This is a genomic window from Aeromonas sp. TECH754 (assembly GCF_056279295.1).
In genome coordinates this window covers 232128-288550 of the sequence record NZ_JBWBRA010000001.1, presented here as the reverse complement: position 1 = coordinate 288550, position 56423 = coordinate 232128, and the positions used below count along the sequence as shown (strand labels likewise).

The following is a 56423-nucleotide window of genomic DNA, read 5'->3' as shown; positions in this document are numbered from 1 at the left end:
AAACTCGAACCGGATCTCAAGAGCAATCCGGGGGGCCTGCGCGACATTCAGACCCTGGCCTGGGTCGCCCGCCGCCACTTCGGCGCCACCACCCTGTTCGAGATGACCAGCCACGGCTTCCTGAACCGGGCCGAGTACCGCGAGCTGCTCGACTGCCAGAACTTCCTGTGGAAGGTGCGTTTCGCCCTGCACATGGCCATCAACAAGGGGGACAACCGTCTACTGTTCGATCGCCAGCGCACCGTGGCCCAGATGTTGGGCTTCGAGGGGGAAGGCAACGGCCCGGTCGAGCAGATGATGAAGCGCTTCTACCAGACGGTACGGCGAATAGCCGAGCTCAACGAGATGCTGCTGCAGCTGTTTGACGAGGCGATCCTCGGCAACACCGCCATGGATGTGCGCCGCATCAGCGACGAGTTCCAACTGCGTGGCCGACTCATCGATGCGGTGGACTCCGAGCTGTTTGGCCGGGATCCCGCCGCCATACTGCGACTGTTCTACCAGATAGCCCAGCATCCCGACATCGTCGGCATCCATTCGGCCACCCTGCGCCAGCTGCGGGAAGCCAGGCGCACCCTCAACTGCTGGTTGCAGGACCAGCCCGAGTGTCGCCGGCTGTTCATGGCGCTGCTGCGCCACCCCAACGGCATCGGCCAGCCGCTCACCCTGATGCACAAATACGGGATCCTGGCGGCCTATCTGCCCCAGTGGAACCTCATCGTCGGCCAGATGCAGTTCGACATGTTCCACGCCTACACGGTGGATGAGCACACTCACCGCCTGCTCAAGAACATTCACCGCTTCGCCAATCCGGCCAGTCGGCAGACTCACCCGCTCTGTCACGAGGTGTTCACCCAGCTGCGCAAGCCGGAGCTGCTCAGCATCGCCGCCCTGTTCCACGACATCGCCAAGGGCCGGCGCGGCGATCACTCCGAGCTAGGCGCCGTCGATGCGCTGGAGTTCTGCCAGTTGCACGGGCTGGATCGCTACGAGAGCCGACTGGTGGCCTGGCTGGTGCGTCACCACCTGCTGATGTCGGTCACCGCCCAGCGCCGGGACATCTATGATCCCGAGGTGGTGGCCGATTTTGCCCATAAGGTGCGCGACGAGCTGCACCTCGACCTGCTCTACTGCCTGACGGTGGCCGATATCTGCGCCACCAACGACACCCTCTGGAACGACTGGAAGGGTACCCTGCTGCGGGAGCTCTACTTCGCCACCCAGAAGGCGCTGCGCCAGGGGCTGGAGAACCCGCCCGACATGCGCCTCAAGATCCGTGAGAACCAGCGTCAGGCGAAGCAGATCCTGGCCCAGCGCGAGGTATCGCTCGATGCCGTCAACGCCCTGTGGAGCGACTTCAAGGCCGACTATTTCCTGCGCCACAGTCCGGAGCAGATCGCCTGGCACTGCCGCAAGATCCTCAAGCACGGCGACAATCCGGCGCCGCTGGTACTCATCGGCAAGCACCCCATCCGGGGTGGCAGCGAGGTGTTCATCTACTGCCGCGATACCCCGAACCTGTTCGCCACCGTGGCCTCGGCGCTGGATCAGAAGAACCTCAGCATCCACGACGCCCAGATCATGAACTCGCGCAGCGACTACGTGCTGGATACCTTCATTGTGCTGGAGCCGACCGGAGAGCCCATCAGCCCTAACCGTACCGCCACCATCAGAAAGGCGCTGGAGAAGGCCCTGCAGGAGCCGGGCAAGCTGGTACTGCGCAACAAGCCGCTGTCCCGGCGTCACCGCCAGTTCAGCGTGCCGACCCGGGTGGTGTTCTTGCCGCACAAGGGGGAGAACCGACACACCCTGCTGGAGCTGACGGCGCTGGATACTCCCGGGCTGCTGGCCCGCATCGGCGCCGTGTTCCAGCAGTGCGGGCTGTCCCTGCACGCCGCCAAGATCACTACCATCGGCGAGCGGGTGGAAGACTTCTTCAGCCTCACGACCCTGGCGGGCGAGCCGCTGAATCAGGCCGAGCAGCAGGCGCTGGAGGAGCGGCTGGTCAATCAGCTCAATCCGCAGGAATCAGTGGATGACGAGGGATCGCAAGAGGGTCTCGCTGGACGCCATACTTCCTTCTGATTTACCAATCAGAACAAGCTCTTGAAGAGACAATGCACAAGAAATCACCGCTCTCTCGAAGAAATCGGCCGGAGTCCTTAAAAACAATTGGAAAAGTGTGATACAACAAACGGAATTTTTTAGAGGAGACCTGTCATGACCGCGTTGCAACAGATCATCGAAACGGCCTTCGAGCGCCGTGATTCCATCACTCCCGGCTCCGTCGATGCCGCCACCAAGACCGCCATCCTGGAGTCCATCGAGCTGCTGGATTCCGGCAAGGCCCGGGTCGCCGAGAAGATCGCCGGCGAGTGGGTGGTCCACCAGTGGCTGAAGAAGGCGGTGCTGCTCTACTTCCGCATCAATGACAACGGCATCATCAAGGGCGACGATGCCCAGTATTACGACAAGGTTCCTCTCAAGTTCTCCGACTACAGCGCCGAGCAGTTCAAGGCCGCTGGCGTGCGCGTGGTCCCGCCGGCGACCGCCCGCAAAGGCGCCTTCATCGCCCCCAATACCGTGCTGATGCCCTCCTACGTCAACATCGGCGCCTTCGTCGATGAGGGCACCATGGTCGATACCTGGGCCACCGTCGGTTCCTGCGCCCAGATCGGCAAGAACGTGCACCTCTCCGGCGGCGTCGGCATCGGCGGCGTGCTGGAGCCGCTGCAGGCCAACCCGACCATCATCGAAGACAACTGCTTCATCGGTGCCCGCTCCGAGGTGGTGGAAGGCGTGATCGTGGAGGAAGGCTCCGTTATCTCCATGGGCGTCTTCATCGGCCAGTCCACCCGCATCTATGATCGCGAGACCGGCGAGATCCACTACGGCCGCGTGCCGGCCGGCTCGGTGGTCGTCTCCGGCTCCCTGCCCTCCAAGTGCGGCAAGTACAGCCTGTACGCCGCCGTTATCGTCAAGAAGGTGGATGCCAAGACCCGCGCCAAGGTCGGTATCAACGCCCTGCTGCGCTCCATCGACGAGTAAGCAAGTGCAGATTTAAAAGGCGCCTAATGGCGCCTTTTTTGTTTTGGCGCCCCTGTCACAGGCAAGCCATGATGACTCGGTTAAGATAGAGGGGTCAGGAACGTTTCAAATCGAGGAAGCCCGATGTACGAGAATCTGAAGAGCCTGGGGATCCAGGAACCCACCTCAGTGGACAGCTATACCCTGCGCCAGGAGGCCAATCACGACATCCTCAAGATCTACTTCAAGAAGCAGAAGGGCGAATTCTTCGCCAAGAGTGTCAAGTTCAAGTACCCCCGCCAGCGTAAGACCATGCTGATCGATTCGGGCACCCACGAGTACAAGGATGTCACCGAGATCAATGCCAACCTCAAATACGTGGTGGACGAGCTGGACTACCTGACCCAGGGCGTGCACGTCCAGGCCGACCCCGACATCAAGCAGAAGATACTGCGTGACCTGCGCCACCTGGAAAAAGTGGTACAGAACAAGATCAGCGAAATCGAGCGGGATCTGGAAAAGCTGTAAATCCGCCGTGATTGTAAAAAGGCGCCATCAGGCGCCTTTTTTGTCTATCAAAGCAGTGGTAGATGTCTCTACGGTTCATCAAAGCAGTCAGTTCCGCTGGGAGCATCATTCCGCACATCTCTCCGACGTCGCTCCCACAGCCCCTCGAACCGACATGGAAGCTCTTCCCCCGGGTTGAATTGCGCCCAGCAAAAAGGGAGGCTTTCGCCTCCCTTTTCGGAACTCTTGATGTCAGGCAACCATTAGTTGCTCTTCATCCAGATATCCATGTCGGTTTTCAGATTGTCAGACTTGGTACCGAAGATGGCTTGTACGCCGGAACCAGCCACGACCACACCGGCAGCGCCCAGCTTCTTCAGACCCGCCTGGTCAACCTTGGCCACGTCCTTCACACCGACACGCAGACGGGTGATGCAGGCGTCCAGGGAGGCGATGTTCTCTTTACCACCGAAGGCAGAGACCAGGGCAGCAGACATCTCGTCCTTGCTCTGAGCGGCAGTCGCTTCTTGAGTTTCGTCTTCACGACCTGGTGTCTTCAGGTTCATGGCACGGATGACCACGGTGAAGACCACGTAGTAGAGGACGGCGTAGACCAGACCCAGACCCACCAGCAGCAGCATGTTATCGGCACGGGGGGATTGCACCACGAAGTCGATGAAGCCGTTGGAGAAGGTGTGACCGTGCACGATCCCCAGGGAGTTGGTCAGCACATAGGCCAGACCAGCCAGCAGGGCGTGGATTGCGTACAGTACCGGCGCCACGAACAGGAAGGAGAACTCGATAGGCTCGGTGATACCGGTCAGGAAAGAGGTCAGGGCGGCAGAGGCCATGATACCGACGATCTTGGCGCGGTTTTCCGGCTTGGCACAATGTGCGATAGCGAACGCAGCAGCAGGCAGACCGAACATCTTGAACAGGTAGCCACCGGCCAGCTGACCGAAGCCGTTACCGGCAGCGCGGGAAGCATCGTCAGCAGTGAGGAAGCAGGTCATGATGCCGTGTACGGTTTCACCGGCACCGTTGACACAGGTACCCGCCTGATAGAAGAAGGGGACGTTCCAGATGTGGTGCAGACCAAACGGGATCAGGGAGCGTTCAACCACGCCGTAGATACCGAAGGCCAGTACCGGGTTCTGGTTGGCAGCCCAGTCGGAGAAAGCACCGATGGCACCCCCTACCGGCGGCCAGATGACGGACAGGATCACGCCCAGACCGATGGAAACGAAGCCGGTGATGATGGGCACCGCACGTTTGCCAGCGAAGAAGCCCAAGTACTCTGGCAGCTGGATCTTGTAGAAGCGGTTGAACGCCCAGGCGGCCACGCCACCGGCGAGAATACCACCCAGCACACCGGTATCGATCTTCTCAACACCCATCACTGGTGCCATCACGCTCAAGGTAGCGGTCATGATGCCGTAGCCAACGATGGCAGACAGACCGGAGACACCGTCGTTATTGGTGAAGCCAAGTGCCACACCCACGGCAAACAGCAGAGCCATCTGACCGAATACAGAACCACCGGCCTGTTCCATCAACTGGGAAACAATTTCCGGCAACCAGCTGAAGTGGGCAGCGCCCACCCCCAGCAGAATACCTGCAACGGGCAAGACCGATACGGGCAGCATCAGCGCCTTACCGACCTTTTGCAGATTAGCGAAAGCATTTTTTAACATGTGTGCGCTCCTGAATGGATTTTCCGTAAGCGACTCGGTGCAATTGAGAGATGACAGCGTTCATCATCCGGCTTTGTGCCGAGTCGACCCGGGTTTACTTATTTTGACCCACTGAATATAACCCAGCAGTATTGGAATTTCTTCCATCAGGCAGAAGGGAATAATGAATTTGGAGGGGAGATCACAAGATAATAAGAAGAGGTTTATTTACACAGATTGCGGATATTATTGCGCACCTTCATCTTATTACGAATAAACAAGAAGTGCTGTTTCACATTGTATTTTAGAGAATCACAACAATACCAAATGAAACTCACTGTAACAGAGTGTAACGGATTGCTATTTTCTACAACCTAGTCTACCGATTAAAAAGGCCTCCAACAAGGAGGCCTCACATAAATATTAGACAATATAAAGACGGCTATTTAATTTTTCTGTGAACGTTTCACCGCATCAATAAAGACCGACTTCGCCTTGGTCGAGCCGGCACGCTCCGCTTCATTGACCAGTTGCATCGCCTTGTCGATATCACCGGCCTTGACCGCTTTCTCGATCTGGCTGTTATAGAAGGCTTCGGTCTCGTTCAGCATGGCCGGAGCCGGCTTGCTGGGCGTCGCTGCGGCAACTGCCGTCGTGGCGACTACCGCGGTCGCGGCAGGCTTGGCCTGACTCATCTCGACCTTGTCGGAATATTCCGGTTTGAACACCGCTTCCAGGCCCTGCCCCTTGGCCATGTCGACCACCTTGATCTGGACCAGCCCCCAGGGAGAGTGCGGGATGACGGGATCCTTGATATCCGGCTCAACCGTGCCATTCGCGCGGGCAAACGCCTTGGCCGGGTGCAAAATGGTGGTGCTGCCGGCCAGTTCATCGGCCGGGGCATAGACCACCATATAGGTCTCGGTGGCCGGGTTGCCCGGCATGCTGCGATCGACGAACACCTTGCCTTCAATCCTGTCATTGTCGAGCAGGTGGGCAGGTTGATAAGTGAATACGGACTCACCCAGTACGCGGGTCACCTTGAACTGCGCATCCAGCATGACCACCTTGGGGATCAGCACCGTCTTGCTGACTTGAGAGGCAAGCGTGATGGCCAGATTGCCGGTATTGACGGGCAGACGATAGGCGGCGAAGTAGCTCATCCCCTCGTCAAATTGATAGCTTGGCTGCTTGCCATCGATGGCAAGCAGCGTCTCCCCTTCGGGCAGAGAGACATAGTTGAATTCGTTGAATCCCTTGCAGCAGCTAGTGACCTGAGAGAGCGCCTGCTTGGCCTGGTCGGCATTGCTCAGGATGGAGGCGTGCTCTTGCATGGGCACCACCATGCTACCGGAACAGCCGGCCAACAGCGCGGTAACCACGGCCGCGATAGACATCTTTACCAGTTTCATTCTTCTTATCTCCATAACCCGGTTGCCAAATCCAGCAAAACAAAACTGCCCCCATAAGGGGGCAGTGACTAACTTAACTGAAGATACTGCTTACCACCAAGCTTCTGCTTGCACGCCCACTTGCCAGGTGTCACTGGAAGTGCCGCCTTCGAAGCTGTTCTTGCTGCCGGTGCTATCGGCTTCGGTGTCAGCCAGGTAGGAGGCGAACACACGGATTTCCGGACGGGCCCAGAAGCTGGGGCCGGCAGACCAGGCTTGAGCCAGGGTCAGCTTGTAACCACCATCCTTGCTGCTGCTGCCATTATTGAGGCTGGTCTTGTCTTTGAACACACCACCTTCGAAGATGGTCTTGTTGTAATCATCCCACTTGTACATCGGGCGGATAACGGCAGACAGGGTTTCAGTCTTGTCGTGGCCATTCTCCATCTCGTTGCCTACCCCGTAGACCAGCTGGTGACCCATCTCCCAGGAGTTGCCCATCGGGATCACACCGTGGTTGATGAAGCGATAACCATCTGCACCGGATTTGGCTTCGGCACCGTACCAGGAGCCATCACCGTAGAAGGCCATGGTCTTGGAGTAGCCTTCGGTACCGTACTGCAGCACGGTCTTGTTGAAGCCACCGAAGATGCCCTGGGTCAGTTCGGCGGTCAGCATGACGCCGTTCTTCATGTTGTCGTTTTTCAGATCTTTCTGGGCTTCGGTCTCATTGACCAGCGCATACATGGCGCCCACTTCCAGAGAGCCGTCTTGCCACAGCGGGATGCCGGCATAACGCACGTCCAGAGTGTTGACGTTCAGATCTTCGTTTTTCTGGAATACACCCGGACTGATTTGGGTGTACTGACCGAACACGTCGGCAGCGCTGCGGTCGTTGCGAACCCAGGCGAAGGAGAGCTTGCCAGGACCGGCCTGGATGCCTTCGATACCGGCACCGGCACCGGAGATGTTCCAGTAGTAGAAGTCAGAGATGTGGATGTCGTGACGTTGGTAGTAACGCTTACCAGCCCAGAGGGTGGCTTCCGGTGCGAAGCCCAGCAGGCCCTTGGCTTGCACGTTGAACTGACGCAGCGCGAACTCGGAATCGCCGTTGCACTGTTTGGCGTCGAAGTTACAGACGGTACCAGTGCTCTCATAGTCATTGGAACCGTTGGAATTCATGGAGAACATGGAGTCTACGTAGAAGGTCTTGCCATCTTTGTTGTAGACCTCCTGACCCAATTGCACTTCGCCGTAGGTATCGTTTTCGTTACCCAGACGGCCAACCTTGTTGACGTTGTATTTCACCATGTCGCCGTCGCCGGAAACACCGACACCGGAACGGAAGTAGCCGTGGAAATCAACGGCGAAGGCGGCTTGTGAAGCCAGGGCAGCGGTTACTGCTGCTGCAATCGGGAGCCACTTTGCTTTCATTTTCATTTTTCCTTATTCCCGCTGGGAGTGTGATCCTGATATTCAAGTTTTTATCACCTTAAACATCCCTAGGTGATAACCGAGGTCGATTATAAGTAGCCAATTTCACGACAAACATGAGCTGATTCACAAAACGGCGACAAATCGCCCGCCCACCACCTAACGGGTGCATTTGTGATGAAAACTGACGTTAACTGGCAAGAAATCACCCATCATCAAAGATTAATCACAATGAAAACCCCTTGAAAACGCTTTCTGGCATTAATTTGCAATGGAGATTAAGTTGCAACCCAGCTATTCCGTGACGAAAACATGACTGAAATCGCTTTCATCACGGAACTTTTAATTTTCTGATTTGTCGCCCTGTCGATGAATAACAGGCTTGGCGGAGGAGTGTTGCGCATGAAAAATAACCCGACAAAATGCAGGATATATTTCCACATCAGGCTGAGTGAGCCCTAAAATAACTATCCCCCGTGGACCAGCCAACGGGGGATATTGATGAAATATCGGGATGGAAAATTTACAGCGTATTTTCCCAATGCGTTAACCAACCGAGCGCCGCCACTTCGGGCTCATCCTCCAGGGTTGCGTCTATCTCCAGACGTGGCACCAGGGGCTCGGCTGCCAGCTCCTGCAGCAATTCATCGAGCCTGCGGCCCGCCCCGCAGAAGTACTCATAGCTGCTATCGCCCATGGCGATGAGGGCATAACGCCAGCCTTTCATGTAGGGGGCACGATCGGCCAAGGCGCTGGCGAAGGCTTGCAGGTTGGGGGGGATGTCCCCCTGCCCCGTGGTCGCGGTGATCAGCAGCAGGAAGCGGGAGGAGTCGATGTCTTCCAGCTCTGCCTCGTCGAAGATCCGGCAGACATGACCTTTTTCCTGCAGATGGCGGCTCAGTGTCTCGGCCACCAGCATGGCCGAACCGTAGACGGTGCCAACCAGGATATCTATCTCGGCCATCAGCGCCACCTCAGGCAGTCAACGCTGCCTATGCCCAGGGGGGGGACCCCGGAAAAGATGTGAAGACGGGGGGGGGCTAGCGGGGTATCTCTTTGAGCCATAACCTGTTCCTCTGACTGACGTGGCCTACAGCATGCCACAGCCGAGTCAGAGGCAACAGGCGACGGGACGGCTAGAGCACGTAATCACTCTCGCTGGCGGGCCAGCCCAGCTTGGCAAACAGACCCAAGACTTCCGGGCCGAGCGGCGCCTGGATCCGCATCGGCACCTTGAGCACCGGGTGCTCGAAGCTCAACTTGTGAGCCACCAGCAGCAACCGGTCGCAGCCGTAATGTTCGCGAAAGAAGCGATTGTGGCGACCGTCACCGTGGGTAGTATCCCCGACGATGGGGTGGAACAAATGATCGAGATGGCGACGCAACTGATGCTTGCGACCCGTCTTCGGGAAGAGCCTCACCAGACTGTAGCGACTGGTAGGGTGCTTCTTGGAGACCGCATGGGGCAGCTCGACCTGATGCAACCGGCGAAACGCCGTCACCGCCTCCTGGGCCGGACGATCGGGGGAGCTCATGGCATCGGCAATCTTGTCCAGCTGCTCTTTGAGCGGATAGTCGATGAGGCCCTGCTCCGGCGCCCAGCCACGCACCAGCGCCAGATATTCCTTGTGCACCCGCCGGGCGGCAAAGGCCTCGGTCAAGGTGCGCGCCACGGCAGGATCCAGTGCAAACAGCAACACGCCCGAAGTGGGCCTGTCGAGCCTGTGCACCGGATAGACGTGGCGGCCACCGATGAGATCCCGGGTCATCTGCATGGCGAAGCGGGTCTCCGCCTTGTCGAGCCAACTGCGATGCACCAGCAGACCGGACGGCTTGTTGACCGCCACCAGCCAGTCATCCTGGTAGAGCAAGGTGAGCTTCATGGCGCCACCGCCTTTGTGTAGTAGCCGTTGAGACAGCCACCAACCAACGCCTCCTTCCGATAGAGCAGAGTCAACGTCATCACTACTGCTCCACCACTTTGCCGGAGAGCAGCAGATCGAAGCGCGCGATGAGATGCAACAGCCCCTTCACCTCGGCCAGCTCTTCCTTATAGACTTCGCTCGCCATGGGGTAGAGAGAGACGCTGGTGGGCAACGGAGCCTGCAGCAGCACCAGCTGTTCCATGCGCGGGATCAGCACGAACTGCAACCACTGATCGAAGCTCAGGGTATCGACGCAAAAGGGCAAGTCGCTTGCCAGCGCCTCGGCGCCCGGATGGCCTGTTTGCCAGCGATCGAGGCGTTGCAACTCGGCGGTGAGTTCACCCAGCAGGTTGGCTACCAGCAAATATTGATTCATCTCGTCCTCTTCCTCATTGTCGGGTCCCGCGCTGCCAGGCAGGCGGGGCGACCGAACTCATCGAACTGCGTGTCAAAAAGGGGCGCTACTATACACCGGCCCCCCGCTGGCTGCCATGCCGCCGTCACTGACACTCCCCGCTGGCTATCTGATACCGCGCCCTTATAATCGCCGACATCCTCTTTAGCCGGACCCTCTCATGTCTGACATCAACACCTTGACCGAATTCCTGACCCAGGCCGACACCCAGTTCCAGCTGTTTGACATGGGTCGCCAGGTACGCCCGCTGGCCAGCGATCTCTTCACCCGCATCGAACAGCAGCAGGAGCCCTACCCCTGGCCTCTGCAGCAGCATGCCTGGCTCGGCGTGCATTTCTTCCAGCCAAGCGATGCCAAGCACTATCTCTGGTTCCTCAAGTTTGCGCTCGATGAGCGTGGCCTGCTGGTGGGCGCCGGCCCCAAACACTTCATGGATCAGGTGGTCGAGACCCTGGGCTACAAGCTCACCGGCGATCTGGACGAGGAAAAGGCCGAGCGGCTGGCCGACAATCCCTACACCTTCCGCCCGGCCGAGGCCAAGATGGCGAGCCTGCACGCCAAGCTGGCCCGCCAGCTGGAACAGCCAGCCTCGGCCTACTACGACGCCCTGTGCCACTACCTGGCGGCGCCCGGTGAAGAGGGTTGGCAGAGCCTGGGGCTGCAGGGCTTCGCCGACCTGGCCGAGCGCCTGCAGGACGAGCGCAATCTGGCGCTGGTGTGCAAGGCACTGCCCAAGCTGCCCCAGGCCCCGCTCTATGCCCTGTGCCAGAGTCTGGAAAACGCCCCGCTGCCCCCGGCACTGCAGGGGGCACTGCTCGAGCGCATCGGCAAGGAGCAGGAATGCGGCGAACCCAATGCCGAGACCCTGGCCTATCTGTGCCGGGCACTGGCCTCCTGCAATGACAACAGCCTGCGCACCAACAAGCTGCTGACCCTGCTGCAAACCCAGCCGAGCCCGGCCCTGCTGCTCGCCATCGCCGGTCGGCTCTGGCCGGACCTGAAATACCCCGCGCTGCTCAGCCTGTTCCTTGAACAGTTGGCACTGCAACCCGGCCAGTTCTTCAACCAGGTGTTTGCCGAGCTGGTGACCCTGCCGGCCCTGCGCGATGATATGCTGGCAAGGCTGCGTGATCCCGAGCGCAGCGACGCGCTCGGTCAGGCCATCGGTCGGTTGTTTGCGTCAGCATAATGAAGGGGGTGGCGCTTCTGCCCGATGAGCCACCCCAGACCATCGCCTCAGACCCTCATCTCACAAAAGGAGCCCGTTGATGGGAGAAATGCTCGGAATCTTGTTGCTGATCCTCATCGGGGGAGCCTTCTGGCAACAACGTCGTCAGGCCGAAATCGCCTGGCAATACATGCGACGCTACTGCCAGCACCACGATCTGCAACTGCTCTCCCTCGCCCGCACCCACCGCGCACTGGGACACGGGCCCTTGCGTCTGCTGACCTATTACCAGTTCGAGTTCTCAAGCGATGGCGAGAGCCACTATCAGGGCCAGCTCTGCATGCAGGGCTTTCACGTTGCCGGCGTCGAGCTGCCGCCCCATCGACTGCCCTCCTAGCAGGGCCTTGAGGGCAAGGGGATCAGGCTGACTATAATTCTCGAAAAGCCCTTTCAAGGAGAGACGAGATGGAATTGCTGACCCACGACATGTCCGCCCTGTTTGCCCAGCTGGGACTGGCCAATGACGAAGTAAGCCTGCACCGTTTCATTCGCGAGCACCGTCTGGACAATCAGACCCTGCTGCCCGAAGCCGACTTCTGGAACCCGGCCCAGGCCGGTTTCCTGCGCGATGCGCTCTGGAATGACGCCGACTGGTCGGCAAGCATCGATCAACTGGATGTGATGCTGCGCCAGGCAAACTGACCCTGCCCCCTTCACGCGGCTTTCCTGACGGCCAGGCTTTGGTTAAGCTCCGTGCTCCCATTCGCAAGCAGCAAGACGGCCACCAGCCAGGTCGCAGTGAGAAGCCCAGATGTCAGCCCAAGAGATCATCCGCATCGCCAACGAACTGAGCGCCAAGGGGATCACCCCCTCCACCGCCATGATCAAGGCGCGCCTCAGCCAGCCCGTGCCCATGGCCGAGCTGCTCAAGGTGTTGAGCCAGTGGAAACAACAGCCCCAGCCTACAGAGCCAGCCCCGACCATGACGCCCAGCGCAACCAGCCGGGAAACGCCGGCCGAGGCCGTCAACCTGCAGCAACTGAGCGAGCAGCTCAACCGGCTCGAGCAGAAGGTGGATCGTCTGACCGCCCTGCTGCTCCAGCACCAGCCGGACTGACGCGCCGCCATGTATATCCTCGAACTGCGTTTTGAATGTTACCGCGACACCTCCCTTGGCGACGCCGAGCGGGCCATCGTCAACTACCTCGACATGCTGCGCTATCAGGGTCAGATCCTGGGGCGGGAATTTCCCACCAGCATGCAAGACGGCTATTTCATCAGTCGGGTGGTCTGCCCCGAGCAGGACAGCCTGCACCCGGACAACCAGAGCGAGCAGGTGGCGCTGGCCGAGCAGGGCCTGCATCAGGCCGGGCTGCTGGCACCCAAGCTGCACCTGCAGGGCATGGATCTGCTCTCGGACAGCACGGATCCGTGCGGCCACGCAGGGGAGCGGCCGAGCTGGATGCTGCTCTACACCAGCTTCCTGCACAGCTGCTCGCCCCTGCGCTGCGGCGATCATTTCGCCCCCATCCCGCTCTACCGGCTGCCCGCCGTCGCCAACGGGGATCACAAGCAGATCCTCAAGTGGCAGGAAGACTGGGAGGCCTGCGATCAGTTGCAGATGAACGGATCCATTGCCGAACACGCTGTGCTGCACGAGATTGGCGAGGTGGGCAGCCGCCTGCAGCGCCGAGGCAGCGATCTGGTCAAGCGGCTGGAAGGCTTGAGCGGTATCCCGACTTACTACTATCTCTATCGGGTCGGTGGCCTGAGCAAGGCCGCCGAGCTGGCGCGCCCCTGCCCCGGCTGTGGCGGTGACTGGGCGCTCGAGGCCCCGCTGCACGAGATCTTCGACTTCAAGTGCGATCCCTGCCGACTGGTCTCCAACCTCTCCTGGGATTTCAAGGATTGAGGAGCGGTGCCCGCAGCCATCGAGTGACGATATAAAAGCGCGCACGACCGTCGGACGACGATATAAAAAGAAGGGCCTTGCCATCCGGCAAGGCCCTTCTGCTATTGGAGGATCAATGAGGCAGGGTTTCCAGCCGGGCGAGGAAGGCGGGCAACGAGGGGGCCAGCACCAGCCGGCGGCCGGAGTCGAGCCATTCCAGCCAGACTTGGCCGCTCTCGTTGTCGAGGGAGATCAGCGTCATCTCGTTGCGGGTGGTGGCGATGAAGAGCGATGGCGTGCGCTTGAGTTTGCGCAACATCAGCAGGTGCCCGATGAGGTTCTCCTTGAGCAGGTCCAGATCCTCCTCGTTCCACGGCAGGATGAGTTCGATGCGCAGCCCCTTGTACGAACAGGGGATGGGGCGGCTGAACCAGTGACCAAACAGGGCAAGAACCGCGGGATGCAGGGTCAGCTCCAGCGCATCGGCCATGGCACCGAAATCGGCCGGCTCGCTGCGCTGCTGGGGACGCCAGGCGACCTTGCCTTCCTTGGGCTCATCCAGCTCGCAGGGGGAACGCCATCCCTGCTCCCATTCGCACAGGGGCAGCCCTCGCCTCGCCTCACCATCGCGCTGCCAGCGTAAAAAAAACTGCTCAAGGGCAGACAAGACTTGATCCGACATCGAAATCCCCCACAATAACGGCCCAAAATAGCCGCGAAGCATGATCGAAAAATTTGGCTATTGCACCACCAAACAGCTGAGCAGACAAGCATGAGCAAACAAGAGAGATACGCCGGCGCCAGCGCGCTGCAGGGCCTGAGCCTGGGCCAGCAATCGGCCTACATCAGCCAATACAGCCCCGAGCTGCTGCAACCCGTGCCCCGCAGCCTGAATCGCGACGATCTCGGCCTTGGCGAGGCGCTGCCCTTCCTGGGTTGCGATGTCTGGACCCTGTACGAGCTCTCCTGGCTCAACGCCAAGGGCAAGCCCGTGGTGGCCGTTGGCGAGGTGTCGGTGCCGGCGCAGAGTCCGAATCTCATCGAGTCCAAGTCATTCAAGCTTTACCTCAACTCCTTCAACCAGACCCGCTGCGACTCGCTGGCGGCGGTACAGGCCCTGCTGGCCAAGGATCTGAGCGCCTGTGCCGGGGCCGACGTCGGCGTCACCCTGTTCACTCTCGATCAGGCCCCCCACCAGATAGCGACGCTGCCGGGGGAGTGCATCGACGAGCAGGATATCGAGATCGACGGCTACGAGTTCGACCAGACCCTGCTGCAGGGCGCGGCGGGCGCGGAGATCGTGGAAGAGACACTGCACAGCCACCTGCTCAAGTCCAACTGCCTGGTCACCAGCCAGCCTGATTGGGGCTCCCTGGTGATCCACTATCGCGGCCCACGCCTGGATCGGGAGAAACTGCTGCGCTACCTCATCTCGTTTCGCCAGCACAACGAGTTCCACGAGCAGTGCATCGAGCGGATCTTCATCGATCTCAAGCACTTCTGCGGCCCAAGCGAGCTGACCGTCTATGCCCGCTACACTCGCCGCGGTGGGCTGGACATCAACCCGTTCCGCAGCGACTGGGAGCCGGTGCCCGCCAACCTGCGCCTGATCCGCCAGTAAATACCGGCACCGCCGACAAGAGTGGGCCTGACACCATTGCCATCACTCCTGTCCATAGTCCACTGCAGCTGGCAGTGGGCTTGGCTCATCGTTCCCAATCTGTCGGTAAACGCTGGACGCAGCAGACGGCAGTGGGCTTGGCTCATCGTTCCCAATCTATCGGTCAATGCTGGACGCCGCAGACGGCAGTGGGCTTGGCTCATCGTTCCCAATCTGTCGGTAAACGCTGGACGTGCAGGGGTGGGCTTGGATAACATGCCAGCACTCCTGTGGCGTTGTTAATCCAATGAATCAACTGTTTTTTCTGGCAATGATGATGTCCTCCCTGTCGGCTCCGGATCTGGATCTGGCCAAGGAGCAGTTGTCTATCGATCTGCAACAGGCCCAGACCCTGGTGCTGACCGATCCCGTCAGATGTACCCAGATTGCCACCGCCTTCCTCGAACGCACGGCCAATAATCCCAAGCAAATCATCAGCAATCGCCAGGAGTTCGGTTACAGAGAGCCGATCCTGAGCTATGGCACGGCCACCCAGGCCACCGGCGCCTACCTGCTCAAGGGCGAGTGCCTGTTGCAACTGGGACAGTTCAAGGCGGCTCAGGAGTCCCTCGAGCAGGGCATCGCCATGGCCGAGAAGGAGCAGCAGTTCGAGCTGCAGGCCCACGGTCTCTATCTCAAGATCCGCAGCCGGAACATGCAGGAGCGCTCCCACGGCGCCAGTGCCATCCTGCTCGATGAACTGGACAAGTTGCTGACCAACCCCAGCCTCAAAGAGAGTCAGCTGCAGGTATACAGCCGCCTGCTGCACGTCAACGCCAGCATAGAAGGGCAGCAGTTCGATGCGGCCAAGCGCCAGCTGGCAGAGGGCCACAAGTGGGCGGAGCAGGGCAATAATCCCCTGTCACTTGCCTGGGTCAGCGCCGTCGGGGGGGACCTCTACCATGCGCTCGGCCAGCCCCAGCTCGCCCTCGGCGAATACATCGATGCCCAGCAGCAGGCCAAGGGCCTGCAAGATCCGCTGTTCCTCGGCTTGCTGTCGAACCAGATGGTCAGTCTCTATCAGGATGAGCAGGAGCCACAGAAGGCGCTGCAATACGCCAATGAGGCCGCCAACTACTTCCACGCGCTGGGCAACCCTTCCCTGCTCAGCGATGCGCTGATCGTGCTCGCCCGCCTCAACCGCGATCAGGGCGAGATGAACATGGCGCTGGTCTACTTCTTCAACGCCCTGGACTTGCTCGATGAGGGCAGCAACCGCATCCGCATCGCCAACCTCAAGTACGAGATTGGCAAGACCTACCTGCTGACCGGCAACCTGACCCTGGCCCGCAACTATCTCAATGCCGCGCGCCAGTCCCACGAGCTGGGGGATGACAAGGAGTCGCTGATCGATACCCTGCTGCTGCTCGGGGAGCTGCATCTCAAGCAGCAGGAAGCGGGGATCGCCATTTTGCAGCTGGAGAATGCCCTGACCCTGGCGAACCGCATTGGCGACGTCCGGCGCCAGTTCGAGATCTTCCGCCTGCTCTCCATCGCCTACGAACAGAAGGGCTATATCAAACAGGCCCTCGACAGCTACAAGAATTTCCACCAGCGCAGCGAACTGGTGCGCCAGCAACAGCTGGATCAGGAGCAGGAGGCGGTCCGCGACAACTACGCCCAGGTGGAGCGGGCACAGCAAGTCAAGGAGCTGGAACAACGGCTCGATATCAGTCAGCACCAACAGGATCGCTATCTTTGGTCCAGCGTCAGCACCGGCCTGCTGCTGGCCCTGTTTATCTACCTGTTCTTCACGCTCTGGCTCAAGCTGCGGGTCGCCCGCCTCAATGCCAAGCAGCTTGGCGAGGCACTGCTGATCGAGCCGCGCAGTGGCCTGGCCAACTGGCAACGACTGATGAGCCGCTGGCCGCGGGAGATGGCCAAACGCCAGCAGAAATCCGATCGCTGGTATCTGAGCGAGCGCCCCACCAGCGAATTCGACGACAAGCTGCACTATCTGCTGTTTAGAGTGCCTTTCCTGGTCAACAGCCTGGAACAGCACGGTTATCAGGTCAGCCGCGAGATCGAGCAGGCCTTTGGCGCCTACGTCAATCAGCTGACCCCGCAAGATGGCCGCATCTACGATCTGCGCGAAGGGCACCTGCTATATGTGGTGCCACAACGTCACGTGGCGCAGTTGCACGAGCTGGCACAGGAGCTGCTCGATACCCTCGCCGCCTTCCCCTGCGATCACCCGCTCGACAGGCATATCAGCCTCGGCATCGTCAGCCACCCCTTCCTGCCGAAGGCGGCGATGGCGCTCGATCACCACGGCCTGTTCGATCTCTGTTACCTGGCATTGTCAGGGGCCATGCAGCTCAGTGAAAAATACCGCCAGAGTGTCTGGCTGGAGCTGGCCGCCATCGATTGCCAGCAAGCCGCATTTTTTAATGGCGATGTGTGGCAATGCTGCTTGATGGCAATTGACAAGGGGCTGGTAAAAGTAAATTCTTCTCATGAAAAGCAATGGGTTAACTGGCTTGTACTTTCACGGACGAAAGTGCTGGATAACGCCTGACAACAAGGTACTCAACGGGGTCTTTCATTGGCTTACTGTTGCTGGACGACACAAAAACGATAATGACAACAGGGCGACCTGAACAATGAACGACATCGCGGCCGTAACAGGACAACTGGCAAGACTCAGGGAATCCCTTCAGCAAAAACAGCAGGAGCTCGATGGCATGGCCACCTTCTCCGATGCCGAACGCACCCGCAGCGTCCAGTTTATCGGCAAGCTGATGCAGGCCTGCCGTGGCCACGACCGTGAACTGGACAGCCGCCTCGCCAAGCTCAAGCAGAAACTCGATGGCAATCCCCCGCTTTCATCCCTCGATGGGGATCTGGCTGCCATCGAGAAGCTGTTGCAGCAACACGGCAACGCGCTGGAAGAGTCCATCGGCCTGACCCGCACCGCCATCGAACTGGGCAGCAAACAGCTCAAGTCCCTCAAAGGCTTCCCGGATGATACCCGTCGCTCGCTCAAGGAGTTTCTGGCGAGCCCCGAGGGCTATGGCATTGGCGATCACCAGAAGAAGGTGATCCGCTTGCTGGAGTTCTACCAGCAGGCCATCAAGATCCAGCTGCTGCCGACCCAACCCCTGCTCAACCAGCCCGCTTCCCAGCTGGTCGGCACCGATCTGGCCCCGCCGGAGGCGGCCGCCTCGTTTGACGTCAAGGCTCATGCCCAGATCGCCGACGAATTGCAGCGGCTCATCACCGAGCTCGACTTCGCCGGTGCCGTCGGCGAGAGTCTGGCCGACATTCGCCGCCAGTTGCTCACCGGCATCACACCGCAGTTGCTGGCCGAGATCTGCCTGCAGATCATCGAACTCATCATCGAGGGCACCCGGGAGGAGCGCAAGTCGTCACAGGCCTTCCTCAGCACCCTCAACGAGAGCCTGTCCGCCGTCCATTTCAACTTCACCGAATCCCTCGACGAGGGGCGGGCGCTGCAAAATGCCAGCCACCTCAGCGATCAGGCGCTGAGCCGGGAGCTCGAGGCCATCGATCGCACCCTGAGCACCCATGACTCTTCCATTGCCCTGAAAGACGCCATCTGCAGCCACGTCGACGCCATTCGTCGGCTGCAGCAAGACAGGGACGCCATGGCCGGCCGTGAGCGTCACCTGCTCACCCATTTGTCCAACATGGAGGCCAAGCTGCGGCTGATGAAAGAGGAGACCGCCGAGTACAAGAAGCGGCTCACCATTCAAAAGCACAAGCTGTTCCTCGACAGCCTGACCCAGGTGCACAACCGGGCGGCCCTCGACGAGCGGCTCGAGCTCGAGTACAAGCGCTGGCTGCGTTACAGCACCCCGCTCTGTCTGGCCATCATCGACATCGATCATTTCAAGAACATCAACGACAACTACGGCCACATGGCCGGCGACAAGGCCTTGAAGGTGGTCGCCAAGGCGCTGCAAAGCGCGCTGCGTGATACCGACTTCATCGCCCGTTTCGGCGGTGAGGAGTTCGTGGTGCTGCTGCCGAACATCAACCCGGACAAGTATCAGAAGCCGCTGGAGAACCTGCGCCAGACCATCAAGAGCATCCCGTTCCGGTTCAGGGATGCCAAGGTCGAGATCACCATCTCCATCGGTGCCACCCTGTTCCGCGAAGGGGACCACACCACGGATGCATTTGAGCGCGCAGACAAGGCGCTCTACAGCTCCAAGCACCTGGGACGGGATCAGGTCAATCTGGCCTGAATCCGGCCTGACCAGCGGCTAAAAAACGCGCAAACGCACCCACTCCCTATTCCCCTTCCCCACCCCTTGCCTCTACTATCGAAATCGAGGGATGTCACGGCATCCCGTTTTCTCCCCAGGGAAAGCACAACGATAACAAGACGAGTGAAGGGGACCTTATGATTACGCACATCAATCCTGTCGGCAGCATGGACTTGCTGTCTCAACTCGAGGTGGATCGCCTCAAACAGACCGCCTCCAGCGATATCTATCAACTGTTTCGCAACTGCTCGCTGGCAGTGCTCAACTCCGGCAGCCACACCGACAGCTCCAAGGAGATATTGGAGCGCTTCAAATCCTTCGATATTCATGTGATCCGGCGCGAGCGCGGGGTCAAACTCGAGCTGTTCAATGCCCCCGAGCACGCCTTCGTCGATGGCGAGATCATCCGCGGCATTCAGGAACATCTCTTCTCCGTGCTGCGGGACATCCTCTACGTCTCGGCCCAGCTGGAATCCAACAGCCGGGTCAACCTCACCAACGCGACCCACATCTCCAACCTGGTGTTCGCCATCCTGCGCAACGCCAAGGCGATCCTGCCGGGGGCGGATCCGAACCTGATCGTCTGCTGGGGCGGTCACTCCATCAACGAGATCGAGTACCAATACACCCGCTCGGTGGGCAGCGAGCTGGGTCTGCGCGAGCTGAACATCTGCACCGGCTGCGGGCCGGGCGCCATGGAAGGACCGATGAAGGGGGCGGCCGTCGGCCACGCCAAGCAACGGGTACGCAACGGTCGCTACATAGGCCTGACCGAACCCTCCATCATCGCCGCCGAGCCGCCCAACCCCATCGTCAACGAGCTGGTGATCCTGCCGGACATCGAGAAGCGGCTGGAAGCCTTCGTGCGCCTCGGCCACGGCATCATCATCTTCCCCGGTGGCGTCGGTACTGCCGAGGAGCTGCTCTATCTGCTCGGCATCATGATGCACCCGGCCAACGAACGCCAACCCATCCCCATAGTGCTGACCGGGCCCAAGGAGAGCGCCGACTACTTCCGCGCCATCGACGACTTCGTCAAGGCTACCCTGGGTGAGCCCGCCACCAGCCTGTACCGGATCATCATCGGCGATGCGCCCGAGGTGGCCAGGGTCATGAAGGAAGCGATGCCCAAGATCCGCGAATACCGCAAATCGGTCGGGGATGCCTACTCCTTCAACTGGTCCCTCAAGATCGAGCCGGAATTCCAGCTGCCGTTCGAGCCGGATCACGCCAGCATGGCCAGCCTGGACTTGCACCGCAACCAGCCGCCCCAGTTGCTGGCAGCCAACCTGCGCCGCGCCTTCTCCGGCATAGTCGCCGGCAACGTGAAGGAAGGGGGCATCCGCGCCATCGAGAAGAAGGGCCCGTTCAAGCTGCACGGCGACAAGGAGCTGATGCACCTGATGGACCGGCTGCTGGAGAGCTTCGTCAGGCAGCAGCGGATGAAACTGCCCGGCACCCAGTACATTCCCTGCTACGAGATAGTGAAATGATGGGATGACGGTGGATCATCATCCATGACAGAGGGGCCAACGGGCCCCTCTTCTCTTGCATTGCCCCTGTGTCATCACAGGGTTAGCATGTGCTCCCCCAATTGTTACAATGGGCCGTCCCGACCGCCAAGAGTGCCCTTTTCATGTCAAAACCCAGGCCACAGCTGCTGATCATCGATGCCCTCAATCTCATCCGCCGGCTGCACGCGGTGCAGGTCCAGCAGGCGCTGACCCCGGCTCAGGCGCTGATCGCCACCCGTGCCAACCTCATCAACACCTGCCGCAAGCTGCTTGCCAACAGCGAGCCGACCCATGCCATCGCGGTGTTCGACGGGGAGGTTCACAGCTGGCGCAAGGAGGTCTACCCGGCCTACAAGGAGGGACGCACCCCCATGCCACAGGAGCTGAGGGAAGGGCTGGCCGAATTGCAGGATGCCTTCTGGGAGTGCGGGGTGGATGCCCTGCTGTCCCAGACCGACGAGGCAGACGATCTCATCGCGACCCTGGCAACCGGGATTGCCCAGCACGGACATCAGGCCACCATCATCTCCACCGACAAGGGGTTTTGTCAGCTCATCTGCCCGCAGATCCAGATCCGGGACCATTTCAACAAACGCTGGCTGGATGCGGCCTTCGTCCAGCAGCAATATGGCGTGATCCCGGAACAACTGGTGGACTTCTGGGCCCTGACCGGCATCGGTGGCTCCAACATCAAGGGGGTGCCGGGCATCGGCCCCAAGACGGCCACCACGCTGCTGTTGCAGCACGGCAGCCTGGCAGCCCTGCTCACCGCCTGCGAGCAGGACGATGCCACCAAGCCCCTGCTCAAGCTGCGCCAGCACAGAGACGAGGCGCTGCTGGCCCAGCGACTGGTGCGGTTGCAACGGGATATCCCGCTCGGTTTCAACTTGCGGGAGATCCGCTACCCGCCCCAGATGGACAGGGCCGAGTGAAGCGACCAGCATAACCCGCATCCTGCACGCATCTTTTCTGTTGACATAAATGGGAAACATGTAAAGAAACATGGAGAAAGTGGTGCAAAAATGGTATAAAACCGCCGAATCCTCCCCCTCTGTCCCCTAGAAGTGGATACGCCTCATGTCAAAAAGAAAGATTACCGTCATTCCGGGCGACGGCATCGGCCCCAGCATCATCGAATCCGCCATCCAGATCCTGACCCACGCCGGTTGTGATTTTGACTACGACTATGCCGACGCCGGTCTGGTCGCACTGGAGAAGCACGGCGAACTGCTGCCGCAAAGCACCCTCGACCTGATCGAGAAGAACAAGGTCAGCCTCAAAGGCCCGCTCACCACCCCGGTCGGCGGCGGCTTTACCTCCATCAACGTCTCCCTGCGCAAGAAGTTCAACCTCTACGCCAACGTGCGTCCGGTCATCTCCTTCAAGGGCACCAAGAGCCGTTACGACAACATCGACATCATCACGGTGCGTGAAAACACCGAAGGAATGTACTCGGGGGCGGGCCAGAAGCGCAGCGATGACAACCAGAGCGCCGAGGCGATGAGCATCATCACCCGGGATGGCGCCGAGCGCATCGTCACCTTCGCCTTCGAACTGGCACGCCAGGAAGGACGCAAGAAGGTCACCATCATCCACAAGGCCAACATCCTCAAATCCACCTCCGGCCTGTTCCTGGAAGTGGCGCGGGAAGTGGCCGCCCGCTATCCGGATATCCAGAACGAAGAGATGATCGTCGACGCCGCCTGCATGAACCTGGTGATGTACCCGGAGCGTTTCGACGTCATGGTCACCACCAACCTGTTCGGCGACATCCTCTCGGATCTGTGTGCCGGTCTGGTGGGCGGTCTGGGCATGGCGCCCGGCGCCAACATCGGTGAAGGGGCCGCCATCTTCGAGGCAGTACACGGCTCAGCGCCGGATATCGCGGGCAAGAACATCGCCAACCCGACCTCGGTGATCCTCGCCGCCATCCAGATGCTGGAATACCTGGGCATGCAGGACAAGGCCGAGCGGATCCGCGAAGCCGTGCGCTCGACCATAGAATCCGGCGATCGGGTCACGCGGGATCTGGGGGGCTCAGCCTCCACCAGCGAATTTACCCAGGCCATCATCGATCGCCTGTAAATCATATCTAACATCATGATTTTAAAAGGGAGCTTCGGCTCCCTTTGTTTTATGCCGGATCCCCCTACCCCCCTCGCCAGATGACTACTATGTTCATAAGGAGGATAAGGAGATCCACTATGCGCGCTACGTTAATCTTGCTGATCTTCAGCAGCTCTACCATGGCATTGGACAGGCCCATCGATAATGCCTGGTTGACCCCTCCTCCCCAGAGCGCGCAACCGGCCAAGCAGGTCTGGCAATCCACGATTGACACCAACGACCTGCTCAAAGCCCCCAAGCAGCTCTCCTTCGGGGTGGACATCATGACCGACAGCAACGGCAACAGCCGGCTCACCCCCTACCAGAAACTGAATCTCACCGCCGAGAAGAGCGTCAGCCTCTCCTTCGAACAGCACAAACCCAGGATCAAGTTCAACGCCGGCGGCATCAGCACGGCAATCAAGCTGAGGGGCGACGGGGTCAAGATGCAGTTCAACCCGACCGACAAGACCATTCCCCTGCAGATGGAGCTCAAGGTCACGGATGACGAGTCCAAGGTCACCTTCGACTACCGCTTCTAGGACTGCTGAAATGAAAAAAACCGGACGGGTTAACCCCGTCCGGTTTTTTGATGCCGCGACAACGGCCGGAATAGCCCTGCCATTACGACTTGGGTTCCAGCTTGGAGGCCCAGTCTATTGCTGTAGACGTGGGTTTTACTCACTTCGCTCGAAGAGAGTTACTCCTTTGGCGTCAGCTTGGAGACCCAGTACTTGTTGTAGACGTGCACCGTGATCTCTTCACGATCGTGATAGAGCTGCTTGGCCTGGATCACGAACGCATTGTCGATCTCCTTGAGCATACCGCGCAGCACCTCGATGTTGTGTACCGCCTCGGCGTAGCGCTTCTTCATCGGCAGCTTGAGGTTGAACATCGCCTCCTGGCAGTCGTTCTCGCGGAACCAGTCGGCGATCATGTGGGTCACCCGCGCCGGCTTCTCCACCATGTCGCACACCAGCCAGTAGATGTTCTTCTTGCTCGGCCGCCAGACGAAGCCATCATCACGGATATGACGGACCTGACCGGTCTCCATCAGGGACGGTGCCATGGAGCCGTTGTCCACCGCAGTCACCATCATGCCGCGACGTACCAGCTGATAGGTCCAGCCACCCGGGCAGGCGCCGAGATCGACGGCCTTCATGCCGGAGGTCAGGCGCAGCTCCCACTCTTCCCGTGGCACGAACACGTAGAAGGCCTCTTCCAGCTTGAGGCTGGAGCGGCTCGGGGCGTCCGCCGGGCAGCGCAGACGCGGGATGCCCATGTGGAATTCGGAGTTGTTGAACGAGTAGGAGTAACCGATCAGCAGGTGATCGTTGGCCATGAAGAAGGCGTGGAACACCGGACGGTGCGGCGTCTCCTTCTTGGTCAGCAATTCGTTGCTGCGCAGCGCCTGGCGCAGCGGCACGGTGAACTTGCGGCAGAAGGCCGACAGCTCTTTCGCCTCGTTGGTATCGGCCGTCTCCACCCGCAGATCGCCACAGATGGTATAACCAGCGGCCGCCTCCAAGATGGGTGAAATCCGATCGGAGAGATCCAGATCCTTCAGCTCATGGGTCACCACCAGCATCTGGCGGATGAAGATGAGCTCGCGGAACGGCAATTTGCGGGCCAGCAGATCGGCCTGCTCCTCGTCATACAGCTCGAATATCACATAACCGCTGTCGTCCTTGACCCGGGCGAAGCCGTAGCACTGCATGTTACTGGCACGCTCGGTGATCTCTGCCGCCGCCTCTTTCTCAAAACCGGGGCGGCAATAAAGCAGCAGATTATTCATTTTTTCCTCCAAGACGACAGCCAGCCCATATCAGAGCCGCCCATCCCAACATAAAACAGAGGCCACCGGCCGGGGTAATGAGCCCCAGCCCCTTGCTGCCGAGCAGCGCCATGGCGTAAATACTGCCGGAGAATCCGAGGATCCCCAGCACAAAGGCGGTGCCGGCAAAGGTGATGACCTTGCTGCGCACACCGCACCAACCCAGCACCAACAGGGCCAGTGCGTGAAAAAACTGATATTGCACGGCGGTATTGAACGCCGCCAGCAGCGAAGGCGTGATGCCGCTCGCCGCCAGGCCGTGGGCACCATAGGCCCCCAGCATGGTGGCCGTCAGGCCGAAGAAACCGGCCAGCACCAACCAATGCCGCTGAAACTCGCGATGGATCTGCATCCTTAGCTCCTCGTTGTCTCGCCAAAGACCCTCAGGCCAGAGCCTCGGCGATAAAGCCCCGTATCCGATCGGCCGCCTGTTGCAGGTTCTCCTGCTCAGTCACCCCGCTCGCCTTTCGCGGCTTGAAGCCATGATCACCATCGGTCAGCCAGTGGACCGATACATGGGGTGAGAAGGGGAAATCGGCCAGTTCGGCGCGCGTACCGAAGGTGTCGCGCTCCCCTTGCAACAGCAGGGTCGGCGTCTTGATTTGCTTGAGCACCTCGCCCCGCCAGCTATCGGGCTTGGCCGGGGGGTGGAAAGGATACCCGAGAATGACCAATCCTGCAGCATTCATCTCGTCGCAGATCTCGGCAGCCATCCGCCCCCCCATGGACTTGCCCGCCAGCAACAGCTTGGGATGGGCAAATTCCCGCGCCTTCTCGCGCCAGTGATCGAGCAAGACCGGCTGCCTGTCCGGCGGCCTGCGCTTGCCATCCTGGGCCCGCTTGCTCATGTAGGGAAAGTTGAAGCGCACCACCTCGATCTGCGGCCCCGCCAGCAGCCGTGACAGCTCGGCGAGGAAGGCATGCTCCATGCCCGCTCCGGCGCCGTGGGTCAACAGAATGCGAACGGGGGCGTCGCTCGCCCCCTCCCTTATCACCTCAGCCATGACGTCCTCCCTCATGCATCGGCGAGCCGGGCCCGGCGACGGGCCTCTTCCTGCTCCACCAGCTCCAGCATCCAGTCGCGGAAGGCCACTATCTTGCCCTGATCGGACTGCTGCTCCTGGCACACCAGATAGAAGGCGTTCTTGCTCACCAGTACCTGTTCGAACGGACAGATGAGGCGCCCCGCTTCGATCTCGGGCTGGGCCAGCACGCTGTGACCAAGCGCCACGCCCTGGCCGTGGATCGCCGCCTGGATCACCATGGTCGAGTGGCTGAAGATGGGCCCCTGATTGACGTTGGGCGCATCGATGTCGAGCTGGCGAAACCAGGCCTTCCAGTCGCGGCGGGAGGTGTCGTGCAACAGGGTATGACGGGTCAAGTCCTCCGGCGTGCGCAGCGGCTTGGGGCCGGTCAACAGCAGCGGGGCACAGACCGGGATCAGGTATTCGGTGTGCAGCTTGTCCGAGCGCAGCCCCGGCCAGTTGCCACGGCCGTAATAGATGGCCACGTCCACGTCGTCGGTGAGCGACCCCTCGTCCAGATCCACCGCCTTGATCCGCACATCGATGTCCGGATGACGCTCGCTGAACCTCACCAGCCGGGGTACCAGCCACTGGATGGCAAAGCTCGGCTGCAGGCTGACGGTAAGCGCTCCCTTGGCACTGCGCGCCAGCAGCTTGTCGGTCGCCTCCGAGATGGAGGCGAAGATGTCCTTGATGTCGAGGAAATAGCTCTGCCCCTCCTCGGTCAACAGCAGGGAGCGGTTCTTGCGGCGAAACAACTTGATGCCGAGATACTCTTCCAGCGCCTTGATCTGGTGACTGATGGCGGCCTGGGTCACGAACAGCTCTTCCGCAGCCCGGGTAAAGCTTAAGTGACGAGCGGCTGCTTCAAAGGCTTTCAGTGCATTGAGCGGGGGTAAACGACGAGACATGGGATCGGCCGACGATGAGTTTTTCTAATGGTGCGCATTATAAATTGTCGGTTGCGGGTCGACCAGTGAATAAACATAATTCGCCACGCAATTCGTTGCCATATGGCTCACACTTTTTCTTCCATGTTGGTTTACATGTGATTTTTGTGAGTGGGTCGGCAAAGATTGTGGTGTTGTGTTTCTTCCTCTGCGGGAAGAAAGGGCTAAATCGGACCGATTTAACCCAGTCTGTCATCTGAATGTGTTTGGCGCCTCCGGTTGGATGGCGCCTTTTTTCTCATCCCTACACCCTGAACTGCCCCACCAGTTGCTGCTGCTTGTCCGCCAGTTGCGACAACTCGCGCCCATTTTCGGCCGAGGTGGCCGCCTCGGCCCTGATGGTGTGGCTCACATCACGGATGTTGCTGACGTTGCGATTGATCTCGTCCGCCACCCCGCTCTGCTCCTGAGCCGCCCTGGCAATCTGTTCGTTCATCTGGTGGATGGTGGCCACCGCGTGGATGATCTGCTCCAGCACGCTGACCGACAGCTCCACCTTGGTGAGCGTCACATCCGCCTGACTGTGGCCCGTCATGATCGCCTTGACCACCGCCTCGGTGCCCGATTGCAGCTGATTGGTCAGGGTCTGGATCTCGACGATGGCATTCTGGGTACGACCGGCCAGGTTGCGTACCTCGTCCGCCACCACCGCGAAGCCGCGACCCTGCTCGCCGGCCCGTGCGGCCTCGATGGCGGCATTGAGCGCCAGCAGGTTGGTCTGTTCGGCAATGCCCTGAATGACGGCGAGGATGTCGTTGATGTTGTCGCTGTTGGCGGCGAGGCGCTCCACCACCGGCTTGGCATCGCTGATGACCGTCATCAGCCTGGACATGGCGGCTTGGGTGTCTGCCACCACGGATTTGCCCTCCTGCGCCGCGGTGTCTGCCTCATTGGCCGCGTTCACCGCCGAGTTGGCGTTGCCGGCGACCTGCAGGGCGGTGGCGCTGAGCTCCTCGAACGCGGTCGCCACCAGATCCACCTCCTGATATTGGGCCTGCATGCCGGCGCTGGTGCGCTCGGCTCCGTGCGCCGCCTGCACCGCACTGGCTCTGGTGCCCGCCACCGTATCGATCACCTGACTGATGGTGGACTGCAGCTTGTCCAGGAAGTTGTTGAACCACTTGGCCAGCTCGCCTATCTCGTCATCGCGCTGCAAGATGATGCGCTGGGTCAGATCTCCCTCACCGCTGGCGATATCCTTGAGGCGGGCCACCATGGTGCGGATCGGCGCCACCGTCCGCAGCGCCATCAGCCAGATGCAGAGCAGGCCCAGCAGCGAGATAGCGCCGCCGATCAACAGCTGCGTCACCACACTGCTCTGGGCCTGATCCTCAAGATCCCCTTGCAGTTGCAAGGCGGAGGAGAGCACCACGGCGCGCGGCAGCTCGATGTAGATACCCCACTTGCGATCCGTGCCGCGCATGCTGACCGGCACGAAGGTCTGCAGCAAGGCGCCGTCAGGGCTCCAGCGGGTGACCAGCTCCCCTTTCCCGAGCCAGCCATTCAGATCCGTCGCCAACCCTTTCTCCTGCTGTCCCAGGGGGTCGCCGAGCCCGACCTTGAATCCCTCCACGCCGGCCACCCGGCCCTCGCTGCTGAGCAGCAACACCTTGCCCTGCCCCTCGTAGAGAGCCTTGTCCATCTCCACCACCAGGGTCTGCAACCTGGTCAACGAGATATCGACCCCGACCATGCCGAGCAGCTTGCCCTGCTCCAGCAGGGGGGCCGTGACCGAAGTCATCAACACCTGCTGGGTGCCTATCTCGTCGAGATAGGGCTCGAGCAGGCAAAGCGCCCCCGTGCGAATGCTGCACTTGTACCAGTCATTCTTGGCGCCGCCGTTGGCGGCCGGCTTGTCGTCGGCCAGTGCGGCTTCGTCCATGACCTCCAGCGTCACCTTGCCATCGACCCTGGCCCAGTAGCTGGAGAAGCGCCCCTTGTCGTTGGCCCCTAGTGCCGTCGAGCCCTGGTAGTTTTCGTCCTCCCCGTCGAGCTGGTTGGGCTCGAAGATACCGTAGACCCCGAGCAGATTGTCCGACGACTCCGCCGCATCCTGCAGCTGCTGGTTTACGGCGCCGCGCAGCGCCTCGGAGTGGACAAAGTTGTCGGCCGCATTCTTGCGCTGGAACAAGATGCCCTCGGCCAGCAGGGTGACCCGGAAATAGGCTTCATCGAGGTAGCTGGTGACCCTGGCCGCCTGGGTGGCGCCCATGGCCTGCATCCAGTTTTCTGCCGCGTGCTGCGCCTCCAGGGTGGTGGAGGTGTGCACTTGCTCCTGCATGCGGGCCGCATTGAAAAGGGAAGAGGCGACCAGTGCTCCGGCACTGGCCAATAGACAACAACCGGCGATCAGGGTGATCCGTCCCTGAACAGAAAGAGCACTCATGCATGATTTCCTAACGTCTACAGATGTGATCATCTGTATCGGTTTCGGATACAAAAACTTAACTAAATCAGCCGAGATCCAGACTAAGTTGATTGATTTCCCCTGCACCGGGCAGGCCAACCACCAGACCGAGCAGGCGTATGGGTTTTCCTTGGGCCCGCTGCAGCCCCTCGTGCAGCAGGTCGTGGAACAATGCCGCCTGATAGCCGCCCCGGCGATAGACGGTGGTCTGCTGAAAATCGGCGAACTTCAGCTTGATCCCCTGCCCCATCAGCGCCTCGGCGGAGCACGCCTTGGCGAAGCGCAACTCCAGCTCCGGGATGAGCTCACTCAGCACCCGCCAGCAGGCATCTTCGTCCAGCACATCGCTGGCCAGGGTAGTCTCCACCCCGATCGTCTTGCGTACGCGCTCGGCCTGGACCGGCTGCTCGTCATGTCCCCAAATGCGGCCGGTCAACATCTCTCCCAGCTTGCCGAAGCGAGCACAGAGCTCCTCCGGAGAGAGCGCCCGCGCATCTTCGCAGGAGTAGAGCCCCTGGGACTCCAGCCGCTCGGCGGTCTTGCGACCGATGCCGGGCAACTTGCCAAGGGGCAGCTGGCGCACGAACTCATCCACCTCCTGCGGCCGGATCACGAACAGGCCGTCGGGCTTGCGCTGCTCCGAGGCGAGCTTGGCCAAAAACTTGTTCGGCGCCACCCCGGCCGAGGCGGTCAGTCCCAACTCGCGCTCGATGGCGGCGCGGATCTCGGCCGCCATCAGGGTGGCGCTGCCGCCGCAGTGGGGGCTGTCGGTGACGTCGAGGTAGGCCTCGTCGAGGGAGAGCGGCTCCACCAGCTCGGTGTAGCGCAGGAAGATGCCGCGCAGCTGACGCGACACCTCCTTGTAGACCGCCATCCGGCCGGGGATGAGCACCAGCGGCGGGCAGAGCTTCATGGCCAGGCCGCTCGGCATGGCGGAGCGCACCCCGAAGCGGCGCGCCACGTAGTTGCAAGTGGAGATGACGCCGCGCCGGTCGGAGGAGCCACCGATGGCCAGCGGCACCTCCCGCAGGGCCGGGTTGTCCCGCATCTCTACCGCGGCGAAGAAGCAGTCCATGTCGATGTGAATGATCTTGCGCATATTTACTGTATATATGAACAGTTACCAGCCCCATGCTACCCCAGCCCTGCTATTTCTGCCAGTCACGGCGGGTGCGGCTTGTAGATAGACTCTTAAGGCACCATCACTGTGAGACTCAAGGAGGAGAAGCATGAAGGCAATCTGGCTGGGGCTCTGCCTGCTGCCGCTGCTCGGCATGGCCAAGGATCACCCGACCGCCGAATGCAGCTGGCTGTTCAAACGCATCGAGGTGCTGGAGAAAGCCATCAGGAAAGGGGACGAGCTGGGTACCAAGGAGGAGCTGGCGCGCTGGAAGCTCGAATTTCGCAAGAAGTCCTGCCAGCAATACGACTACTGAGCCCATAAAAAAGCGAGCCGACCCTTGATTCAACACATGGGTCGGCTCGCTTGCATCAGGCATCCGTGACCAGCGCAGGGTCAGATGATCCGGTTCTCGGTCAGCATCTTGCGACGGGCCTCTTCCTTGGCCATCTTCTTCTTGCGGTTGTCGCAAGGCTCGGGGCAATCACACTCCTTCTCGATCCCTATGGTGCCGAGGCCCCCACAGGAGCCGGAAATGGTCCTCTTCTGGAAGATATAGCCGATGGCCATGGCCACCACCACCGTCAGAAATACCCCGAAGGTGATCAGAAAAATCTGCATGTCATTACCCCTTACTTTTTCACTAAATAGGGTTTGAAGGCATCCGAGTAGGCTTCCTCGAAACCCTCATCCGTCTTGGTGATGGTGAAGATGGCGATGCCCCGCTCCTTGGCGTAGGCCAGGCTCTTCTCGGGCCCCATAACCATGAACACGGTCGCCAGACCGTCTGCGGTCATGCAGGAGGGATGGATCACTGTCACCGACACCAGGCGATGCTGGATCGGCTTGCCCGTCACCGGATCCATGGTGTGGGAGAAGCGCTTGCCATCCATCTCGTAGTAGTTGCGATACTCGCCCGAGGTGGCCACGCCATTGGTCCCCGGCAGGATCACCTCCTGCACCGAGCCGGCATTGGCGGTCGGCTTCTCGATGGCGACCCGCCAGGGGTGGCCCTTGCCGTTGACGCCACTGAGACGCAGCTCACCGCCGATCTCCACCAGATAGTTGCGCGAGCCCAGGGCTTCCAGGTATTCGGCCACCTTGTCCACCCCAAAGCCCTTGGCGATGGCGGAGAGATCCACGTAAAGATCCGGGATGTCTTTTTGCAGGGTATCCGCGTCCACTGAGGTCTGGACGTGCAGGTTGCCGAGCCCGGTCTTCTGACGGGTTTGGTTTATCAGCTCATCGGACGGCACCTTGGTCGGCCTGGCATCCGGCCCGAAGCCCCACAGATTGACCAGCGGGCCCACGGTCACATCCAGCGCACCGCGACTCTCGCGGCCGATGTGAATGGCCTCGGTCACCACCCGCGCGGTATCGCGGGAGACCACCACCGGGGTCGAGCCCTTGTGCTGGTTGAAGCGCGACAGCTCGGAGTCGGGTCTGTAGGTCGACATCTGATCGTTGACCCGCTCCAGCAGCACATCGATCTCCGCCTGCAGCTTGGCCGCATCCGGGGCGACACCGTCCGCTACCTTGATGGAGTAGTAGGTCCCCATGGTGCTGCCGGTGATGTGCGTCTCGGGTTTGGCTTTAGCCGCCTCCTGACCACAGCCTGTCATGAAAAAAGCTAGCCCGAAGGCTAGCCAAGTCTTTACCACACTGTTCATGGATTAACCACCAAAGTCATCCAGGAGGATATTTTCGTCTTCAACACCGAGGTTTTTCAGCATGTTGATGACGGCAGCGTTCATGACGGGAGGCCCACACATGTAGAACTCGCAATCTTCCGGCGCCTCGTGATCCTTGAGGTATTGCTCGTAGAGCACGTTGTGGATGAAGCCGGTGTAACCGTCCCAGTTGTCTTCCGGTTGCGGATCCGACAGCGCGACGTGCCACTGGAAGTTGTCGTTCTCGGTGGCCAGCATGTCGAAGTCTTCGACATAGAACATCTCGCGCTTGGAACGGGCACCGTACCAGAAGCTCATCTTGCGCTTGGTCTTCAGCCGGCGCAGCTGATCGAAGATGTGGGAACGCATCGGCGCCATGCCCGCACCACCACCGATGAACACCATCTCGGCGTCGGTGTCCTTGGCGAAGAACTCGCCAAACGGACCGGAGATGGTCACCTTGTCACCCGCCTTCAGGTTGAAGATGTAGGAAGACATCTGACCGGGAGGCGCAGTCCAGTTGCTCGGCGGCGGAGTCGCGATCCGCACGTTCAGCATGATGATGCCGAACTCTTCCGGATAGTTGGCCATGGAGTAAGCACGAATGATCGGCTCATCCACCTTGGATTCCAGCTCGAAGATCTTGAAGCGATCCCAATCCCCGCGATATTCCTCTGGAATATCGAAGTTTTTGTAGTGCACGTGGTGTGCAGGCGCTTCGATCTGGATATAACCACCGGCGCGGAACGGCACGCTCTCGCCGTCCGGGATCTGCAGCTTGAGCTCCTTGATGAAGGTGGCCTTGTTGTCATTGGAGATGACGGTACAGTCCCACTTCTTCACCCCGAAGATCTCTTCCGGCAGTTCGATGTCCATGTCGCCACGAACGGTCACCTGGCAGGCCAGACGCTCGCCGTGACGGGCCTCGCCCTTGCTGATGTGATCGAGTTCGGTCGGCAGGATATCGCCACCACCGGCCTTCACCCGCACCTTGCACTGACCACAGGAGCCGCCGCCGCCACAGGCGGAGGAGACGAAGATACCGCTGCCGGCCAACACGCCGAGCAGCTTGCCACCCGCCGGGCTGGTGACAGCCTTGGCCGGGTCGCCGTTGATGCTGATTGTCACGTTACCCGCGGTCACCAGCTTGGACTTGGCGAACAGAATGACTGCTACCAGGGCCAGCAGGATCACGGTGAACATGACCACACCCAGAATAATTTCCATCTATATTTCCTTTCCGATTACAGGGAAATACCAGAGAAGGACATGAAGCCCAGCGCCATCAGACCCGCGGTGATGAAGGTGATGCCCAGACCACGCAGGCCTTCGGGGACATCGGAGTACTTCATCTTCTCGCGGATACCTGCGAGCGCCACGATGGCCAGCATCCAACCGGCACCCGATCCCACCCCATAGACCACAGACTCCACGAAGTTGTAGTCACGCTGCACCATGAAGGAGACGCCACCGAAGATGGCGCAGTTCACGGTGATGAGCGGCAGGAAGATGCCGAGCGCGTTGTAGAGCGCAGGGAAATACTTGTCCAGCGCCATCTCCAGGATCTGCACCAGCGCCGCGATCACCCCGATGAAGGTGATGAAGCTCAGGAAGCTCAGATCCAACCCTTCTACCAAGGCGCCCTCTTTGAGGACGTAGTTGTAGATCAGGTTGTTGGCAGGGACGGCGACCGTCTGCACCACGACGACGGCGATGCCCAGACCAATGGAGGTCTTGACCTTCTTGGATACCGCCAGGTAGGTACACATCCCCAGGAAGAAGGAGAGCGCCAGGTTTTCGATGAAAATCGAACGAATCAACAGACTCAGATAGTGTTCCATACCTTAATCCTTCGCCTCCACCTGCTTGGGATCATGGGTGCGCACGCCCCAGATGATCAGACCAATGATGAAGAACGCACTCGGCGGCAGCAGCAGCAGGCCGTTGGGCACATACCAGCCACCGTTGTTCACCAGCGGCAACAGCTCGAAGCCGAACCAGGTACCGGAGCCCAGCAGTTCACGCACGGTCGCCACGGCCAGCAGCACGGCGCCATAGCCCAGACCGTTACCGATGCCATCCAGGAAGGAGGGCAGCGGAGCACTCTTCATGGCATAGGCTTCGGCACGCCCCATCACGATACAGTTGGTGATGATGAGACCCACGAATACCGACAGTTGCTTGGAGATGTCATAGGCATAGGCCTTGAGCACCTGGTCAACCACGATAACCAGCGAGGCAATCACCGCCATCTGGGCGATGATCCGCACGCTGTTCGGGATCTGGTTGCGGATCAGAGAGATGAACAGGTTGGAGAAGGCAGTCACCGCCGTCACCGCCAGCGCCATCACGAACGCCGTTTTCATCTGGCTGGTAACGGCCAGCGCGGAACAGACACCCAGCACCTGCAAGGCGATGGGGTTGTTGCCGATCACTGGCGTCAACAGCAGCTTTTTCATTTCGCTCTTGTCAGCCATTGTTGAGTTCTCCTGCACGAATCTTGGCCAGGAAGGGACCGAAGCCCTTGGGACCCATCCAGAATTCGAAGGTGTGCTGCACGCCGTTACCGGTCAGGGTTGCGCCGGACAGGCCGTCGATCTCATGCTCGGAGCCCGCCGGAGCGTGGCCCTTGATCACCTTGATCGCAGGCTTGCCATCCTGATCAAACAGCTTCTTGCCGACCCAGATCTCGCGCCACTCGGGACGCTCGATGCCATCACCCAGACCCGGGGTCTCACCGTGGTCATAGTAGGTGATGCCCTTGACGGTCTGGCCATCGGCCGCCACCGCGACGAAGGCATACATGGTAGACCACAGACCGCGGCCGTAGACCGGCAGTATGATGTTGTCGACCTTGCCCTCGGCATCTTTGGCGAAGAACACCGGGATCAGCCTGGAGATCTGGCGCACACCGGCCTTGTCGTCGGCCGGCGCCAGACGAATGTTCTGGGCCGGATCTTTTGCCGCCTTGGCGGCGTCGAAGTTGTCGGCATCGCCATCGACGAACTCACCTGTGGTCAAATCGACCAGGCGCGCCTCGATCTTGTCGCCATACAGCTTGGCCAGGTCACGCTTGGCCACGGTGGTGACATCGACACCGGCCACGGCCAGGATGTTGCTTTGCTTGTCCAGCGCCTTGTTTTCCTGCTGTATCGGGCGCAGGCCCACGGCGGCCACGGAGACCACGATGGAGCACACCAGACACAGACCGGTCACGACGGCGATGGTGCCGAAAGTAGAGTCTTTATTAAACGCCACGTGCGATCCTCCGCTTGATGTTCGCCTGCGCCACGAAATGGTCAAACAAGGGGGCAAACAGGTTGGCAAACAGAATGGCCAGCATCATGCCTTCAGGGAAGGCGGGGTTCACGACCCGGATCAGCACCACCATGACGCCGATGAGGGCGCCGTACCACCACTTGCCTTTATTGGTGAAGGCGGCGGAGACCGGATCGGTCGCCATGAACGCCATACCAAAGGCAAAGCCGCCCAGTACCAGATGCCAGTGCCACGGCATGCTGAACATGGGGTTGGTATCGGAACCGATGACGTTGAACAGCAGGGAGGTTGCCACCATGCCGATCATCACACCGGCGATGATGCGCCAGGAGGCGATCCGCATGTAGACGATCATGGCCGCACCGAGCAGGATCATCAGGGTGGAGACTTCACCGATGGAACCTGGCAGGTTGCCGAGGAAGGCATCCATCCAGCTGATGGCTTCGCCGGTGGCACCGTTGATCAGTGCCATCTGGCCGCCCTGGGCCCACTGGCTCAGCGCAGTCGCGCCGGAGAAGCCATCGACGGCCACCCAAACGCTGTCGCCGGAGATCTGGCCGGGGTAGGCGAAGAACAGGAACGCACGACCCGCCAGGGCCGGGTTCAGGAAGTTCTTGCCGGTACCGCCGAACACTTCCTTGGCCAGCACCACACCGAAGGTAATGCCGAGCGCGGCTTGCCACAGGGGCAGCTCGGGCGGCACGATCAGCGCGAACAGGATGGAGGTCACGAAGAAGCCTTCGTTGATCTCGTGCTTGCGCACCATGGCAAACAGCACTTCCCAGAAACCGCCGACCAGGAACACGGTCAGGTAGATCGGGAAGAAGTGGGTCGCCCCGATCAGCATCTTGCTGCCGATACCGGCCACCGCCGGATCCAGCGAGGCACCGAGCAGGGTCGCCAGGGTGTATTGCCAGGTATCGGCACCGGCCGCAGAGCCCAGATGGGCAATGGCGGCGATGGACTGATTGCCGACGTTGTACATGCCCCAGAACATGGCCGGGAACACGGCCAGCCACACCATGATCATCATGCGTTTCAGATCGATCGCATCACGGACGTGGGCAGCATTGCGGGTCACGGACCCGGGGGTATAAAACAGGGTGTACGCCGCCTCGAACAGGGCGTAGTACTTGGCGTACTTTCCACCCGGTTCGAAGTGATGTTCCATATTTTCAAGAAGTTGCTTGAAACTCATCGCTTAACCTTCCAGTTCTATCTTGGTCAGGCACTCTCGCAAGACAGGGCCGTACTCGGTCTTGCCGGGGCAGACGAAGGTACAGAGCGCCAAATCTTCCTCATCCAGCTCCAGGCAGCCGAGTGCTTGCGCATTGTCGGTATCGCCGGAGACCAGATCCCGCAGCAGCAGGGTCGGCAGGATGTCGAGCGGCATCACGCGCTCATAGTTGCCGATAGGCACCATGGAGCGATCACTACCGTTGGTGGTGGTAGTGAAGTTGATGAGTTTGCCCTTCATCAAATGAGAGAGGGTGGTGCGGGTGATGGAGAATTTGTCCGCGCTCGGATTGATCCAGCCCAGGAACTCTTTCTCACGCCCTTCGCCCAGTACGCTCACCTGATTGTGGTAACGACCCAGGTAGTCATGGACACCCTCGGCCTTGGCACCGCTCAGAATGGAACCGGAGATGACACGGTTTTCATCCGCACGCAGCTCGTTGTTGGTCAGCTGGCTGATGCAGGCGCCCATGCGAGTGCGCAGCAGGCGGGGTTTGACCACGTTCGGACCGGCCAGGGAGATCACCTTGTCGGTACAGATCTGGCCAGTGGTGAACAGCTTGCCGTAGGCGATCACATCCTGATAGTTGATGTGCCACTGTACCTTCTTGGCACCCACCGGATCCAGGAAGTGGATGTGGGTACCGGGCAGGCCGGCAGGGTGCGGGCCGACAAACACGGCTTCCTTGACCTGGGCCAGGGAGGCGTGCGGCAGGCTGGCTTCACCCTTGCAGACATGGACGGCGCCATCGGTCAGGCGAGTCAGCACGGCCAGACCATCGAGGAAGGCCTGGGCCTGCTCCTTGATGATGAGTTCGGCATTGGCGGCGAGCGGGTTGGTGTCCATTGCGGTGACGAAGATGGCGCGCGGGGCAGAGCCCACAGCCGGCACCTTGCTGAATGGACGGGTACGCAGAGCGGTCCACTGACCTGACGCGACCAGGATATCCTGCACCTTGCTGCGCTCGAGCTGTGCGAGCTCGGCAGACGCAAAGTGTTCAAAGGTCACCTGCTCGTCGGAGCCATCGAGATCGATGACGACAGATTGCAGAACACGCTTGGCACCACGGTTGATCTCAGAAACTACACCGGTGGCAGGAGCCGTGAATTTAACGCCGGGATTCTTCTTATCTTCGAAGAGCTCCTGACCTTTAATGACGCGATCACCTACTTTGACGAACATAGTAGGACGCATCCCCACGAACTCTTCGCCGAGTGTAGCAACACGGGTGATGGCCGGGCCATCGTAGATTACTTGCTCCGGAGCACCCAGCACGGGGATGTCCAGTCCTCTTTTAATTGTAATCATACTCACTTGCACTACCGTTAAGGGAAGACAGGTTGGCGCCGGGAACAGATCCCGACGAGTTGTTGAATGAGCCCGTCGACATCGCAAAAAATTGTCGAGAAAACAAACAAATCAGCAACATACAGGTTCATTCAAAAGCGACTGAGTTTACCACCTTAGACAAGTTACCCGCCACGCAAAATAGGGAAAACCCCTGCGCTATCACAAAATTAACCTCTAATGAATATTTTTGACCCGTCGTTGTAACCCGTGGTTTTAAAGGATTTTTTACTTGATTACCCCAATGGTGGTAGTTTGATGAAGAGAAGCTATTGATTAGAAAAAATAATCCTCATCCAGACCCGTTCTTTCCAGCCTCCAGCCATCTGAAAACTGAAAATGTAGGTAATTTGTTAACTGGTCGAGGATTAAGTAATTGGGAGGTAAATAAAGTCAGGCGAAGGGTGATTTGCTGACACAGCTCGGCGTCTGGGGAGCCTGTTCCCGCGATTGCCACTCAGCTTCGGTATAGGTATGCAATGCCAATGCATGGATAACACCTGCCAGCTCCTCGGCCAGCACCCCGTTGACCTGACGATGACGCCCGAGGAGGCGTTGTCCCTCGAACGCCTGGCTCACCACGACCACCTTGAAGTGACTCTCGGAGCCCGGCGCCACCCTGTGCATATAGCTCTCGTTGATCACCTCCAGATGGCTGGGGGACAAGGCGGCGGCCAGCTTGGCCTCGATCTGTTGTTGCATGCTCACGGTAAAGACTCCCTCGATGGATGTATGGCCATTGTAGCCAGGGTTGCGTGCCGGATACATCGGCTCTTGGGGAATAGGGCGCTGATCGGGGGCTGCACCGGGCTGGTGAAATTCTTTGCCGCCGCTAGAATAGCGCCACTTTAGTTGTCCGCCAGGCACGCGTCGGCGGGCACATCTCTTTGCAACACAGCTTGGACTCTCTCTATATGCAAACCCTGCTCGACACGGCCCATTGTCGTCTGACCCTCTATCGTTACCCGCGGCAGAGCCAGGATCCCCTGCAGGCCTGGGATGCGGCAGACGAGTATCTGATCAATCAGCTGGCCGAAGCGCCGCTCGAACAGGGCGGCCCCGTCATCATCATGAATGACGCCTTCGGCGCCCTGGCAGCCTACCTGCACAGCCATGCCCCCGTCAGTGTGACCGACTCCTATATCAGCGAGCGGGCAACCCTGGCCAACCTGGTCGAAAACGAGCTGGATCCCGGACAAGTCCGGTTGCAGGATGCGCTGGCCCCCTTGCCATCGGCCCCCGCACTGGTGGTGATCAAGGTCTCCAAATACCAGGCGTTGCTGGAGCAACAGCTGCTGGCCCTGCGTCAGGTGGTGACACCGGCGACTCGCATCCTGGCCGCCGGCAAGGCAAAGGACATCCATAGCTCCACCCTCAAGCTGTTTGAGAAGTATCTGGGCGAGACCCGCACGTCGCTTGCCTGGAAGAAGGCGCGGCTCATTCACTGCACGCCCTCAGCCGAGCGCCCCCCACTGGCCAGCCCCTTCCCGACCGTCTGGCCGCTGGAGGGCACCGACATGCTCATCCACAACCACGCCAACGTATTTTCGCGCACCAGCCTGGATATTGGCGCCCGCTTCATGCTGGACAACTTGCCAATCCACAGCGCGCGGCGAGTGATCGATCTGGGCTGTGGCAACGGCGTGCTGGGGCTGGCCCTGCTGGCACGGGACAGCGAGGTGGAGGTGACCTTCATCGATGAGTCCTATATGGCGGTCGCCTCGGCGCGGCTGAACGTCGAGCACAATCTGCCGGACGCCCTGCCCCGCGCCCACTTCCTGGTCAACAACTGTCTCGACGAGATGCCGGTGGGTGCGGCGGATCGGATCCTCTGCAATCCGCCCTTCCATCAGTTGCAGGCGATCACCGATCACATCGCCTGGCAGATGTTCACCGACGCACACCGGGTGTTGCCTCAGGGGGGGGAACTCTGGATAGTAGGCAACCGTCATCTGGACTATCACAACAAACTCAAGCGCTTGTTTGCCAACGCACAAGTCGTTGCGTCGAACAGCAAATTCGTTATTTTGAAAGCCATCAAACGATAAAAGCCATCAAACGCTAAAGGAAACCCATGATGAAAAAGTCACTCTTGCTGCTGGCCGCCCTGATGCTGGGTGGTTGTGCCACTCACTGGCCGGAGACCGCCATGCTCAATCCGCAGGTCATCCCCTCCAACCAGCAGTATTACTCCGGCAACAGGATCACCATGGAAGGGGTGGACAAGCGTGAAGCCGCCTATGTCTTCTCCATCAAGAAGAAAGAGAAGGCCGCCGTGCTGGTCAACAGCGAACAGCCGCTCAACAACCTGCTGGCCGAGAAGCTGGCGGAAGGCCTGCGCAGCCAGGGGCTGGAAGTGGGCAACAGCGGTACCACCAACCTGACCCTGGCCATCTCCACCGCCGCGGTCACCGTGGAGGAGAAGACCTTCACCTACGTCACCAAGTCCAAGGTCAGCCTGCAGGTGATCGCCGACTTCCAGGGCAACAAACTGACCAAGCAGTTCAACATGTCGTCCAGCAAGGAGGAGCCGGGTGAGCCGAGCATGGCCGAGCTGGAATCCACCCTGAACCAGCAGCTTGGCAGCCTGTTGCAGCAGATCATGGCTGACGAGGCACTGCGCGGTTATCTCAAGGGCCAGCCGAGCTGAGCGAGGATAGACAGATGAAGACACTCTGGTTACTGGCCATGCTGATCGCCCCGCTGGCGTTCGCCGGCCCCAAGGTCCGGATGGAGACCAATCACGGCAACATCGTGATCGAGCTGGCGCCCAAACAGGCGCCGCAGACGGTGAAGAACTTCCTGCGTTACGTGGCGGACGGCAGCTATGACGGCAGCCTGTTCCACCGCGTGATCCAGAACTTCGTGGTGCAAGGGGGCGGTTACAATCAGCAGTTCCAGCCGCTGCCGACCTTCGAACCCGTGGTGAACGAGTCCAAGGGCGGCCTGCCCAACAAGCGGGGCAGCATCGCCATGGCGCGCACCCAGGCGGTAGACAGCGCCACCCGCCAGTTCTACTTCAACCTGGTGGATAACGACAATCTCAATGCCAATGCCGGTGCAGGTTACACCGTATTCGGACAGGTGGTGCAGGGCATGGAGGTGCTGGACAAGCTGGCGCAGGTGCAGACGGGCTACAGCTCGATCCTGCGTGCCAACGACGTGCCCACCAGCCCCATCATCCTGAAGAAAGTGGTGCTGCTGGCAGATAAATAACGCGGACCGGATCACATTCCGCCCACGCATTGACCGGGTCACCTGCTCTGCCTTTCTATACTCTGGCCTGCCCCTTATCCGGGGCAGAGCCCAGATGAGGAGAGGGAGGTCAGGTGATCTGTCAAGACTACATAGCCCGCCACGCTATCCCGCTGGCCCGGGCGGTTCGCCATTTTCTGGCGCGGGAACTCCCCTACCAACGGCTGGCAGACTTGAGCTGGCAATTGCTCTCTGACTGGCAGTCCCTGCCCCATATCCCCACGGACAAACAGCCGGCCAGCGAACAGGAGGCCGTCTTCTGGCACCTGCTGCACAGCCTGCATCAGTGGGACGAGCAACAGATCATCACCGATGCCTGGCTGCGCTTGCAGCTGATGGCCTGTGCCAACTTCCTCACGGCAGAGGGCCCCTGCCCGCGTCACTGCATCGGCTCACGCCCCTGAAATCCTGATGGCCGTGCTCGGCTCGCCTTGGCTATCCCCCGCGAACCTGACAAAATGACCCACTTTTCCCAGAGGAGTCAGGCATTTGAACACTCTCCGCCCGCCCAGCCGTCGCTCAGGCCGCACCACCAGCTGGCGAGCCGCCCTTGCCGTCTATCTGGAGGCGCGGGTACTCACTCTGTTTGCCATGGGCTTCTCCTCCGGCCTGCCGCTGCTGCTGGTGTTCGGCACCCTCTCGTTCTGGCTGCGCGAGGCCGATGTCAGCCTGACCGACATCGGCTACATGAGCTGGGTGGCGCTGGCCTACGGCTTTAAATGGGTGTGGTCGCCGCTGGTCGATCGGCTGCCGCTGCCGCTGCTCTCCCGCCTGCTGGGGCGTCGCCGCAGCTGGATGCTGCTCTCCCAATTGCTGGTCGCCCTCTCGCTGGTGGGCATGGCCTACTGCGATCCCAAGACCCAGCTCGCCCAGCTCGCCCTGTTTGCCCTGTTGGTGGCCTTCGCTTCGGCGACCCAGGACATCGTCATCGACGCCTATCGCATCGAGTCGGCGCCGGAGCGGCTGCAGGCGGCCATGGCGGCCTCCTACATGACCGGCTACCGGTTGGCGATGATCATGGCGGGTGCCGGTGCACTGGCGCTGGCGGCCTGGCTCGGCAGCAACAGCGGTTATGACTATCGCGGCTGGCGGCTCACCTACCTGCTGATGGCGGGGCTGATGTCCCTCGGCGTCATCACGACGCTGTGCTGCCACGAGCCGGAGATCGACGTGGCCCGGCAAAACGAGCAACAGGCGGAGCGCAAGACGCTGCTGCTCGGCCAGGGCTGGCCAACGCCGCTAGCCGGGCTGGGAGCCTGGGTCTATGAGGCGATCTGGTGCCCCTTTGCTGATTTCTTCCGTCGCCATGGCGGCTCTGCCCTGCTGATCCTCGGGCTCATCGCCTGTTATCGCATCTCGGATGTGGTGATGGGGGTGATGTCCAACAGCTTCTACGTAGACCTGCAGTTCAGCAAGACGGAAGTGGCCACCATCACCAAGGTGTATGGCGTCATCATGACGCTGGTGGGGGCGGCGCTAGGAGGGGTGCTGGTGATGCGCTTCGGCACCTTGCGCATCCTGTTTCTCGGCGCCGTGCTCACCGCCAGCACCAACTTGCTGTTTGCCCTGCTCAACCAGGTTGGCCACGATCTGGAACTGCTGACCCTGATCATCTCGCTGGACAACCTCAGTGCGGGGATCGCCACGGCGGCCTTCGTGACCTATTTGTCGAGCCTGACCAACGTCGCCTTCTCGGCCACCCAGTACGCGCTGTTCAGCTCCATCATGCTGCTGCTGCCCAAATTGCTTGCGGGTTTTTCCGGTCACTTCGTCGAGCAGTTTGGCTACAGCAGCTTCTTCATCGGCACCAGCCTGCTCGGCATTCCGGTGATGGTGCTGATCATCATGGTTGCCAAACGGCACAAGCATTTGTTACCACAAGCGAACAAATAGCAAGCGTTTGCGCCATTTAGGGGGTGATTGGACTCACAGATCCTGAGAAAGTTCCCTGGCTCTTGTTTATCCGTTGAAATTAATTGGCTAGAATCCCTCCCGCTCCTTGTGGGCAGGCTACGGAAAACCTCAACTAAACACACAAGAGACCAATAAAATGGCCAAATTTACCAAGACTCTGATCGCTGCCGGTCTGCTGGCTGCCGCCGCTACTCCGGCCTTCGCTGCCGACTACAGCGGTGACATCCATAAGAACGACTACAAGTGGTTCCAGTTCAACGTCATGCACACCATCGATCAGATGCCCTACAGCGAGTCTGAAGGTGGTTACAACGATACCTACTTCGAAATGGAGTTTGGTGGCCGCTCTGGTATCTTCGATCTGTACGGTTACGTCGACGTCTTCGACATCTTCCAGAACCCCAGCGACGACAAGCACAACCAGGACAACCTGTTCATCAAATTTGCCCCGCGCATCTCCATCGATGGCATGACTGGCAAAGACCTCTCCTTCGGTCCGGTACAAGAGCTGTACATCGCCAACCTGATCAACGTCGGTGGTCCGGATGGTCTGTTTGAAGCCATGACTGGTCTGGGTGCAGACGTACAGGTGCCTTGGTTTGGTAAAGTTGGCATGAACCTGTATGCCCGTCACGTCAACGAAGGCGGCGGCGAGCAAGGCTGGAACGGCTATCAGTTCTCCATGAACTGGTTCAAGCCTTTCTACACCTTCTCCAACGGCAGCTTCATCGCTTATCAGGGTTACCTGGATCACCTGTTTGATGCCAAGGACACTTCCACCGACGGTACCGCCATGTTCAACGGCCTGTACTGGCACTCCGACCGCTACGCCGTCGGTTACGGTCTGAAGTACTTCAACGACATCTATGGCATCCAGAACGGTTCCTTCGGTCTGAAGACCACCGGTTTCGGCCACTACTTCTCCGTTACCTACAAGTTCTAATCGAACGGGTAGCGCAGAGACAAAAAACCGGAGCAGCTGCTCCGGTTTTTTTATGGCTCGCCTGTAGCAAACGGGAGGGAGCAAGCCCTCCCCCCGCTTGTCATCAATCGCGGAAATTCTGGAACTGCATCGGCTGACCCAGCTCGGCCCCGCGCACCAGCGCCATGGCCTCCTGCAGATCGTCACGCTTCTTGCCGGTGACGCGCACTTCGTCGCCCTGGATGGCAACCTGCACCTTGATCTTGGAATCCTTGATAAGCTTCACCAGCTTCTTGGCGATCTCTTTCTCGATCCCCTGCTTGAACTTGACGTTCAGATGGAAGCGCTTGCCGGAGTGGACGCTGTCCCCCACTTCCATGGAGCTGTTCTCGATGTTGCGCTTGAGCAGGGCCCCGCGCAGGATCTCGACCATCTGCTTGAGCTGGAAATCGGCGTCGGCCTCCAGCTTGACCTCTTCCTTGCTCATCTCGAAGCTGGCTTCGACACCACGAAAATCGAAACGGGTCGCCAGTTCACGATTGGCGTTATCGACGGCGTTCAACACCTCGTTCATTTTGACTTCAGAGACAATATCGAATGACGGCATAACCGGGCTCCTCATGCTGTACTTTAGGTTGTGCTTATAGGTGGGCAAATCTACCAGAAAACAGGCAAATTTGCTGATTTCGATGGGGTTGCTCTGCTAGAATCCCCTGCGCACAGGAATGGCGAGACCCGATAGTGTCCGCCAAGCGACATCTCACTTATCCCAGGTAGCCGGTTGATTGGATTGCGACCACTACCCTGATCGAGCCTCTCCATGCCAAGCGGATTACGCGATAACAACCTGAAAACCAGTCGACAACTCACTTCTCCTCAGTGGACATTACTGGGCTGCGGTGCCCTGGGTGGCGTGTTCGCCTCCCTGCTGACCCTGAGCGGTCAATCGACCCGCGTCCTGCTGCGCGACCGGCATCGTGCCACCCTGCATCCCGGTATCGACTTCACTTCCCTCGAAGGCCATACCCAGCTGCTCGCTATCGAACGGAGCTTCATCAGTCAGCCCGGCAAGATCACGCGACTGCTGGTGATGACCAAGGCCAATCAGGTCGTGCCCGCGCTGACGCCGCTGGTAGGCAAACTGGCAGCGGAGACTCCCATAGTACTGCTGCACAACGGCATGGGCATCGCCGAGCAGGTGGTGCAGCTGTTCCCCCATAACCCGGTGATCGCCGGCGTCACCAGCCACGGCGCCATGCAGGGCGGCCACTTCGTGTTCCGTCACACCGGCAAGGGCGAAACCTGGCTCGGCCCGGTCAATGAGGCGGCCAAGTCCCACTCTTGTCTGGCGGAAGAGCTCGCATGCGCCCTCGGCCAGGCCGGCTGGGATGAGCAGATCCTGACCCGCCAATGGCAAAAACTCGCCATCAACTGCGCCATCAATCCACTCACAGCACTCTATAAACTCAAGAATGGCGAGCTGGCCGGCCCACGTTTCGTCGATGTCCTGCAACAAGTCTGCGTGGAAGTGGCGGATGTGATGCTGGCTGAAGGCCAGCCAACCAGCAGCGACGAGCTGCTACGCCGGGTGATGATGGTAGTGGAGCTCACCGCCGACAATTACTCTTCCATGTATCAGGACATGGATCTGGGACGAGAGACCGAGATTGAGGCCATCACCGGCTACCTGCTGGCACGTGCCGCCAAACATGGTATCGCGGTGCCGGTCAATCAGGGCCTCTATCAGGCCATCAAAGAGAAGCAATAGACCCGGCAAGATCGCGGGCAACTAAGGAGTCCAGTATGACCGTATTGGTATTGGTAGCCCCAGGCTCGGAAGAGATCGAGACCGTCGCCATCGTCGACACCCTGGTGAGGGCCTCCATCGAGGTGGTGCTCGCCTCCTGTTGTCCGGCCGGTCAGCGCCAGATCCGCGCCTCCCGCGGGGTGCAGATGGTGGCGGATTGCCATATCGATGAACTGACCAGTCGTGATTTCGAGGCCATCGTGGTGCCGGGTGGCCTGCCCGGCAGCGAGATGATCCGCGATACACCGCTTGCCATCGACCTGCTCAAAGAGCAAGCCGCGCTCGGCCGCTGGCGGGCGGCCATTTGCGCCGCCCCCGCCGTGGTGCTGCAACACCACGATCTGCTGGGGGATGCCAGCGTCACCTGTCATCCCGGCTTTCAGGCCCAGCTACCCGTCGCCCAGCTCAGCACAGAACGGGTGGTGAGGGATGAAACCCACCGACTCATCACCAGCCAGGGTCCCGGCAGCGCCATCGAGTTCGCCCTCGAGATAGTACGGGTGCTGCGTGATGACGAGACTGCCCGAGCAGTAGCCGGCCCCATGGTAATGCCCTAACCTCTGAATCGCCCCTACTTTCCTAGACACCTCAAGAGCCTCAAACTGAGGTCATTCAGGAGATGTTATGAGCAAGCAGCAACGTTACACGGAAGAATTCAAACTGGCCGCCGTCAAGCAGGTGACTGAGCGCCATTACCCAGTGGCAGAGGTCGCTGAGCGACTTGGTGTTTCCAGCCACAGTCTCTACGTCTGGATCAAACGCTACAGCCAGCCCGACGTGCAGCAACAGCACGACGCCAGCCAGCAAGCCGAAATTCGGCGCCTCAAGGCTGAACTGCGCCGCGTCACCGATGAGCGAGATATCTTAAAAAACGCGCTGTCCCAATTACATGTTGGAAGACTAACCTTGGAGTAGGTCATCACCCTGAGGGCCTCCATCATGGATACCCAAGCCTTCCAACATATCCTTACCCTGTTCCCGCAACTCTCTGTTCGACAACGACATATCGCTCAACGTGAGTTACAGCAACCCAGTTTGCCTCCTCCCATTAACGCCCTGCTACCGGATTGCCCTGCTTGTCCCCATTGTCATGCACAACCAGACCAGCTCGCGCCTTGGGGTTGGAGTCGGGGGTTGCGGCGTTACCGTTGTAAACAATGCTTGCGGACCTGCTCTACCTTGACCAAGACGCCATTGGCACGCCTGAGAAAATCCCAATGCTGGCAAGCCTATGCCCAGGCGCTCATTGACGGTCTAACCGTCAGAGCCGCGGCCCGGCGCTGTGGGGTCAGCAAGAACACAGCTTTCCTGTGGCGCCATCGCTTTTTGCGCGCCATGGCGGAGCATCAGGCCGACCATGAAGGCGGGATTGTGGAAGTGGATGAGACCTTCTTTCTCGAGTCCTTCAAAGGTCAGCATGTCTGGTCACGACCAGCCCGACAGCGAGGTGGGAAAGGGCGAACCCGAGGAACGGGACCGGATTACATCCCGGTGGTCGTGGTGCAAGACAGGGAAGGCCATCTGGCTGATTTCCAACTGGAGCAACTGGATGCCAGGCATGTGAAGGCGGTCCTGGCGCCGCTAGTCGACAAGGATGCGGTGCTGTGCAGTGATGGGGCGGGAGTGTATGCGAGCTTTGCCCGTAGCCAGGGATTGAGTCATCAGGTGCTGCATAACCGGGCGGGACAGCGGGTGATAGGCGGTGCTTACCATATCCAACATGTGAACGGGTATCACCGCAGGCTAAAGGAATGGATGGAGCGATTTCACGGTGTCGCGACGTCTTACTTGAGGAATTATCTGGGTTGGCGGCGGATGCTGGAGCGTTATCAACGAGGGATAGGCGTCAGATGTTGCTTGCATGAGGCGCTAGGGCGCCCCATGCAACACGTAATTGGGAGATAGCCTTAAAAAAGGCCGCTGTAGATTCAACTTGTCAACGCAACACCCTTTTCAATAACTTCTTTTGGTGTTTTAAATTTCAGGGTCTTCCTCGGTCTGCTGTTTAGTTGGGCTGCAACCTTATCCAGCTCCTGCTGGGAATATTGGGCAAGGCATGTCTTTTTGGGGAAAAACTGTCGTATCAGACCATTGGTGTTCTCGTTCGTGCCCCGTTGCCAGGGACTTTGAGGATCACAGAAGTAAACTTTTACTCCTGTACTGGCAGTAAGCTCCAGATGCTTGGCCAGTTCCATGCCGCGATCCCACGTCAGGGACAGCCTGAGCGTGGGTGGCAGTGCCTGGAATTTATCTATAAGCGCTTGATTTACAGACCCTGCATCCTTTCCATTTAGCTTGAGAATAACGGTATAGCGCGATTTCCTATCTACAAGTGTGGCTATGTGAGAGTTATTAGTGCCGGACACCAAATCCCCCTCCCAGTGACCGAATGATCGTCGGTTATCGATGTGCTTGGAGCGCTCGTGGATTGATATGCCATTCACGATATTGATGGTGCCTCTTTCTCCCTTGCGTATATGGCGTTTTCCATGGCGCAGGCTATGAGAACGGCGCAGATGTTTGACAAGCAGGTGGTGCAGCGCACTCCGATTGCGAAAATACAGCGTTTTATAAATCGTCTCGGCGGATATCTGCATCATGTTCTGGCGGGGGAACGTTCTTCTGAGCCACCCAGAGATCTGCTCCGGAGACCATTTTAACTCGAGTTTTTCCAGCACCAGATTTCGCAGTTGCGGATTCCGCTCCAGAAGGCATACCTTGGGTCTTTTGGCCATTCGATTAGCGCGATTATTGGCATCAACAGCTTTGTAGCCGCGTCTACCACGATTACGTTGAACTTCCCGAGATATTGTTGAAGGAGAGCGGTTAAGGGAGCGTGCTATGGCACGAATACTCATTCGTGCCGATAGACCGGCTCGAATCTCCTCACGCTCAGATAACGTCAGGTGAGCTACTGCTCGACGGCGCTCGCTCGGTTTGATGCCTCCCGTGTCCCTCAACATGGTGAAAATGGTGCCGGGCTTTGAATCCAAGATTCTCGCTATCTCGCTGAAGCCTGTTCCCCGCTTCCACAGATCAAAAACAAACGCTTTTTCCTTTGCTGTAAATGTTCGCTTCATTCAACAATCCTCCGCAACGGCATGCTTTCACATGGTTGTTGCGTTGATCAATTGAATCTACAGCCGCGTACTTTGCCAAGCTGTCAGGGTAAGGTACGCCTTCATCCGGGAGCACGCGTCCACACATCCCATCCGCCGACTGTGTCGGATGATGAATGTCCACCCGAGCGGTTATTACGCTTGGCAGCACCAGCCTTTATCTGCCCGAGCACTTGAAGACCAACGCCTTCTGGGCCAGATCAAGCAATGTTGGCTAGAAAGCGGCGGCGTCTATGGTTATCGCAAGATCCGGGATGACCTGCGAGAGATGGGCGAGACCTGTGGGAAACACCGGGTGGCGCGATTAATGCGTCATGAAGGTTTACGTTCACAAACCGGTTATCGTCGCCGTCCCGGTCATTATGGTGGCCGGCCAACGGTGGTTGCACCGAATCATCTTGAACGCCAGTTCGATGTAACTGAGCCAAATAAGGTCTGGGTAACGGACATCACTTATATTCGAACCCATGAAGGCTGGCTCTATCTGGCCGCGGTATTGGATTTGTTTTCACGACAAGTCATTGGTTGGTCAATGGGACCACGGATCGACCGAGAGTTGGCCATCAGCGCGTTACTGATGGCGGTGTGGCGACGGCAACCCGAACAGGAAGTGCTGGTTCATTCTGACCAAGGGAGCCAGTTTAGCAGCTATGACTGGCAGGATTTTTTGCGGGATCACCGGCTCAAGGCCAGCATGAGCAGACGTGGTAATTGTCATGATAACGCGGTGGCGGAGAGTTTTTTCCAGCTCCTCAAACGCGAGCGGATCCGACGTAAAACCTATGCGGATCGCGAGGAGGCCCGGCAGGATGTGTTTGATTACATTGAGATGTTTTACAACCCCAAGCGTCGGCACAGTTTCAACAATGGGCTATCGCCAGTAGAGTGTGAGAAGCAATATTTCGAACGGCTCAAAAGTGTCTAGAGAAGCCAGGGTGATTCATTAGGAAGCTGACACCATTAGGTTCTCAATTGGAAATTAAATATGTAATGGGAACAACATCCAGTCATGCCTTTTCGACCTATCCCCCTCAGCATTCCTGCGACATACAGCACAAATTTAATACTAAACATTAAAAAACCTTGTAAACATCGCTAGCTTACGCAATCTTTATATGAAATTGGTTTAACCCAAAAAGGCTAAGATGAAAGATAAAAATTTTGTGGATACTACCAGAGATCGATTTAAGGAATGGCTTCAAAAGGAGAGTTTCGTACCAGGCTCCCGGTTACCATCTGAACGGGAACTCTGCGAGTTACTGGATGCCAAGCGAATGACCTTGCGTCAAGTACTCAAAGAACTGGAAGTTGAATCAGTGATTTTTAGAAAAAATCGCAGTGGGTGGTTTATTTCTCCGGCTAGGTTCAGGTACAACCCAAAATCCTTCTCCAGTTTTGATGCTGAAGCGAGAAGTCAGGGACGGAGTCCATTTTGGGGATATCTTGAAATTGCAGAGGCCCCTACAGAAATGAATGTTGAGTGTCTTCAGGATAAGAACATTTATCGAGTGACCGGTTGGTGTGGTCTTGACCAGCACAAGGTTTTTTATCATGAGTCGTTTATTGACGCAGATGTTGCACCTGAGTTTACTCGTAAGCTGAATAACCAATCATTTGCCAGTGTATGGAGAGATAGTTTTGGACACCATCTAACAATAAAGAAATTAATATTCAAGCCGGTAAAAATGCCAGAAATGGCATGTAAGGCATTAGGGGTTGCACAGAGCTCTTTTGGTATATTAGTCGAAAAGCACCGCGCAACACGTAACAACACTGTCGTCCAGATTGACTTCGAATACTGGCGGCTTGATTCCGTGGAATTGGTCATTGACGAGTCATAGAGGGAAAAATTAAAATGACAGATAATACAGTCCTTTCAGAAAGAGCGAAATGCATACCATTATATTTACACGCATATGCATTTCACTTGAACATGAGATATGAGCGAATTCTTCCATGCGATTTACTAGAAATAGCTCAGCAACAAAAATTACATGGTGTAAAAATACATGTAGAGGATGGGGAGTCGCAGGCATTACAGGCAGTCGGTGATGGCGAGTTAGCAAAATTTAAAGAACTTGCAGCACGATATTGCTTAGAGATTCATATTGAAACCAGTGCATCAGATAAAGAAACTCTAGATGATGCCATCCGGATCGCTTGGGCGACCGGTGCCACCTCCGTAAGGTTTTATCCTCGATATGAAGGTTTTTTGGATGATGTTCTTGAAAAAATCACCAAAGATATTAGTTATTTATCTCAATTCGATGATTGTGGTCTGACATTTACCATAGAACAGCATGAGGATCTTAAGTCTCATGAAATTGTCGCTCTGGTTCAGAACAGTGGTATGAAGAACCTCTCTATTTTATTTGATTTTGCTAATATGATTAATGCTAATGAGGAACCGCTTACCGCCTTGGAGATCATGGCGCCTTATATCACCCAGGTTCATATAAAAGATGCCATAAGGATTAAAGAAGGAGATGGTTGGGCGCACGAAGCCTGTTGTACAGGGAAAGGGGACCTTCCAATAAGAGAGATGCTATATAGACTGTTGGCATTGGGTGAGGACAAACCTCAGGTAACGTCTTTTGGTTTAGAAGAGGAAGTTGATTACTACGCACCGGCCTTCCGCTTTGATAATGAGGGACATAACCCATGGATCCCTTGGCGTACGGCGAGTTATTCACCACTACCCAATGAACACCAAATAGATGAACGATTGATGCTAGAAAAAGAATACGCACTGGCACAAATTAAATATATAAAAGAAATGTGCAATGCAATTCCTTAAATTAACCTAATGCTTTATATTTTTCTTTCGCTGTGTTTTTTTCTGACTATTCGTATAGTCCAAAGCTTTCTTTGGATGGAAAACCATATTTCATCATTGACAATGGGGTGTTGACAATGCTTTTCAATAAATGGGCTAGACTTTGTTTTCTAGTGCTCGGCGGTGGCACAATCTTTAAGCTGTCGAGTATGAAGGACGTGTTTTATGTGCCTATGCAAAATGATTGGGGGTTAACCAACACCCAGATTGGACTTGGCTTCACTATTTATGCAGTAGTTCAAACAGCAGGTCTCTTTCTATCTTTATACATCTCAGACCGTTATTCTAAAAAAATATTATTACCTGTTGGGTTACTTGGTGTTGGTCTGTGTGGGCTTTATTTATCAACCCTGCCACCGTTTGCTGGTTATCTCATCTGCTTTGCCGCCATGGCCTTATTTGGTGAAGTATTATTTTGGCCAGTGTTGCTTAAGGCCGTCAGACTTTTGGGGACAAAAGAAGAACAGGGTCGCATGTTTGGCTTTCTCGAAGCCGGTCGTGGCGTGGTAGATGTTATTATCGCATCAGGTGCCCTATTTGTTTTTGTCTCATTTGGCGAAGGAAAAGCCGGCATGCAGGCAGGATTGCTGTTCTACACCTTTGTTACTATGACGGTAGGGATTATCACTTACTTTATTGTTGATGATGATAAAAAAGTTGCAGGTAACAAAGACAGTAGTGCAAACATGGAAGTGCTTAAGGGTGTGAAGCATGTACTGTCCAGTGTGAACGTATGGTTGGCGGCATTCGGTATTTTTTTCGTTTATGCCGCCTATTGTGGATTAACCTATTTCATTCCATTTCTGAAAGATATTTATATGTTGCCAGTGGCATTGGTGGGAGCCTACGGCATTATTAATCAATATGCACTTAAAATGGTAGGAGGGCCAATTGGGGGATTCCTTGCCGATAAGGTAGCCAAATCACCAACGGTTTATCTGAAGTGGTCATTTCTGATTTCAGCTATCGCGATGCTTGTATTTATTCAGCTCCCACACAACTCCATGAATGTCTATGTCGGCATGGCAGCGACTCTTGGATTTGGAGCAATCATATTCTCACAGCGTGCTATTTTCTTTGCACCGATGGATGAGATTGGTATTTCGCGTCAATATGCAGGCTCCGCAATGGCATTTGGCTGTATCATTGGCTACATGCCTGCTATGTTCGCTTACACCCTATATGGCTGGATGTTGGATAATCATCCAGGAATTAGTGGGTATAATTACATCTTCAGTATGATGATTACCTTCAGCTTGTTGGGATTTGGTTGCTCTACAATACTTGTACGGAGGCTTAAAAAGAACACAGTGTCTGAGTTAGCACCAGAAATAAGTTAAAGCCGTGATCAAAGGTGTCCACCAACACTCGGTGGACACCAGCTTAGATCGGATAGTCCCACCTCAAGCAGCCTGAGCTTTTTGCCACTATCGCTTGGTAAACTTTACCGAACTGACATTGCCAATATCGTAAGTGCCGATGCTGACGATTATATAATATTTTGATATATCCTTAGATCGCCACCTTGGTCTCGACTCGGCGTTGTTGCCCAAACCTGTCTGGTCCAGACGGAACTTTTCACGTAACAGAGGCTCTGATCCCCCAAATCCCCTTCACGTCAGCATCATGGGCAAATCGCTTCACCCCGTCACCAACTGGTCTAAATATAACAAGTCTCTGATTGACCGTAGTTCTCTCGCTTTCTGGGTCGACGCAGACGCCATGGATAACTGGTTCCACCATGGACGGCGGGGACTCATCAGCTCTACACCGACCAGTCCATCTGCACCTTCCTGATGCTCAAGGGGATTTTCAGCCTTTCGCTGCGGGCTACCCAAGGGTTGCTCGACTCCCTGTTCGAGTTGATGGTAGTGCCGCTCTGCGCCTCTGACTACAGCTGTGTCAGCAAGCAGGCCTGCTCGGTGAAGGTGACCTATCGTCAGCCACCGAAAGGGAAGGTCACCGATCTGGTTATCGACTCGACCGGTCTGAAGGTGTTTGGTGAGGGCGAATGGAAAATTCGCAAGCATGGTAAAAAGAAGCGACAAGTGTGGCGCAAGTTGCATCTGGTGCTGGATCCCGTGACCCATCACATCGTGGCAGCCGAAGTTTCACTGGCCAATGTCCATGATGCCAAGGTATTGACGACTTTGCTCAAGCCGCAGCGCCGCGGTCTTGGTACGGTGTATGGGGATGGGGATGGGGATGGGGAAGTTGCGCCTAGGCTGTGTTCTTAAAATGCTGGTTTCTGCCCACCAATAGTTCCCGTAATTAACGAAGGCAGAAAGCCAGCTTGATGAAGGCTGCAAAACTTCCCGCCAGCTTTTCATATCTCGTTGAGGATCGGAAAAACTTCTTCAGCCATCCGAAGCTCCTCTCTACCATATTTCGCCTGCGATAACGTGCTTTGCCTAATACCAGTGGTCGGCCCTCATGGTGCCGCTGCTGGTCGCGGAGCTGCGGGATGACCGCTTTTATCCTTCTGCGCCGGAGCTCGGCTCGAAAAGCTCTGCTGCCATAGGCCTTATCTGCGGCAAGATGTGCTGGACAGGTGCGATATCGGCCTGATGACGTCGGTATCCTTGCCATGACCAACGCACTTGTCGCATATCTGATTTCCGCTGATTGCCCCGGCGAAAGGCAGAGCCCCAGCGGCAAACCATGGCTATCGGTGACCAAGTGGATTTTGCTGCCAAAACCGCCACGTGAGCGGCCAAGAGCTTGATTCACCGGAGTGTTTTTTACGCGCTCCGGCTGCATCTTTGGATGCCCTGACATTGGAGCCATCAAGACACCACAGGTCAACGTCGATAAGCCCTTCTTCATTGAGATGCAATTGCAGCGCTTCAAGGATGGCATCGATGCGGCCTGTACTCTGCCAACGTAGAAAGGTGGTGTAGACCGAACTCCATGGGCCGAAACGTTCTGGCAGATCTCGCCAAGGTGCACCGCTGTGGAGTATCCAGAGAATACCGTCGAGTACCTAGCGTGGTCACGAGTAGGGCATCCGCTGATGCGGTGATGTGGAAACAGGGGCTCGATAAATCCCCATTATGCATCGGTTAACTGATAGCGACAGGACACTGCATAGGTCATAAGCTGTTGAGAAAATGTGAGATTATATCTTCATCACTTTAAGAACACAGCCTAGTGGATTATCTTATGGACAATCTTGGTTCGCCTAGCCAAAAATAACTTAACTATATGTTTTAAAATGATTTTAAGGACCCCTTGAGGTGGCCGTCCATGCTACCCGCTCCTGAAGCTGCCGGACTGGCTATGATCAGTGAGCCACTGGAGAAAATGCCTACATCGCTGGAAGCGCTCAGCAATAAAACATCTACAAGATCCAGCCAGCAGCTCACTTTGCCGCTCGACTCCTGCACGCCCACTTTCTGTCGCAACGTAGCGAGCGTCCGACACGCTCTCAACCCGTGGTAGCGCCCATCGAGATTGGCCGCAACGAGCCGTGCCCCTGTAGCAACAGTAAGAAGTACAAGCAGTGCTGTTTACACTGACCAACAAAATAGATAGCAAGAGAGGGCCAATCGCCCTCTCTTGTTTTGGGTAACTTGAAGGAAGTCGTGGCAATGACCTGTCCAAAGGAGTGCTATCAAGGGGTAGGACAGCCAACACTGAATGGCATACTAAAAAATGTAGATACAAAAAAGCCCAACCGATTCAATCGATTGGGCTATATAAATGGCGGAGGAGGTGGGATTTGAACCCACGGATGGTCGCCCATCGCCGGTTTTCAAGACCGGTGCATTCAGCCGCTCTGCCACCCCTCCGCAGCAGTGCGCCGAATATTACCCATCGCGATCCTGCTTGTAAATCCCCGCCTCGTCTGTTTGCCGATTTATTCGGCTAAATGGCGCATAAAACCCGTAAAGTGGGCACAGGTCGTGCTTTTTCGGCCGGATAACTTGACTTGAAAACAGACTCACCCACTATAGTGGCCTCCACGATATTCCCAGCAAGTTGGACCTATGAGAATCAAACATGCCCTGATCGCTGCCTTGACTGGCGCGACCCTGCTTGCGGCGCCGCTGCAGGCGAGTGAGCTGACCAAGACGGATGTCGAGCAGATTGTGCGCGACTATCTGGTCAAGAACCCGGAAATACTGGTCGAGATGTCCAACGCCCTGCGCGCCAAGCAGGAGAGTCAGCAGTCCGCCAACGACAAGTCGCTGATCGAGGCTCATGCCAAGCAGCTCTATTCCAACAAGGATCCCGAGAGCGGCAATCCCAAGGGCACCCTGACCGTGGTCGAGTTCTTCGACTACAACTGCGGCTACTGCAAGCGCGCCCACCCGCTCATCCAGCAACTGCTCGGCGAAGACAAGGAGATCCGCTACATCTACAAGCAGTTCCCCATCCTGAGTGAGACCTCCTACTACGCCGCCCGCGCGGCGCTGGCGGTGCAGCTCGGCCAGCCCGACAAGTATCAGGCCTTCCACGACAAGCTTTACGCCCATCAGGGCCCGCTGTCCGACGAAGCTCAGGTGAAAGCCGTCGCCAAGGCCGCCGGGGTAGACTGGAGCAAGGTCGAGGCGAAGATCAAGGATGGCAGCATCGATCAGAACCTGGGTACCAACCGCGCCCTGGCCGAAGCCATGAGCATCTCGGGCACCCCGGCCTTCATCATCGGCGACCAGATCCTGCGCGGTGCCCCCCGCGATCTGGCGAGCCTGCAGGCCATCGTCAAGGACGTGCGCGCGGGCAAGAGCATTCAGTAATTCTGCCCCGCCCCCATAA

Annotated in this window: 55 protein-coding genes, 1 tRNA gene and 3 pseudogenes (1 of these 59 only partly in view); 32 read left to right on the top strand and 27 right to left on the bottom strand. The window is 58.2% G+C overall.

Annotated elements, in window-relative coordinates; all coding sequences use genetic code 11:
* The 3 genes from glnD to ACZ9IL_RS01305 form a co-directional block, all read left to right on the top strand.
* Positions 1-2085, top strand: partial view of a bifunctional uridylyltransferase/uridylyl-removing protein GlnD gene (gene glnD, locus ACZ9IL_RS01315; RefSeq protein ID WP_476001867.1) — the 3' portion only. 594 nt of this gene lie to the left of the window's left edge; 2085 of the gene's 2679 nt are visible here — the last part of the coding sequence; the start codon falls outside the window, past its left edge; it ends in the stop codon at positions 2083-2085.
* A gap of 135 nt (positions 2086-2220) precedes the next feature.
* Positions 2221-3048, top strand: coding sequence for a 2,3,4,5-tetrahydropyridine-2,6-dicarboxylate N-succinyltransferase (gene dapD / locus ACZ9IL_RS01310; protein ID WP_476001866.1), 828 nt, complete (start codon positions 2221-2223; stop codon positions 3046-3048).
* A gap of 123 nt (positions 3049-3171) precedes the next feature.
* Positions 3172-3555, top strand: a complete 384-nt coding sequence (locus ACZ9IL_RS01305; RefSeq protein WP_476001865.1) for a DUF3461 family protein — start codon at positions 3172-3174, stop codon at positions 3553-3555.
* Between the two features lie 242 nt (positions 3556-3797).
* Here ACZ9IL_RS01305 and ptsG read toward each other — a convergent pair whose 3' ends face one another.
* The 6 genes from ptsG to ACZ9IL_RS01275 form a co-directional block, all read right to left on the bottom strand.
* Positions 3798-5228 (bottom strand): PTS glucose transporter subunit IIBC, encoded by a 1431-nt coding sequence (gene ptsG / locus ACZ9IL_RS01300; protein ID WP_476001864.1) that lies wholly within the window; start codon positions 5226-5228, stop codon positions 3798-3800.
* Between the two features lie 425 nt (positions 5229-5653).
* The gene (locus ACZ9IL_RS01295; protein ID WP_476001863.1) at positions 5654-6619 is read right to left on the bottom strand and encodes a MalM family protein; all 966 of its coding nucleotides are present in this window, start codon (positions 6617-6619) and stop codon (positions 5654-5656) included.
* A gap of 90 nt (positions 6620-6709) precedes the next feature.
* Positions 6710-8032 carry a maltoporin gene (locus ACZ9IL_RS01290; protein WP_476001862.1) on the bottom strand — a complete coding sequence of 441 codons (1323 nt, stop codon included), beginning with the start codon at positions 8030-8032 and terminating at the stop codon, positions 6710-6712.
* A 523-nt stretch (positions 8033-8555) separates the two neighbouring features.
* The gene (locus ACZ9IL_RS01285) at positions 8556-8996 is read right to left on the bottom strand and encodes a flavodoxin (RefSeq protein WP_476001861.1); all 441 of its coding nucleotides are present in this window, start codon (positions 8994-8996) and stop codon (positions 8556-8558) included.
* Between the two features lie 172 nt (positions 8997-9168).
* The gene (gene truC, locus ACZ9IL_RS01280; RefSeq protein WP_476001860.1) at positions 9169-9915 is read right to left on the bottom strand and encodes a tRNA pseudouridine(65) synthase TruC; all 747 of its coding nucleotides are present in this window, start codon (positions 9913-9915) and stop codon (positions 9169-9171) included.
* Between the two features lie 82 nt (positions 9916-9997).
* Positions 9998-10333, bottom strand: a complete 336-nt coding sequence (locus tag ACZ9IL_RS01275) for a YqcC family protein (protein ID WP_476001859.1) — start codon at positions 10331-10333, stop codon at positions 9998-10000.
* A gap of 199 nt (positions 10334-10532) precedes the next feature.
* On the opposite strand from ACZ9IL_RS01275, the gene ACZ9IL_RS01270 reads away from it, so the two are divergent.
* From ACZ9IL_RS01270 to ACZ9IL_RS01250, 5 genes are all read left to right on the top strand, one after another.
* Positions 10533-11561 (top strand): DUF3549 family protein, encoded by a 1029-nt coding sequence (locus ACZ9IL_RS01270; RefSeq protein WP_476001858.1) that lies wholly within the window; start codon positions 10533-10535, stop codon positions 11559-11561.
* 79 nt (positions 11562-11640) lie between these two features.
* Entirely contained in the window at positions 11641-11937 is a 297-nt protein-coding gene (locus ACZ9IL_RS01265; RefSeq protein WP_042639575.1) for a DUF3301 domain-containing protein, read from the top strand.
* A 68-nt stretch (positions 11938-12005) separates the two neighbouring features.
* The gene (locus ACZ9IL_RS01260) at positions 12006-12242 is read left to right on the top strand and encodes a DUF2789 domain-containing protein (RefSeq protein WP_476001857.1); all 237 of its coding nucleotides are present in this window, start codon (positions 12006-12008) and stop codon (positions 12240-12242) included.
* Positions 12243-12351: 109 nt separating this feature from the next.
* A complete protein-coding gene (locus ACZ9IL_RS01255; RefSeq protein WP_476001856.1) occupies positions 12352-12657 on the top strand; it encodes a hypothetical protein in 306 nt (101 codons plus the stop codon).
* Positions 12658-12666: 9 nt separating this feature from the next.
* On the top strand, positions 12667-13452 hold the full coding sequence (locus ACZ9IL_RS01250; protein WP_476001855.1) for a Zn-ribbon-containing protein: 786 nt from the start codon (positions 12667-12669) through the stop codon (positions 13450-13452).
* Positions 13453-13564: 112 nt separating this feature from the next.
* On the opposite strand, the gene syd is transcribed toward ACZ9IL_RS01250, so the two are convergent.
* Positions 13565-14113, bottom strand: coding sequence for a SecY-interacting protein (syd, locus tag ACZ9IL_RS01245; RefSeq protein ID WP_476001854.1), 549 nt, complete (start codon positions 14111-14113; stop codon positions 13565-13567).
* A 90-nt stretch (positions 14114-14203) separates the two neighbouring features.
* Between syd and queF the strand changes: the two genes are divergently transcribed.
* The 7 genes from queF to ACZ9IL_RS01210 all read left to right on the top strand — a co-directional run bounded on the left by queF (position 14204) and on the right by ACZ9IL_RS01210 (position 23485).
* A complete protein-coding gene (queF, locus tag ACZ9IL_RS01240) occupies positions 14204-15052 on the top strand; it encodes an NADPH-dependent 7-cyano-7-deazaguanine reductase QueF (protein ID WP_476001853.1) in 849 nt (282 codons plus the stop codon).
* Positions 15053-15338: 286 nt separating this feature from the next.
* Positions 15339-17609 (top strand): hypothetical protein, encoded by a 2271-nt coding sequence (locus ACZ9IL_RS01235; RefSeq protein WP_476001852.1) that lies wholly within the window; start codon positions 15339-15341, stop codon positions 17607-17609.
* A gap of 85 nt (positions 17610-17694) precedes the next feature.
* Positions 17695-19302 (top strand): GGDEF domain-containing protein, encoded by a 1608-nt coding sequence (locus tag ACZ9IL_RS01230; RefSeq protein WP_476001851.1) that lies wholly within the window; start codon positions 17695-17697, stop codon positions 19300-19302.
* Positions 19303-19460: 158 nt separating this feature from the next.
* Positions 19461-20816, top strand: coding sequence for a nucleotide 5'-monophosphate nucleosidase PpnN (gene ppnN / locus ACZ9IL_RS01225; RefSeq protein WP_476001850.1), 1356 nt, complete (start codon positions 19461-19463; stop codon positions 20814-20816).
* A gap of 143 nt (positions 20817-20959) precedes the next feature.
* On the top strand, positions 20960-21769 hold the full coding sequence (gene xni / locus ACZ9IL_RS01220) for a flap endonuclease Xni (protein ID WP_476001849.1): 810 nt from the start codon (positions 20960-20962) through the stop codon (positions 21767-21769).
* Between the two features lie 145 nt (positions 21770-21914).
* Entirely contained in the window at positions 21915-22922 is a 1008-nt protein-coding gene (locus tag ACZ9IL_RS01215; protein WP_476001848.1) for an isocitrate dehydrogenase, read from the top strand.
* A gap of 119 nt (positions 22923-23041) precedes the next feature.
* Positions 23042-23485, top strand: a complete 444-nt coding sequence (locus ACZ9IL_RS01210; RefSeq protein WP_476001847.1) for a hypothetical protein — start codon at positions 23042-23044, stop codon at positions 23483-23485.
* Between the two features lie 158 nt (positions 23486-23643).
* Here the strand turns inward: ACZ9IL_RS01210 and rlmM are convergent, their stop codons facing one another.
* From rlmM to dinB, 6 genes are all read right to left on the bottom strand, one after another.
* Positions 23644-24738: a 23S rRNA (cytidine(2498)-2'-O)-methyltransferase RlmM gene (rlmM, locus tag ACZ9IL_RS01205; RefSeq protein WP_476001846.1), complete on the bottom strand. Its 1095-nt coding sequence runs from the start codon at positions 24736-24738 to the stop codon at positions 23644-23646.
* Complete coding sequence (locus ACZ9IL_RS01200) at positions 24731-25129, bottom strand: DUF423 domain-containing protein (protein ID WP_476001845.1); 399 nt, start codon at positions 25127-25129, stop codon at positions 24731-24733. Before ACZ9IL_RS01200 ends, rlmM begins: the two co-directional genes overlap by 8 nt.
* 31 nt (positions 25130-25160) lie before the next feature.
* Entirely contained in the window at positions 25161-25781 is a 621-nt protein-coding gene (locus ACZ9IL_RS01195; RefSeq protein WP_476001844.1) for an alpha/beta family hydrolase, read from the bottom strand.
* A gap of 11 nt (positions 25782-25792) precedes the next feature.
* Positions 25793-26713 carry a transcriptional regulator GcvA gene (locus ACZ9IL_RS01190; protein ID WP_042639555.1) on the bottom strand — a complete coding sequence of 307 codons (921 nt, stop codon included), beginning with the start codon at positions 26711-26713 and terminating at the stop codon, positions 25793-25795.
* 283 nt (positions 26714-26996) lie between these two features.
* Positions 26997-29138 carry a methyl-accepting chemotaxis protein gene (locus ACZ9IL_RS01185; protein ID WP_476001843.1) on the bottom strand — a complete coding sequence of 714 codons (2142 nt, stop codon included), beginning with the start codon at positions 29136-29138 and terminating at the stop codon, positions 26997-26999.
* Between the two features lie 67 nt (positions 29139-29205).
* On the bottom strand, positions 29206-30258 hold the full coding sequence (gene dinB, locus ACZ9IL_RS01180) for a DNA polymerase IV (RefSeq protein WP_476001842.1): 1053 nt from the start codon (positions 30256-30258) through the stop codon (positions 29206-29208).
* Between the two features lie 130 nt (positions 30259-30388).
* On the opposite strand from dinB, the gene ACZ9IL_RS01175 reads away from it, so the two are divergent.
* Complete coding sequence (locus ACZ9IL_RS01175) at positions 30389-30595, top strand: hypothetical protein (protein WP_476001841.1); 207 nt, start codon at positions 30389-30391, stop codon at positions 30593-30595.
* An 80-nt stretch (positions 30596-30675) separates the two neighbouring features.
* On the opposite strand, the gene nqrM is transcribed toward ACZ9IL_RS01175, so the two are convergent.
* The 9 genes from nqrM to ACZ9IL_RS01130 all read right to left on the bottom strand — a co-directional run bounded on the left by nqrM (position 30676) and on the right by ACZ9IL_RS01130 (position 38514).
* Positions 30676-30900 (bottom strand): (Na+)-NQR maturation NqrM, encoded by a 225-nt coding sequence (gene nqrM / locus ACZ9IL_RS01170; protein ID WP_476001840.1) that lies wholly within the window; start codon positions 30898-30900, stop codon positions 30676-30678.
* Positions 30901-30911: 11 nt separating this feature from the next.
* The gene (locus tag ACZ9IL_RS01165) at positions 30912-31949 is read right to left on the bottom strand and encodes an FAD:protein FMN transferase (protein ID WP_476001839.1); all 1038 of its coding nucleotides are present in this window, start codon (positions 31947-31949) and stop codon (positions 30912-30914) included.
* A 3-nt stretch (positions 31950-31952) separates the two neighbouring features.
* On the bottom strand, positions 31953-33176 hold the full coding sequence (gene nqrF / locus ACZ9IL_RS01160) for an NADH:ubiquinone reductase (Na(+)-transporting) subunit F (protein WP_476001838.1): 1224 nt from the start codon (positions 33174-33176) through the stop codon (positions 31953-31955).
* A gap of 17 nt (positions 33177-33193) precedes the next feature.
* A complete protein-coding gene (gene nqrE, locus ACZ9IL_RS01155; RefSeq protein ID WP_042639541.1) occupies positions 33194-33790 on the bottom strand; it encodes an NADH:ubiquinone reductase (Na(+)-transporting) subunit E in 597 nt (198 codons plus the stop codon).
* Between the two features lie 3 nt (positions 33791-33793).
* A complete protein-coding gene (locus ACZ9IL_RS01150; RefSeq protein WP_042639539.1) occupies positions 33794-34426 on the bottom strand; it encodes an NADH:ubiquinone reductase (Na(+)-transporting) subunit D in 633 nt (210 codons plus the stop codon).
* Positions 34419-35207 carry a Na(+)-translocating NADH-quinone reductase subunit C gene (locus ACZ9IL_RS01145; protein WP_476001837.1) on the bottom strand — a complete coding sequence of 263 codons (789 nt, stop codon included), beginning with the start codon at positions 35205-35207 and terminating at the stop codon, positions 34419-34421. The genes ACZ9IL_RS01150 and ACZ9IL_RS01145 overlap by 8 nt, the downstream gene beginning before the upstream one ends.
* Entirely contained in the window at positions 35197-36426 is a 1230-nt protein-coding gene (locus ACZ9IL_RS01140; RefSeq protein WP_476001836.1) for an NADH:ubiquinone reductase (Na(+)-transporting) subunit B, read from the bottom strand. Before ACZ9IL_RS01140 ends, ACZ9IL_RS01145 begins: the two co-directional genes overlap by 11 nt.
* A gap of 3 nt (positions 36427-36429) precedes the next feature.
* A complete protein-coding gene (locus ACZ9IL_RS01135; RefSeq protein ID WP_476001835.1) occupies positions 36430-37773 on the bottom strand; it encodes a Na(+)-translocating NADH-quinone reductase subunit A in 1344 nt (447 codons plus the stop codon).
* A 432-nt stretch (positions 37774-38205) separates the two neighbouring features.
* The gene (locus tag ACZ9IL_RS01130; protein ID WP_476005287.1) at positions 38206-38514 is read right to left on the bottom strand and encodes a BolA family protein; all 309 of its coding nucleotides are present in this window, start codon (positions 38512-38514) and stop codon (positions 38206-38208) included.
* 212 nt (positions 38515-38726) lie between these two features.
* Between ACZ9IL_RS01130 and ACZ9IL_RS01125 the strand changes: the two genes are divergently transcribed.
* The 6 genes from ACZ9IL_RS01125 to ACZ9IL_RS01100 all read left to right on the top strand — a co-directional run bounded on the left by ACZ9IL_RS01125 (position 38727) and on the right by ACZ9IL_RS01100 (position 43924).
* Positions 38727-39860: a methyltransferase gene (locus tag ACZ9IL_RS01125; protein WP_476001834.1), complete on the top strand. Its 1134-nt coding sequence runs from the start codon at positions 38727-38729 to the stop codon at positions 39858-39860.
* Positions 39861-39889: 29 nt separating this feature from the next.
* The gene (locus tag ACZ9IL_RS01120) at positions 39890-40462 is read left to right on the top strand and encodes a YajG family lipoprotein (RefSeq protein ID WP_476001833.1); all 573 of its coding nucleotides are present in this window, start codon (positions 39890-39892) and stop codon (positions 40460-40462) included.
* A gap of 14 nt (positions 40463-40476) precedes the next feature.
* Positions 40477-41028, top strand: coding sequence for a peptidylprolyl isomerase (locus ACZ9IL_RS01115; protein WP_476001832.1), 552 nt, complete (start codon positions 40477-40479; stop codon positions 41026-41028).
* Between the two features lie 113 nt (positions 41029-41141).
* Positions 41142-41471 (top strand): hypothetical protein, encoded by a 330-nt coding sequence (locus tag ACZ9IL_RS01110; protein WP_476001831.1) that lies wholly within the window; start codon positions 41142-41144, stop codon positions 41469-41471.
* A gap of 85 nt (positions 41472-41556) precedes the next feature.
* Positions 41557-42960, top strand: coding sequence for an AmpG family muropeptide MFS transporter (locus tag ACZ9IL_RS01105; protein ID WP_476001830.1), 1404 nt, complete (start codon positions 41557-41559; stop codon positions 42958-42960).
* Between the two features lie 157 nt (positions 42961-43117).
* On the top strand, positions 43118-43924 hold the full coding sequence (locus ACZ9IL_RS01100) for a nucleoside-specific channel-forming Tsx family protein (protein WP_476001829.1): 807 nt from the start codon (positions 43118-43120) through the stop codon (positions 43922-43924).
* Positions 43925-44027: 103 nt separating this feature from the next.
* Here ACZ9IL_RS01100 and ACZ9IL_RS01095 read toward each other — a convergent pair whose 3' ends face one another.
* Positions 44028-44510 (bottom strand): YajQ family cyclic di-GMP-binding protein, encoded by a 483-nt coding sequence (locus tag ACZ9IL_RS01095; protein WP_042639519.1) that lies wholly within the window; start codon positions 44508-44510, stop codon positions 44028-44030.
* A 213-nt stretch (positions 44511-44723) separates the two neighbouring features.
* On the opposite strand from ACZ9IL_RS01095, the gene ACZ9IL_RS01090 reads away from it, so the two are divergent.
* The 4 genes and pseudogenes from ACZ9IL_RS01090 to ACZ9IL_RS01075 all read left to right on the top strand — a co-directional run bounded on the left by ACZ9IL_RS01090 (position 44724) and on the right by ACZ9IL_RS01075 (position 47615).
* Positions 44724-45671 carry a ketopantoate reductase family protein gene (locus ACZ9IL_RS01090; protein WP_476001828.1) on the top strand — a complete coding sequence of 316 codons (948 nt, stop codon included), beginning with the start codon at positions 44724-44726 and terminating at the stop codon, positions 45669-45671.
* A gap of 35 nt (positions 45672-45706) precedes the next feature.
* Positions 45707-46267 carry a DJ-1 family glyoxalase III gene (locus tag ACZ9IL_RS01085; RefSeq protein WP_476001827.1) on the top strand — a complete coding sequence of 187 codons (561 nt, stop codon included), beginning with the start codon at positions 45707-45709 and terminating at the stop codon, positions 46265-46267.
* Between the two features lie 67 nt (positions 46268-46334).
* Positions 46335-46580, top strand: a pseudogene (locus ACZ9IL_RS01080) (transposase); the annotation flags it as partial.
* A 69-nt stretch (positions 46581-46649) separates the two neighbouring features.
* Positions 46650-47615: an IS1595 family transposase gene (locus tag ACZ9IL_RS01075; RefSeq protein WP_476001826.1), complete on the top strand. Its 966-nt coding sequence runs from the start codon at positions 46650-46652 to the stop codon at positions 47613-47615.
* A gap of 23 nt (positions 47616-47638) precedes the next feature.
* Here the strand turns inward: ACZ9IL_RS01075 and ACZ9IL_RS01070 are convergent, their stop codons facing one another.
* Positions 47639-48790, bottom strand: a complete 1152-nt coding sequence (locus ACZ9IL_RS01070) for an IS30 family transposase (protein ID WP_476001825.1) — start codon at positions 48788-48790, stop codon at positions 47639-47641.
* A gap of 64 nt (positions 48791-48854) precedes the next feature.
* On the opposite strand from ACZ9IL_RS01070, the pseudogene ACZ9IL_RS01065 reads away from it, so the two are divergent.
* From ACZ9IL_RS01065 to ACZ9IL_RS01045, 5 genes and pseudogenes are all read left to right on the top strand, one after another.
* Positions 48855-49754: pseudogene (locus ACZ9IL_RS01065) on the top strand (IS3-like element ISAeca4 family transposase); the annotation flags it as partial.
* 220 nt (positions 49755-49974) lie between these two features.
* Positions 49975-50670: a GntR family transcriptional regulator gene (locus ACZ9IL_RS01060; RefSeq protein ID WP_476001824.1), complete on the top strand. Its 696-nt coding sequence runs from the start codon at positions 49975-49977 to the stop codon at positions 50668-50670.
* A gap of 14 nt (positions 50671-50684) precedes the next feature.
* A complete protein-coding gene (locus ACZ9IL_RS01055) occupies positions 50685-51626 on the top strand; it encodes a sugar phosphate isomerase/epimerase family protein (RefSeq protein WP_476001823.1) in 942 nt (313 codons plus the stop codon).
* A 188-nt stretch (positions 51627-51814) separates the two neighbouring features.
* Positions 51815-53005, top strand: a complete 1191-nt coding sequence (locus ACZ9IL_RS01050) for an MFS transporter (protein WP_476001822.1) — start codon at positions 51815-51817, stop codon at positions 53003-53005.
* Positions 53006-53291: 286 nt separating this feature from the next.
* Positions 53292-53893 (top strand): annotated as a pseudogene (locus ACZ9IL_RS01045) (IS5 family transposase); the annotation flags it as partial.
* 43 nt (positions 53894-53936) lie between these two features.
* On the opposite strand, the gene ACZ9IL_RS01040 reads toward ACZ9IL_RS01045, so the two are convergent.
* The 3 genes from ACZ9IL_RS01040 to ACZ9IL_RS01030 form a co-directional block, all read right to left on the bottom strand.
* Positions 53937-54425, bottom strand: coding sequence for an IS5 family transposase (locus tag ACZ9IL_RS01040; protein ID WP_476001821.1), 489 nt, complete (start codon positions 54423-54425; stop codon positions 53937-53939).
* Positions 54331-54597, bottom strand: a complete 267-nt coding sequence (locus ACZ9IL_RS01035) for a hypothetical protein (RefSeq protein ID WP_476005286.1) — start codon at positions 54595-54597, stop codon at positions 54331-54333. The genes ACZ9IL_RS01040 and ACZ9IL_RS01035 overlap by 95 nt, the downstream gene beginning before the upstream one ends.
* A gap of 771 nt (positions 54598-55368) precedes the next feature.
* Positions 55369-55456 (bottom strand) — tRNA-Ser (locus ACZ9IL_RS01030).
* Between the two features lie 198 nt (positions 55457-55654).
* Here ACZ9IL_RS01030 and ACZ9IL_RS01025 point away from each other — a divergent pair.
* On the top strand, positions 55655-56404 hold the full coding sequence (locus ACZ9IL_RS01025; protein ID WP_476001820.1) for a DsbA family protein: 750 nt from the start codon (positions 55655-55657) through the stop codon (positions 56402-56404).
* Positions 56405-56423: the final 19 nt, after the last annotated feature.

Bases quoted from the DNA above. Each gene is read 5' to 3' on its own strand.
- ACZ9IL_RS01190 (WP_042639555.1), bottom strand. From the start codon at position 26,713: ATGTCTCGTCGTTTACCCCCGCTCAATGCACTGAAAGCCTTTGAAGCA.
- truC (WP_476001860.1), bottom strand. From the start codon at position 9,915: ATGAAGCTCACCTTGCTCTACCAGGATGACTGGCTGGTGGCGGTCAAC.
- ACZ9IL_RS01040 (WP_476001821.1), bottom strand. From the start codon at position 54,425: ATGCAGCCGGAGCGCGTAAAAAACACTCCGGTGAATCAAGCTCTTGGC.
- ACZ9IL_RS01130 (WP_476005287.1), bottom strand. From the start codon at position 38,514: ATGCAACAACAGATCGAGGCCAAGCTGGCCGCCGCCTTGTCCCCCAGC.
- xni (WP_476001849.1), top strand. From the start codon at position 20,960: ATGTCAAAACCCAGGCCACAGCTGCTGATCATCGATGCCCTCAATCTC.
- nqrF (WP_476001838.1), bottom strand. From the start codon at position 33,176: ATGGAAATTATTCTGGGTGTGGTCATGTTCACCGTGATCCTGCTGGCC.
- ACZ9IL_RS01230 (WP_476001851.1), top strand. From the start codon at position 17,695: ATGAACGACATCGCGGCCGTAACAGGACAACTGGCAAGACTCAGGGAA.
- ACZ9IL_RS01215 (WP_476001848.1), top strand. From the start codon at position 21,915: ATGTCAAAAAGAAAGATTACCGTCATTCCGGGCGACGGCATCGGCCCC.
- ACZ9IL_RS01275 (WP_476001859.1), bottom strand. From the start codon at position 10,333: ATGAATCAATATTTGCTGGTAGCCAACCTGCTGGGTGAACTCACCGCC.
- ACZ9IL_RS01290 (WP_476001862.1), bottom strand. From the start codon at position 8,032: ATGAAAGCAAAGTGGCTCCCGATTGCAGCAGCAGTAACCGCTGCCCTG.
- ACZ9IL_RS01025 (WP_476001820.1), top strand. From the start codon at position 55,655: ATGAGAATCAAACATGCCCTGATCGCTGCCTTGACTGGCGCGACCCTG.
- ACZ9IL_RS01260 (WP_476001857.1), top strand. From the start codon at position 12,006: ATGGAATTGCTGACCCACGACATGTCCGCCCTGTTTGCCCAGCTGGGA.
- ACZ9IL_RS01060 (WP_476001824.1), top strand. From the start codon at position 49,975: ATGAAAGATAAAAATTTTGTGGATACTACCAGAGATCGATTTAAGGAA.
- ACZ9IL_RS01200 (WP_476001845.1), bottom strand. From the start codon at position 25,129: ATGCAGATCCATCGCGAGTTTCAGCGGCATTGGTTGGTGCTGGCCGGT.
- ACZ9IL_RS01235 (WP_476001852.1), top strand. From the start codon at position 15,339: ATGAATCAACTGTTTTTTCTGGCAATGATGATGTCCTCCCTGTCGGCT.
- dinB (WP_476001842.1), bottom strand. From the start codon at position 30,258: ATGCGCAAGATCATTCACATCGACATGGACTGCTTCTTCGCCGCGGTA.
- ACZ9IL_RS01250 (WP_476001855.1), top strand. From the start codon at position 12,667: ATGTATATCCTCGAACTGCGTTTTGAATGTTACCGCGACACCTCCCTT.
- syd (WP_476001854.1), bottom strand. From the start codon at position 14,113: ATGTCGGATCAAGTCTTGTCTGCCCTTGAGCAGTTTTTTTTACGCTGG.
- ACZ9IL_RS01150 (WP_042639539.1), bottom strand. From the start codon at position 34,426: ATGGCTGACAAGAGCGAAATGAAAAAGCTGCTGTTGACGCCAGTGATC.
- ACZ9IL_RS01090 (WP_476001828.1), top strand. From the start codon at position 44,724: ATGCCAAGCGGATTACGCGATAACAACCTGAAAACCAGTCGACAACTC.
- ACZ9IL_RS01185 (WP_476001843.1), bottom strand. From the start codon at position 29,138: ATGAGTGCTCTTTCTGTTCAGGGACGGATCACCCTGATCGCCGGTTGT.
- ACZ9IL_RS01095 (WP_042639519.1), bottom strand. From the start codon at position 44,510: ATGCCGTCATTCGATATTGTCTCTGAAGTCAAAATGAACGAGGTGTTG.
- ACZ9IL_RS01115 (WP_476001832.1), top strand. From the start codon at position 40,477: ATGAAGACACTCTGGTTACTGGCCATGCTGATCGCCCCGCTGGCGTTC.
- ACZ9IL_RS01125 (WP_476001834.1), top strand. From the start codon at position 38,727: ATGCAAACCCTGCTCGACACGGCCCATTGTCGTCTGACCCTCTATCGT.
- rlmM (WP_476001846.1), bottom strand. From the start codon at position 24,738: ATGAATAATCTGCTGCTTTATTGCCGCCCCGGTTTTGAGAAAGAGGCG.
- ACZ9IL_RS01285 (WP_476001861.1), bottom strand. From the start codon at position 8,996: ATGGCCGAGATAGATATCCTGGTTGGCACCGTCTACGGTTCGGCCATG.
- ACZ9IL_RS01140 (WP_476001836.1), bottom strand. From the start codon at position 36,426: ATGAGTTTCAAGCAACTTCTTGAAAATATGGAACATCACTTCGAACCG.
- queF (WP_476001853.1), top strand. From the start codon at position 14,204: ATGAGCAAACAAGAGAGATACGCCGGCGCCAGCGCGCTGCAGGGCCTG.
- nqrM (WP_476001840.1), bottom strand. From the start codon at position 30,900: ATGCAGATTTTTCTGATCACCTTCGGGGTATTTCTGACGGTGGTGGTG.
- dapD (WP_476001866.1), top strand. From the start codon at position 2,221: ATGACCGCGTTGCAACAGATCATCGAAACGGCCTTCGAGCGCCGTGAT.
- ACZ9IL_RS01175 (WP_476001841.1), top strand. From the start codon at position 30,389: ATGAAGGCAATCTGGCTGGGGCTCTGCCTGCTGCCGCTGCTCGGCATG.
- ACZ9IL_RS01265 (WP_042639575.1), top strand. From the start codon at position 11,641: ATGGGAGAAATGCTCGGAATCTTGTTGCTGATCCTCATCGGGGGAGCC.
- ppnN (WP_476001850.1), top strand. From the start codon at position 19,461: ATGATTACGCACATCAATCCTGTCGGCAGCATGGACTTGCTGTCTCAA.
- ACZ9IL_RS01070 (WP_476001825.1), bottom strand. From the start codon at position 48,790: ATGAAGCGAACATTTACAGCAAAGGAAAAAGCGTTTGTTTTTGATCTG.
- ptsG (WP_476001864.1), bottom strand. From the start codon at position 5,228: ATGTTAAAAAATGCTTTCGCTAATCTGCAAAAGGTCGGTAAGGCGCTG.
- ACZ9IL_RS01295 (WP_476001863.1), bottom strand. From the start codon at position 6,619: ATGAAACTGGTAAAGATGTCTATCGCGGCCGTGGTTACCGCGCTGTTG.
- nqrE (WP_042639541.1), bottom strand. From the start codon at position 33,790: ATGGAACACTATCTGAGTCTGTTGATTCGTTCGATTTTCATCGAAAAC.
- ACZ9IL_RS01305 (WP_476001865.1), top strand. From the start codon at position 3,172: ATGTACGAGAATCTGAAGAGCCTGGGGATCCAGGAACCCACCTCAGTG.
- ACZ9IL_RS01210 (WP_476001847.1), top strand. From the start codon at position 23,042: ATGCGCGCTACGTTAATCTTGCTGATCTTCAGCAGCTCTACCATGGCA.
- ACZ9IL_RS01050 (WP_476001822.1), top strand. From the start codon at position 51,815: ATGAAGGACGTGTTTTATGTGCCTATGCAAAATGATTGGGGGTTAACC.
- ACZ9IL_RS01085 (WP_476001827.1), top strand. From the start codon at position 45,707: ATGACCGTATTGGTATTGGTAGCCCCAGGCTCGGAAGAGATCGAGACC.
- ACZ9IL_RS01135 (WP_476001835.1), bottom strand. From the start codon at position 37,773: ATGATTACAATTAAAAGAGGACTGGACATCCCCGTGCTGGGTGCTCCG.
- ACZ9IL_RS01270 (WP_476001858.1), top strand. From the start codon at position 10,533: ATGTCTGACATCAACACCTTGACCGAATTCCTGACCCAGGCCGACACC.
- ACZ9IL_RS01100 (WP_476001829.1), top strand. From the start codon at position 43,118: ATGGCCAAATTTACCAAGACTCTGATCGCTGCCGGTCTGCTGGCTGCC.
- ACZ9IL_RS01055 (WP_476001823.1), top strand. From the start codon at position 50,685: ATGACAGATAATACAGTCCTTTCAGAAAGAGCGAAATGCATACCATTA.
- ACZ9IL_RS01120 (WP_476001833.1), top strand. From the start codon at position 39,890: ATGAAAAAGTCACTCTTGCTGCTGGCCGCCCTGATGCTGGGTGGTTGT.
- ACZ9IL_RS01165 (WP_476001839.1), bottom strand. From the start codon at position 31,949: ATGAACAGTGTGGTAAAGACTTGGCTAGCCTTCGGGCTAGCTTTTTTC.
- ACZ9IL_RS01195 (WP_476001844.1), bottom strand. From the start codon at position 25,781: ATGGCTGAGGTGATAAGGGAGGGGGCGAGCGACGCCCCCGTTCGCATT.
- ACZ9IL_RS01255 (WP_476001856.1), top strand. From the start codon at position 12,352: ATGTCAGCCCAAGAGATCATCCGCATCGCCAACGAACTGAGCGCCAAG.
- ACZ9IL_RS01075 (WP_476001826.1), top strand. From the start codon at position 46,650: ATGGATACCCAAGCCTTCCAACATATCCTTACCCTGTTCCCGCAACTC.